General features: G+C 69.3%; 41 protein-coding genes and 4 pseudogenes. 29 read left to right on the top strand and 16 right to left on the bottom strand.

Annotated features, from left to right (window positions below):
- From AKI01S_RS27795 to AKI01S_RS27770, 6 genes are all read left to right on the top strand, one after another.
- Window positions 1-757 (top strand): 3-oxoacyl-ACP synthase III family protein (locus AKI01S_RS27795; protein WP_157420194.1); only part of this gene is annotated, 757 nt, incomplete at its 5' end.
- Window positions 748-1,932 carry an acyl-CoA dehydrogenase family protein gene (locus AKI01S_RS27790; RefSeq protein ID WP_067824420.1) on the top strand — a complete coding sequence of 395 codons (1,185 nt, stop codon included), beginning with the start codon at window positions 748-750 and terminating at the stop codon, window positions 1,930-1,932. The genes AKI01S_RS27795 and AKI01S_RS27790, both read left to right, overlap by 10 nt.
- Entirely contained in the window at window positions 1,929-3,623 is a 1,695-nt protein-coding gene (locus AKI01S_RS27785; RefSeq protein WP_218009826.1) for an aminotransferase class III-fold pyridoxal phosphate-dependent enzyme, read from the top strand. Before AKI01S_RS27790 ends, AKI01S_RS27785 begins: the two co-directional genes overlap by 4 nt.
- Window positions 3,620-4,951, top strand: a complete 1,332-nt coding sequence (locus AKI01S_RS27780; protein ID WP_067824405.1) for a preATP grasp domain-containing protein — start codon at window positions 3,620-3,622, stop codon at window positions 4,949-4,951. Before AKI01S_RS27785 ends, AKI01S_RS27780 begins: the two co-directional genes overlap by 4 nt.
- Window positions 4,952-5,228: 277 nt before the next feature.
- Complete coding sequence (locus tag AKI01S_RS27775; RefSeq protein ID WP_067824403.1) at window positions 5,229-5,705, top strand: STAS domain-containing protein; 477 nt, start codon at window positions 5,229-5,231, stop codon at window positions 5,703-5,705.
- 896 nt (window positions 5,706-6,601) lie between these two features.
- Window positions 6,602-7,354 carry a DNA/RNA non-specific endonuclease gene (locus tag AKI01S_RS27770; RefSeq protein WP_084000320.1) on the top strand — a complete coding sequence of 251 codons (753 nt, stop codon included), beginning with the start codon at window positions 6,602-6,604 and terminating at the stop codon, window positions 7,352-7,354.
- Window positions 7,355-7,815: 461 nt separating this feature from the next.
- Here AKI01S_RS27770 and AKI01S_RS27765 read toward each other — a convergent pair whose 3' ends face one another.
- On the bottom strand, window positions 7,816-8,682 hold the full coding sequence (locus AKI01S_RS27765; protein WP_067824399.1) for a haloalkane dehalogenase: 867 nt from the start codon (window positions 8,680-8,682) through the stop codon (window positions 7,816-7,818).
- Window positions 8,683-8,823: 141 nt separating this feature from the next.
- Here AKI01S_RS27765 and AKI01S_RS27760 point away from each other — a divergent pair, with 141 nt between their 5' ends.
- Together AKI01S_RS27760 and AKI01S_RS27755 are read left to right on the top strand one after the other, a co-directional pair.
- A complete protein-coding gene (locus tag AKI01S_RS27760) occupies window positions 8,824-9,678 on the top strand; it encodes a MarR family winged helix-turn-helix transcriptional regulator (protein WP_245681809.1) in 855 nt (284 codons plus the stop codon).
- A 1,335-nt stretch (window positions 9,679-11,013) separates the two neighbouring features.
- Window positions 11,014-14,466: an NB-ARC domain-containing protein gene (locus tag AKI01S_RS27755; RefSeq protein ID WP_067824395.1), complete on the top strand. Its 3,453-nt coding sequence runs from the start codon at window positions 11,014-11,016 to the stop codon at window positions 14,464-14,466.
- A gap of 91 nt (window positions 14,467-14,557) precedes the next feature.
- On the opposite strand, the gene AKI01S_RS54715 is transcribed toward AKI01S_RS27755, so the two are convergent.
- The 5 genes and pseudogenes from AKI01S_RS54715 to AKI01S_RS27740 all read right to left on the bottom strand — a co-directional run bounded on the left by AKI01S_RS54715 (window position 14,558) and on the right by AKI01S_RS27740 (window position 16,901).
- Window positions 14,558-14,695: a winged helix-turn-helix domain-containing protein gene (locus AKI01S_RS54715; RefSeq protein ID WP_084000318.1), complete on the bottom strand. Its 138-nt coding sequence runs from the start codon at window positions 14,693-14,695 to the stop codon at window positions 14,558-14,560.
- Window positions 14,696-14,740: 45 nt separating this feature from the next.
- The gene (locus AKI01S_RS50900; RefSeq protein WP_157420193.1) at window positions 14,741-15,220 is read right to left on the bottom strand and encodes a helix-turn-helix domain-containing protein; all 480 of its coding nucleotides are present in this window, start codon (window positions 15,218-15,220) and stop codon (window positions 14,741-14,743) included.
- Between the two features lie 104 nt (window positions 15,221-15,324).
- Window positions 15,325-15,929, bottom strand: a pseudogene (locus tag AKI01S_RS27750) (IS5 family transposase); the annotation flags it as partial.
- A 106-nt stretch (window positions 15,930-16,035) separates the two neighbouring features.
- Window positions 16,036-16,479 (bottom strand): septum formation family protein, encoded by a 444-nt coding sequence (locus AKI01S_RS27745; RefSeq protein WP_157420192.1) that lies wholly within the window; start codon window positions 16,477-16,479, stop codon window positions 16,036-16,038.
- A gap of 83 nt (window positions 16,480-16,562) precedes the next feature.
- Window positions 16,563-16,901, bottom strand: coding sequence for a hypothetical protein (locus AKI01S_RS27740; RefSeq protein WP_067824391.1), 339 nt, complete (start codon window positions 16,899-16,901; stop codon window positions 16,563-16,565).
- Between the two features lie 249 nt (window positions 16,902-17,150).
- On the opposite strand from AKI01S_RS27740, the gene AKI01S_RS27735 reads away from it, so the two are divergent.
- Entirely contained in the window at window positions 17,151-17,510 is a 360-nt protein-coding gene (locus AKI01S_RS27735) for a hypothetical protein (protein ID WP_157420191.1), read from the top strand.
- Window positions 17,504-17,629 carry a hypothetical protein gene (locus tag AKI01S_RS54370; protein WP_281186151.1) on the top strand — a complete coding sequence of 42 codons (126 nt, stop codon included), beginning with the start codon at window positions 17,504-17,506 and terminating at the stop codon, window positions 17,627-17,629. Before AKI01S_RS27735 ends, AKI01S_RS54370 begins: the two co-directional genes overlap by 7 nt.
- A gap of 539 nt (window positions 17,630-18,168) precedes the next feature.
- Here the strand turns inward: AKI01S_RS54370 and AKI01S_RS54860 are convergent.
- From AKI01S_RS54860 to AKI01S_RS27725, 3 genes and pseudogenes are all read right to left on the bottom strand, one after another.
- Window positions 18,169-18,260, bottom strand: a pseudogene (locus tag AKI01S_RS54860) (transposase); the annotation flags it as partial.
- A gap of 543 nt (window positions 18,261-18,803) precedes the next feature.
- Entirely contained in the window at window positions 18,804-20,384 is a 1,581-nt protein-coding gene (locus AKI01S_RS27730) for a PucR family transcriptional regulator (RefSeq protein ID WP_067824388.1), read from the bottom strand.
- A gap of 1 nt (window position 20,385) precedes the next feature.
- Entirely contained in the window at window positions 20,386-21,474 is a 1,089-nt protein-coding gene (locus AKI01S_RS27725) for an S-methyl thiohydantoin desulfurase family protein (protein WP_067824387.1), read from the bottom strand.
- A gap of 297 nt (window positions 21,475-21,771) precedes the next feature.
- On the opposite strand from AKI01S_RS27725, the gene AKI01S_RS27720 reads away from it, so the two are divergent.
- From AKI01S_RS27720 to cds1, 5 genes are all read left to right on the top strand, one after another.
- The gene (locus AKI01S_RS27720; RefSeq protein WP_067824385.1) at window positions 21,772-23,178 is read left to right on the top strand and encodes a purine-cytosine permease family protein; all 1,407 of its coding nucleotides are present in this window, start codon (window positions 21,772-21,774) and stop codon (window positions 23,176-23,178) included.
- Window positions 23,179-23,250: 72 nt separating this feature from the next.
- A complete protein-coding gene (locus tag AKI01S_RS27715; RefSeq protein ID WP_067824383.1) occupies window positions 23,251-24,798 on the top strand; it encodes a hydantoinase/oxoprolinase N-terminal domain-containing protein in 1,548 nt (515 codons plus the stop codon).
- 1 nt (window position 24,799) lies between these two features.
- On the top strand, window positions 24,800-25,918 hold the full coding sequence (locus AKI01S_RS27710) for an S-methyl thiohydantoin desulfurase family protein (protein WP_245681808.1): 1,119 nt from the start codon (window positions 24,800-24,802) through the stop codon (window positions 25,916-25,918).
- A gap of 19 nt (window positions 25,919-25,937) precedes the next feature.
- Window positions 25,938-26,330 (top strand): OsmC family protein, encoded by a 393-nt coding sequence (locus AKI01S_RS27705; RefSeq protein ID WP_067824381.1) that lies wholly within the window; start codon window positions 25,938-25,940, stop codon window positions 26,328-26,330.
- Window positions 26,327-27,391, top strand: coding sequence for an L-cysteine desulfhydrase Cds1 (cds1, locus tag AKI01S_RS27700; protein ID WP_067824374.1), 1,065 nt, complete (start codon window positions 26,327-26,329; stop codon window positions 27,389-27,391). The genes AKI01S_RS27705 and cds1 overlap by 4 nt, the downstream gene beginning before the upstream one ends.
- Before the next feature lie 1,458 nt (window positions 27,392-28,849).
- Here cds1 and AKI01S_RS49500 read toward each other — a convergent pair.
- Window positions 28,850-29,128 (bottom strand): WGxxGxxG family protein, encoded by a 279-nt coding sequence (locus AKI01S_RS49500; RefSeq protein WP_084000315.1) that lies wholly within the window; start codon window positions 29,126-29,128, stop codon window positions 28,850-28,852.
- A 457-nt stretch (window positions 29,129-29,585) separates the two neighbouring features.
- On the opposite strand from AKI01S_RS49500, the gene AKI01S_RS27695 reads away from it, so the two are divergent.
- The 6 genes and pseudogenes from AKI01S_RS27695 to AKI01S_RS49490 all read left to right on the top strand — a co-directional run bounded on the left by AKI01S_RS27695 (window position 29,586) and on the right by AKI01S_RS49490 (window position 33,820).
- A complete protein-coding gene (locus tag AKI01S_RS27695) occupies window positions 29,586-30,248 on the top strand; it encodes a transposase family protein (RefSeq protein WP_067824372.1) in 663 nt (220 codons plus the stop codon).
- Between the two features lie 133 nt (window positions 30,249-30,381).
- Window positions 30,382-30,657, top strand: a complete 276-nt coding sequence (locus AKI01S_RS27690; RefSeq protein WP_067824370.1) for a cation transporting ATPase C-terminal domain-containing protein — start codon at window positions 30,382-30,384, stop codon at window positions 30,655-30,657.
- 210 nt (window positions 30,658-30,867) lie between these two features.
- Window positions 30,868-31,431 (top strand): RNA polymerase sigma factor, encoded by a 564-nt coding sequence (locus AKI01S_RS27685; RefSeq protein WP_245681807.1) that lies wholly within the window; start codon window positions 30,868-30,870, stop codon window positions 31,429-31,431.
- A complete protein-coding gene (locus tag AKI01S_RS27680; RefSeq protein WP_067824366.1) occupies window positions 31,431-32,588 on the top strand; it encodes a CU044_5270 family protein in 1,158 nt (385 codons plus the stop codon). The genes AKI01S_RS27685 and AKI01S_RS27680 overlap by 1 nt, the downstream gene beginning before the upstream one ends.
- Window positions 32,589-32,642: 54 nt before the next feature.
- A pseudogene (locus AKI01S_RS49495) lies at window positions 32,643-32,810 on the top strand (transposase); the annotation flags it as partial.
- A gap of 120 nt (window positions 32,811-32,930) precedes the next feature.
- A pseudogene (locus AKI01S_RS49490) lies at window positions 32,931-33,820 on the top strand (IS5 family transposase).
- A 148-nt stretch (window positions 33,821-33,968) separates the two neighbouring features.
- On the opposite strand, the gene AKI01S_RS27670 reads toward AKI01S_RS49490, so the two are convergent.
- Both AKI01S_RS27670 and AKI01S_RS27665 read right to left on the bottom strand, forming a co-directional pair.
- Window positions 33,969-34,850 (bottom strand): SAM-dependent methyltransferase, encoded by an 882-nt coding sequence (locus AKI01S_RS27670; protein WP_084000312.1) that lies wholly within the window; start codon window positions 34,848-34,850, stop codon window positions 33,969-33,971.
- A 206-nt stretch (window positions 34,851-35,056) separates the two neighbouring features.
- Window positions 35,057-36,268 (bottom strand): DUF5753 domain-containing protein, encoded by a 1,212-nt coding sequence (locus tag AKI01S_RS27665; protein ID WP_157420189.1) that lies wholly within the window; start codon window positions 36,266-36,268, stop codon window positions 35,057-35,059.
- 509 nt (window positions 36,269-36,777) lie between these two features.
- Here AKI01S_RS27665 and AKI01S_RS27660 point away from each other — a divergent pair.
- Together AKI01S_RS27660 and AKI01S_RS27655 are read left to right on the top strand one after the other, a co-directional pair.
- Window positions 36,778-36,969: a hypothetical protein gene (locus AKI01S_RS27660; protein WP_157420188.1), complete on the top strand. Its 192-nt coding sequence runs from the start codon at window positions 36,778-36,780 to the stop codon at window positions 36,967-36,969.
- Between the two features lie 348 nt (window positions 36,970-37,317).
- Window positions 37,318-37,569, top strand: coding sequence for a DUF397 domain-containing protein (locus tag AKI01S_RS27655; protein ID WP_084000311.1), 252 nt, complete (start codon window positions 37,318-37,320; stop codon window positions 37,567-37,569).
- 69 nt (window positions 37,570-37,638) lie between these two features.
- Here the strand turns inward: AKI01S_RS27655 and AKI01S_RS27650 are convergent, their stop codons facing one another.
- The 3 genes from AKI01S_RS27650 to AKI01S_RS27640 all read right to left on the bottom strand — a co-directional run bounded on the left by AKI01S_RS27650 (window position 37,639) and on the right by AKI01S_RS27640 (window position 39,562).
- Complete coding sequence (locus AKI01S_RS27650; protein WP_218009825.1) at window positions 37,639-37,878, bottom strand: YflT domain-containing protein; 240 nt, start codon at window positions 37,876-37,878, stop codon at window positions 37,639-37,641.
- Between the two features lie 549 nt (window positions 37,879-38,427).
- A complete protein-coding gene (locus AKI01S_RS27645; protein WP_157420187.1) occupies window positions 38,428-39,075 on the bottom strand; it encodes a hypothetical protein in 648 nt (215 codons plus the stop codon).
- 301 nt (window positions 39,076-39,376) lie between these two features.
- Complete coding sequence (locus tag AKI01S_RS27640) at window positions 39,377-39,562, bottom strand: hypothetical protein (RefSeq protein WP_067824359.1); 186 nt, start codon at window positions 39,560-39,562, stop codon at window positions 39,377-39,379.
- Window positions 39,563-39,675: 113 nt separating this feature from the next.
- Here AKI01S_RS27640 and AKI01S_RS27635 point away from each other — a divergent pair, with 113 nt between their 5' ends.
- The 3 genes from AKI01S_RS27635 to AKI01S_RS27625 all read left to right on the top strand — a co-directional run bounded on the left by AKI01S_RS27635 (window position 39,676) and on the right by AKI01S_RS27625 (window position 42,054).
- On the top strand, window positions 39,676-40,260 hold the full coding sequence (locus tag AKI01S_RS27635) for a hypothetical protein (protein ID WP_067824356.1): 585 nt from the start codon (window positions 39,676-39,678) through the stop codon (window positions 40,258-40,260).
- 360 nt (window positions 40,261-40,620) lie between these two features.
- A complete protein-coding gene (locus AKI01S_RS27630) occupies window positions 40,621-41,250 on the top strand; it encodes an HNH endonuclease family protein (RefSeq protein WP_067824354.1) in 630 nt (209 codons plus the stop codon).
- A gap of 267 nt (window positions 41,251-41,517) precedes the next feature.
- Window positions 41,518-42,054 carry an NUDIX hydrolase gene (locus tag AKI01S_RS27625; protein ID WP_067824352.1) on the top strand — a complete coding sequence of 179 codons (537 nt, stop codon included), beginning with the start codon at window positions 41,518-41,520 and terminating at the stop codon, window positions 42,052-42,054.
- 453 nt (window positions 42,055-42,507) lie between these two features.
- Here the strand turns inward: AKI01S_RS27625 and AKI01S_RS54365 are convergent, their stop codons facing one another.
- Entirely contained in the window at window positions 42,508-42,642 is a 135-nt protein-coding gene (locus AKI01S_RS54365) for a hypothetical protein (protein WP_281186150.1), read from the bottom strand.
- Window positions 42,643-42,870: 228 nt separating this feature from the next.
- On the opposite strand from AKI01S_RS54365, the gene AKI01S_RS27615 reads away from it, so the two are divergent.
- Genes AKI01S_RS27615 through AKI01S_RS27605 form a run of 3 tightly spaced genes read left to right on the top strand, consistent with a single transcriptional unit; the run spans window position 42,871 to window position 44,046 of the window.
- A complete protein-coding gene (locus AKI01S_RS27615; RefSeq protein WP_157420186.1) occupies window positions 42,871-43,560 on the top strand; it encodes a hypothetical protein in 690 nt (229 codons plus the stop codon).
- Between the two features lie 2 nt (window positions 43,561-43,562).
- Window positions 43,563-43,775, top strand: coding sequence for a hypothetical protein (locus AKI01S_RS27610; RefSeq protein WP_067824345.1), 213 nt, complete (start codon window positions 43,563-43,565; stop codon window positions 43,773-43,775).
- A 10-nt stretch (window positions 43,776-43,785) separates the two neighbouring features.
- A complete protein-coding gene (locus tag AKI01S_RS27605; protein WP_067824343.1) occupies window positions 43,786-44,046 on the top strand; it encodes a hypothetical protein in 261 nt (86 codons plus the stop codon).
- Window positions 44,047-45,258 lie beyond the last annotated feature (1,212 nt).

The raw sequence follows: 45,258 nt of genomic DNA, 5'->3' as shown, positions 1-45,258 counted from the left end.
CGTCGCGGCCTGCGTGCAGGAGGCGGTCGGAGCGCGCAGCGCGTTCGCCTTCGACATCAACGCGGCCTGCGCCGGATGGCTCGTCGCGATCGAGACGGCCCGCGGGTTCCTGCGCGCCGACGAGCGCCGCCAGTACGTCCTGGTCGTTGGCACCGACACCTACTCCCGCATCCTGAACCCGGGCGACCGCAGGACCTATCCCCTGTTCGGCGACGGCGCGGGCGCCGCCGTCGTGGCCCGGGTCCCCGGCGGCCAGGGCATCGGCCGGATCCAGATCAGGACCGACGGGCGGCTCAAGCACTACGCCGTCGGCGGCCACGGCAACCTCCTCACCCCCGACGGCCTGGCCGACGGGGCGCACCACCTGACGATGTTCGGGCGCGACATTGCCGCGCTCGTCCGGACCGAGTTCCCGGCGCTGGTCAAGGACGCGGTGAAGGAGGAGGGCCTGACCATCGCCGAGGTCGACCACCTGGTGTGCCACCAAGCCAACCCGAGGCTGATCCGGGAGGTTGCCGAGAACGCCGGGTTCCGGCCCGACCAGGTCGTGCTCACCGGCGATGTGATCGGCAACACGGCCGCGGCTTCCCTGCCCATCGGGCTGGACACCGCGGTGCGGGACGGGCGGATCCAGGCCGGTGACACCGTGCTGATGATCACCTTCGGCGCCGGGATGACCTGGGGCCGCGCGCTGATGCGATGGCCGTCGACCGCCCGGCCCTGCCGCCCCACTCCCAGGAGGAGCACATGGATCTGATGTGGACGGACAAGCAGCAGGAGTTGCGCCGCCGGTTCGCCCGGTTCGCGCGAGAGCAGATCGCTCCGGGCGGCGCCGAACGCGACCGCGACGAGACCTTCGACGCGGCAGTGTGGCGTGCGCTCGCCGACGCCGGTTTCTGGCGCGTCCATGTGCCAAAGCGGCTCGGCGGCGACGGCGGCGACCTGTGGGACCACGTGGCGGCGTTCGAGGGTCTGGCCGGCGGGGCCGACGACTGCGCGTTCGTGCTGTCGGCCGCCGCGCACGCCGGGCTCCTGCAACTGCTGCTGCGGTGGGGCACCGAGGAGCAGCGGCGGCGGTTCGTCCCGGGCCTGCTGGCGGGACGGCTCGGCTCGACGGCGGCCACCGAGGCCACCGGAGGGTCGCACGTGTCGGCCATCCGCACCACGGCACGGCGGGCTCCCGGCGGGGGCTTCCTGCTGACCGGGGACAAGAGCCACATCACCAACGCCCCGCTGGCCGACCTGATGATGGTCGTGGGTCGCGTCGTCGGCATCGGCGAGCGTGACATCACGCTGTTCCTGGTCGACAAGGACCAGGAGGGCGTGACCCGGGGCGGCCACGAGAGCCTGCTGGGACTGCGAGGCAGCCCGCTGGGCCCCATCACCCTGCGGGACGTGACCGTCGAGCCCGACCGGGTGCTCGGCGAGGTCGGCGAGGGACTGGACGTCCTGTACTGGTGCCTGGCCTTTGACCGGCTGATCTACGGGATCGTGGTTGCGGCGCACGTGGAAGCGCTGCTGCCCCGCGCCGTCGAGCGCATCCGCGAACGGGAGGCATTCGGCGTTCCGCTGGCCGAGCACCAGTACGTCCAGGAGAAGGTCGTCGACATGCAGACGACGATCGAGGCGTCCCGCAGCCTGGCGTACGCGGCCGCCGCCGCGCTCCAGCGTGAGGACGGCACCAACCGAGCGAGCCTGCTGGCCTCCTGCGTGAAGCTGCTGTCGGCCGACGGGCTGGTCCGCGCCGCCCTCGAACTGGTCCAGATCTTTGGCCACCTCGGCTTCGAGCGGGGCACCGGGATCGAGCGCCACCTGCGCGACGCAGTCGCCTTCCGCATTGCGGGCGGCACCAACGAGATGCAGAAGAAAAACATCTTCACCCAGGTCATGCGCGCGCACGGCGGCCTGGCGAGCGGAGGGACCACGCGATGACCCGGACGGAGACCACCCCGCTGCGGGCGACCGCCTCCCGCGTCGTCCTCCCCGAGGACTGTGCGACGCGGTGGGGCAACGAGGGGCTGGAGGTACTGTCCACCCCAGCGATCCTCGGCGAGATGGAACGGTTGTGCGCCGAGGGAATGGGCCGTTTCCTGAAGCCCGGCCAGATGTCGGTGGGCGTGACGGTGACCATGAACCACCGCGCGGCCGCACCGGTCGGCGCCACCGTCCACTACGAGGTCACGGCCGCGGCGGTGGACCGCAGGACCGAATTCGCGTTCACCGTCCGGGACGAGACGGGAACCGTGCTGTGCGACGGGAACCACCGGCGCGCCGTCGTCGACCTGGAGCGCTTCCACGCCCAGCTCACCGCGTCCGAGAAGGAAGAAAAGGTGAGCGCGGCCCCCACAACAAACGCGACGGATGCGACGGCGCCGACTGCTCCTCCACCGCAGCGGCCAGTGGCGGTACGGGCCCGGGGCGCGCGGGTCTGGGACGAACGCGGCCGCGAGTACATCGACGGCAGCTCGGGCGCGGTCTGCGTGAACCTGGGCCACGGCGTCCCGGAGGTCTTGGACGCGATGCGCACGCAGGCCGAACGGATCACCTTCGTCCACCGCAGCCAGTTCGCGCACCACGCCGTCCAGGACCTCAGCGCCGAGATCCTGTCGATCGCGGGCCCCGGATACCGCGAGGTCGTCTACACCAACTCCGGTTCGGAGGCGACCGAGACCGCCCTGCGGCTCGCCCTGCACCACCACGCCGCCGACCCGGCCCGCGCGGTCGTGCTGACCCAGTTCCCCAGCTACCACGGGATGACGGCGGGCGCGCTCGGCGTCTCCGGCCATCCGCCGCGCCGCCGCCATCTGGACGCCCTGCACAACGGCTCGGCCACCACGGTGCCGGTCGCCCCCGGAGACCCCGGCCGCCTGCTGCCCGACCTGGCGGACTGGCGCGCGGCCTTCGCCCGCACCGGGCCTGCCCGGGTCGCCGCGGTCCTGCTGGAACCGGTCGGCGGGGCCGCAAGCGGGGCATGCGAGGTGCCCGACGAGGTCCTGCACGGACTGCGCGACCTGTGTGACGCCAGCGGCGCGCTGCTGGCTGTCGACGAGGTCATGACGGGATTCGGCCGCACCGGGTGGTGGTTCGGGCACTCCAGGTCCGGCGTCACCCCGGACCTGGTCGTCACCGGCAAGGGGCTCAGCGCGGGCTACACCCCGATCGGCGCATGCCTGGTCGGCGACCGGGTGCTGCCCGGCTGGTCTGCGACGGACCTGGCGTTCGGACACACCATGGGGGGCAACCCCCTGTCGGCGGCGACGGCCCTGGCCGTCCTGGCCTACACGCGCGAGCACGACCTGCCCGGCCGCGCCGAACGCGCCGGAGCGGTCCTGCGCGAGGGACTGGCCGAGACGGCCGCGTCCGTGCCGTTCCTCGGCGCTCCCCGAGGGTGCGGACTCTTGCTCGCCCTGCCCATCCACCAGAACCTCGAGGGTTTCGCGCGCGCCCCACTGGCCGCGCGGATCTGCGCCGCCGCCGAACGGAACGGGCTGATCGTCTACCCCGCCGGGGTCGACCACCGCTACCAGGCCCTCCTGGTCGCCCCACCCCTCACCATCGACGACGCCGACCTGCGGGAGCTGCTGACGCGGCTGCGCGCCGCCGTGACGGAGGTGGACGCGTGAGCACGCTGCTGATCGGCAACCCGTTCAACGAGCACCTCATCGGCGACCTGGCCACGCTGCCGCCCGGGGCCCGCCGGACAGGCGGCAACAGCGCCCTGCGCATGGCGTGGCTGGCCGGGCCCGGCGACGTCGTCGTGGTGGCCCAGCACGTCGACCCCGAGTATCTGCGTTACATGCTGGAGCTGAAGGGCCTGGACCTCGGCTCGGTGACCATCCTGGTGCCGCCGCCCGGGCCGTTCGGGGACGACGTTCTGACCCAGGAACGGCTCCTGCACGCCGACTTCCTGGAGAAGGCGCGCCGCCTGGTGCAGGACAACGGCATCGACCGGGTTCTGCCGTACTCGTTCAACCCCACCGTGGCGGCCCTGGCCCGGGAACTCGGGCTCCGGGACGACACGCCCGGCTTCGGGTTCCTCGACGCGGGCGGGCACGACCTGCTCAACAGCAAGAGCGCCTTCCGCGTCCTTGGCGCGGGACTCGGCCTGCCCCTGCCGGAGGGCGTGGCGACCAGGTCGCGGGCCGAGGCCGAGGCGTTCGCCGCGACCATGCTGTCGGCCGGTGAGCCGGTCATCGTCAAGCAGGACTACAACGCGGCCGCGCACGGCAACGAGATCCTCGCGCCCCGGCCGGGCATCCCCCAAGTCGGCGCACCCCGCCTCGCCGTGCTCGGGAGCTCGGTCGAGGTGACCCAGCACTTCGAGGCGGCATGGCCCTTCTACACCAACGGCGGCCGCGACAAGGTGGTCGTCGAGCACTACCTGGCCGGATCGGTCCCGCTGGGCTCAGAATTTCTGATCACCGCCGGGGACGTCGTCGAGCGGCACGTCTGCGAGATGCGGATGGAACCGGTCTTTTCAGGGATCATCATCCCCGGCATGGAAACGTCGCCCGACATACGGCGGGCCTTTCTGGACCAGGCGCGGACGCTGTGCGAGCCGATCCGGGCGATGGGCTACCGGGGTTTGATCAACATCGACGGTCTGGCCGCCCCCGACGGCCGGGTGCTGGTCGGCGAGTTCAACGGCCGCCTCGGCGGCACCACACATCTGCACTGGCTCGGTGAGCACCTGGTGGGCCCCGGCTACCTGGACGAGCGCCTGCTGGTAACCCGCAACAGGTGGAGCGTCCCCGCGCTGGACGCCGCCCTGTCGGCGCTTCACACCGCGGGCCTGGCTTTCGACACCGCCGACCGGCGCGGCGTGGTCATCATGTGCGACCACACGCGCGCGTCCGGAGCCGTCGAGTACTGCGTCGTCGCCGAGGACGCTGAGGACGCGCGGGAGACGGAGGGAAGGCTGACCGAACTGTTCGGCCCCACGAGCCACTGACTCCCCTGGCCGCCGCAAAGGCTTCGGAGGCGATGGAGGAGGTCTCCAGATGTCGGACCGTGGCCTGCGTCATCGGGATCCTCAGCTTCCCGGCGGACTGGTGCTGTTGTTGCTGTGGCCCAGCAGCCGCCAGTAGTTCCAGAGATTTGCCTCCTTGAGTTCTTGAATCTGGTGCACTTGCGCCTGGGCCAAACCCGCTCCTGCTCTGCTTCGGTGAAAGGCGCGCGGCGCGGCGAACGCCGACCGCGCACTGTGCGGCCCCAGCTGACAGCATGAGGTGATCCAGACCGGCTCGGGAGCACAGGGAACGGACGGTGAGCGGGCGGTGAGCGGGCGGTCGGCACCGTTGACGGTGGAGGTCGTGCGCCAGGATCGCTGGCTGGTGGTATGCCTGGCCGGAGAGCTGAACCATGCCACCGTCGAGGTGATGGACCAGCGACTGGGGCAGGCGGTGGCGGGTGTGCGGGGCACCTCGGTGGCGCTGGAGCTGTCGCAGCTGACCTTCACCGGCACGACAGGGCTGGGGATAATGGTTGCCTGGTGGCGGCGGTTGACCGAGGCCGGCGGGCGCCTGGTGCTGGTCGCTCCGACCGCCCGAGTGCGCTCGGTACTGGCCCTCACCGGTGCCGACCAGTTCATCGCCGTCCACGCCACCGTCGAAGACGCCATCCACAACGCCAGCCCTGATGCCAGCCCTGATGCCAGCCCTGGCTCACCCTCTGGCGTTCCAGCAATCAGGCCGCGTGCCGACTGACCGCCTGTGAGGGGCCGCCGCAGGACGGCGGACACAGGCTGGCCCCCTGCCAGCCGTGGCCGGGCAAGAGAAAACACAGATGGTGTGCGCCGCACACCGACAGAGCCTGGTAGGGCGATCGGCAGCCCGCAGGGCGGTGTCCGTTGGCGACAGGTAAGAAGACTCCGCAGCACGGAGACAGCCCTGTCTGCCTGACGGTGACCGGTTTCCCACTGTCGGTGGTCAGGGCGGCCGAACGGGGCAATGATGGGCTCAGCAGGCCACCGCGCCCGGCGCTACTCCCCCTCAAGCGCAGGATGGCAACGGCCCGCATGAGGGCGACAGACAGGGCCCTGACCGGTGTTCCTGCTCCACAGGACGGTCATGGGCCCTGCCTTCCCCTCCGCAAGACGGGTCGTCCCGCTGTGGGGCGCGGGACGATCCGTCGCCCACACCCGGCCCTCCGGCTGCTCCTCCAAGAGGGGCACGGTGGCCGTGTGTGACCAGGACCCCGCCAACCGCCAAGTCGGCGGCGGCCTCACCCACCACTCTCCTCTTCTGCCCAGGTCCTGTCATCGAACGGTGCGTTTGCTGGATAGAACCGCGCGCTGGCCAGCGCGCCCGCCAGCCGACGGGCGGCCGGACCTGCGGCCAAGCCACCAGGCCCAGATGGCCTGCCTTCCCGTCGGCTCGCTGGTGCGCTGCGCGTGCGCAGCAGCTCTGCCAGACCGGCCGCGCCGGTAGAGCCAGCAGGCCAGAGGGGGTCGTGAGCTCTGCGTGCCAGGCAGCATCGCGCGCATCACCGGCCATACAAGCCTGACCTGGGTGGCAAGCGTCCCACCAATACCGCCCTCACTACCGTTAGCTTTCAAACGACTGCGGATAGTGGAGAGTCTTCGCCACGGAACGGACTCCTGATGCGCCTGCGCCCCACCACCCTGACCGGTACCGCCCTGCTGTCTGCGGCCCTGCTGCCCCCGGGTCTGCTGGCGGCGATCTCCGCCCCCGCGCACGCCGCCCCCGTCCCCACTGCGGCCACTGACCAGACCGCCGGGCAGGTCACCGGGCAGGCTGTGACGCTGCGCGCGCCGAAAAAAGTGCCAGCGGGAGCGTCAGCCCGAGCGCCGGAGGGGTGGGCGTTGCGGTATCCGCAGGTGCCGTGCGTGCAGTATCTGACGCCCAACACCGCCTACACCGCCATCCACCGCACCTATCGCACCGACGCCATCGGCCGCCCCCGGCGCGCCAGCGTCAACACTCTGTCCCAGCGCACCTCACCCCGCTCACCGTGCGAGCCCACCGTGGGCGCCTGGGGACCGCCCGGCTACCAGGGCGGCCACCTGATCGCCGCCACCCTGCGCGGGGTGTCCGAGCGCTACAACCTGGTCCCCATGCAGGGCAACCAGATCAACCAAGGCCTGATGAAGGCCATCGAGAACGGCGCCAAACGCTGCCTGACCCGCGCCGCGGTCACCGGCTACACCATCACCCTGACCTACCCGGCCGGCACCTCGGTGGTCCCGGCCCGCATCCAGGTCGACATGCTCCCCCACGCCCGCAACCCCGCGGTGCCCTTCACCGCCTCCTTCCGCAACACCACCTACCAGCCCGCCGGCTACACCCGCCTGCGCAACGAAATCCGCGCCAAGTTCACCCGCAGCGGCTGCTAACCGTCCCTAACCCCCACAGCCGCGCCACCCCACCTCCAGGCCGCCTCCCGTGGAAGCCCGAACGGGTCTGCGGCAGCCAGGCCGTCGTCTTGGGCGCGCCGTTCCGCTGTCCTGCTGTTTGGCTGCCCGGCAGTCCTGCCGGTTTGGCCGGCCCGGCGCGCGGCTGGCTCTGCTCAGAACTGGGTGTGGCGGCCGGTGGGGCCTCGGGGCTTGAGCTGCACTCAAACGGCCAGGCACGTTAAGGGGCCCGGTGGGCTCGTCTTATCGTGGCTGGCCGCTCCGATGCTGGTGGTGCACTCAAGGATGGGTGGTCGGTGGTCGGTTCGGCCTCGATGGCAGGACTCCCAACGCTTCCTCCAGGCCGTAGATACGGCGGATGGTGGCGAGTTGCTGGTCTCGGAGGCTGGTCGGGTTGACTTTCTCAGGGTCGGCCCTTGGAGGGGGCTGAAGGGCGACGTCGTTCAGATGAGGTGATGGCGGTTCAGCCAGCCGGCGATGGCCTGGCCGATGGCGTGGGGCTGGTCCTCGGGGGCTTGGTGGCCGGCGGGTCCGATCCCCTCGATTTCGAGGGCGGCGATGTTCTGGCGGGCCCAGTCCACGATCTGGGGGGAGGCGATGCCGACACCTTCCTCGACCGTGAGGAGAAGTTTGGGCACCTCGGGGCTGCTGGCGAGCCATTCGCCGTAGGCGTCCATGCGCTGGGCCACATCGGCCGGTTCGCGGTCGTAGGGAATCTCGCGGGGCCACTGAAGCAGCGGACGGCGCGCCGCAGGGTCGGTGTAGGGGGCGCGGTAGATGTCGTGGTCCTTTGGGCTGAGGCCTGTCTTGATGGAGAACGGGTGGGGCAGGGCGTACTCGATGGCGGCGTTCTCCTCCAGCAGTAGCCGCTCGCCGAGCCCGGGGGTGCGCAGCGCCTTGGAGTGGTCGATCACGTCCTGCGGCAGTTCAGCCCACATCTGCGGCCGCAGGAACGTCTCCAGGACGACGAGGCCGCGCACCTGGTCGGGGTGGCGTGCGGCACGGTCCATGGCCAGTGCGCCGCCCCAGTCGTGGCCGACCAGGACCGCCTTTTTCAGCTCCATGGCTTCAAACCACGCGTCCAGGTAGCGGGCGTGGTCGGCGAAGCGGTAACCGATGTCGGGCTTTCCGGAGGCGCCCATCCCGATCAGATCGGGGGCTAGGACCTTGGCGCGGTCGGCGACGTGCGGGATGACGTTGCGCCAGATATAGGACGAGGTGGGGCTGCCGTGGAGGAACACCACGGGCGACTCGCCCTGCCCGGTCTCTGTGTAGGCGAGGTGGGAGTCGAGAACGGCGACAGTCTGCATGATCGTTGGCCCCTTTCACTGGTAGCGGCCTCTGGAACATAGATCTACACTTTCCCAACTGTCAACATCCCAACTAATCTCGGCGCAACCGTCACTGAACGAAGTATCAACCTGTTAACATCACGCCTGGAGGTGAGGTTCGTGTCCGACCAGACAGGCAACGTCGTCGACGACGAATCCGGACCGCTGCATGCGACCACCGGTCACCTGATGCGCCGCGTGTTCACGACCATCACCGCTCACGCCGTGCAGGGCGGGTCCCAGGCGCGCGAGTTCGTGGTGCTCGACATCCTCGCCGACGCGGACGCCCCCTCCCAGCAGGACCTGGCCCACCGACTCGGCATCAACCGCACGATCATGGTCAGGCTGCTCGATCGGCTCCAGCAGGCGGGCTATGTCGCCCGTACCCGCAACCCGGCCAACCGCCGCACCTACATCCTGTCGCTGACCGAGGCGGGCCGTACCGCCCTGGACAGCATGCGCCAAGCCGTCGCCGACAGCGACGCCCGGGTCACCGCCGCGCTCACCGACCTCGAACGGCGACGCCTCACCGCGCTGTTGACCAGGCTCGTCGCCGACGACGGGCCATCGGCCATCCACAGCATCGAGCACCTGATAGCTCAAGCCCACTACCGCCTACGCCGTCTTGGGGACCATCGGCTCGCGGCGCACGGCCTGCGCACCCGCCACTTCGCCTTGCTGCCCGCGCTGGACCGGCTCGCCCCCTGCTCGCAAGAACAACTGGCCCGATACCTGCACCTGACCGAGCCCGCCACCGCATCACTCATCGAGGAACTAGCCCAGGTCGGCATCGTGTCCCGCGGCCAGGACCCGCACGACCGACGCCGCTATGCCCTCCAGCTCACCGACCTCGGCCGCGCCCGCATACCTGCAGTGCGTGAAGCCCTGGAGAACATGGAGCGCGACATCGACGACGCCCTCGGCCCGGAAGGCGCGCGAGAACTTCGCGCCCTTCTCGCCAAGCTTTTGCCATAAGCAGATCGACACACCCCGCCGCATCTCCCAGCAGCTGAGTCGGCATTGCCGGCGGGCGGCTGCCTTGCCGGCGCGACTGCACTAGCAGGCGCCGATCAGGTTCCCCTCAACCGAAGGTCGGTCGGCGGATCGGCCAGCGGGTCGGCCGGTGGAGTGGCCTCTGGCCGGGAACCGGAGTCAAGAGGACGGGGGGCGTAGCGCTCATAACGCTTGGACGCCTGGCCGATGCGCCGCAACGCAGATCCTTTGCCAGCCAGCCGCGCCCATGCCAACCCCACATCCCGCGTGAAGCCCGCTGGCGTTCCCAGATGTGTGCGAGGTCCTCCTCTACGGTCAGATCTCTGCACCCGAAACGATGGTCTCGCTGGCCGCCGGAGCGTGTTTCCGGAGGTTTGGGCGTGGTGGTTTTGTCGTCATGTGAAAACAGAAGGTGCGGTGGATCCTCCGGGTGGCTTCGCTCCGCAGGCCCGTGTCACCAGCAGCGATAGCGGTGCGTGACGGGCGTGGCGGCCAGTGGTTCTTGTTCGGCGATGTCGTGTGCGGGGGTGGGTAGGACCATCACGACCGCTCGTCGCGAGACCGTGACCGCTGGTCGCAGGCGGCGCGTGAATGCCGATCGGCCGGGGTGGGCCGGGTTAGGTTCTGGGGCGCTGACCGGTCGAGTCCGGTGCCACGCGGGCCTGGTGGGGGATCAGGGCCGAGGTCTGGCACCCGAGGTCTGGCCGGTTGGTCGCCTCCGTGGGCGCGTCCTTTGTCCAGCGCCCCTCGCCTCGGCGCCAGGTGTCCCAGCACCGATGAGGACGCGCCCACGGAGAGCGCCACCCCAGGTGCTCAGCGACACCAGTTGTTCAACACCACCGGGTGTGCAGCGAGATCATGCGGCAACCACCGCACGCGCCACCCGGCCTGCGTCCTGGTCGGCGTCCTGGTCGGCGGGCGCTGCCGCGTGGAACATAGGGCCCGCGGGGGTAGGAGCAGGGTGTGGGCGGTGTCCCGCCGGACCCGGTGCCAAACCGTGATCATCCCACCGGGTGCTGCGGGCCCGCCCCTCCAGCCCGGGGACAGGAGAAACCATCCCCCGTTCGCGCAGAGGACGCTGTGATCTGACTCCGCATGCCGGCCTCGCCGCACTCGGCATGACAGCAGCCCACCCTGACCGGCGACCGGTGCATACTGCGCGCCGCACCTCCCTCAGAACCCCCATGCTGTCGGATATAGCGACGGCTCGCTGTGATCCACACAGTTGAGTCATGAACTCGCGTGTGAGCGATGTTGGGTAGCCGGGTTCGGCATCGGCCGCCCAGAGCCAGGTGGTTGCGGGCAGGATGCGGTGGCATGGTCAGACAGGGCGTGCGGCGCCGGTGGGCGGCGGTGGTGGTCGGTGCGGCAGCGATCATCGCGGGGTTGGTGTGGGCTCTGCTGGCCGGTGGTGACCGGGACGCACGGGTGGAGCGGGCGGGCTGGGTCGCTGGGATCGAGGCCGCGCTGGCGCTGGTGGTGTTTCTGGTGCGGTGGGCGTGGCTGTGGCAGGTCGACCGGCCGATCCGGGAGTTGGCCGGGCCGGAGGGGTTCTTGGGGGCGGCGCCGCCGCGCAACCCGCGCTATGTGGACCGGCCCGACCTGGTGCGGGAGGCGGTGGCGGCGTTGCGCGGTGGGGCGCGGGCGGTGGCACTGGTGGGACTGGGCGGGACGGGTAAGTCGACGCTGGCGGCGGCGGTGTGCCGGGATCGGCGGTTGCGTCGCGGTCGGTGGCTGCTTGGCCGACGGTTTGGGTCGGTGACGTGGTTGAAGGCCGGGCCCGGCACCGATCCGGTGGCGTTGCTGACCGAGCTGGCCCGACGGTTGGGCCTCGATGCGCCTTCCTACGCCACGGTGGAGCAGGCGCGCGATGCGGTCGCGGCCATGCTGGCCGGACGGCGGCTGTTGATCGTGCTGGACAACGTGTGGACCCGGGGCCCACTGGATGCGGTGCTGGAGCTGGCGCCGGGGTGCCCGGTGCTGTTCACCACCCGGATCAGCGACCTGGTCACCACCGTGGGCGCGACCAGGGTCGAGGTGGACCAGCTCACCCAGCACCAGGCGCTGCAGATCGTGGGCCGCTGGACCGACACCGACCCTGCGGCGTTGCCGCCGTCGGCCTATCGGCTGTGCACCCGGCTGCAGAACCTGGCGCTGGGCGTGGCGATGGCCGGTGCGATGGCCGCGCGTGGCCACAGCTTCGACCACATTCTGACCCTGGTCGACCAGGACCTGCGGCGCGTCAAAGGCGAGTCCACACCGGCCTATGAACACGCCACGCTGCGGGCGGCCATCGATGTGAGCATCGATGACCTCCCCACCGGCGATGACCGCGACCGGTACCTGCAGCTGGCGGTGTTCACCGGCCGCGGTCCCTTCCCCGCTGCCGCCGCAGCGGCCCTGTGGCATCCCCTCACCGAGGATCGGACGCGCGAGCTGCTGGTGGAGCTGGTCGGCCGATCCCTGATCACCGTCGCCGACACCGGCTGGTATGTGGCTCACGACCTGCACTACGACACCATCACCCAGCGTCTGGGAGATGACCGGGTCCGAGCTGCGCACACCGCGCTGCTGGAGGGATACCAGGCCCGTCTGTCCCAGCAGTGGGCCGATGGCGGCTGGATCCGGATCGCCGCCGAGGACCGGTACCTGCTGGGCAGTTTGGCCTGGCATCTGGTCCAGGCGGGGCGGGAGGTCGACTTGGTGCAGGTGCTCAGCCAGCCGGTCTGGATGCATCGGCGCCTCACCACCGCCAGCCTCCCCGACCTGCTCAGCGACTACGCCCACACCACCCACTCCCTCACGCAGGCGATCCGCCGCGCCCTGGGCCAATCGGCCCAGGCCCTGACCCGCGATGACACCGGTTTCACCGGTCAGCTGGCTGGTCTGCTGGTCAGTCAGCTGACCGGGCGGCTGTTGGACCATCCTCAGCCCGAGATCGCCGCCTGGGCCGCCGCCCTCACCCCCCATGACCACAGCCCTTGGTTCAAACCCCTCACCCCTGGTGCTCTGGCCTCCGCCACCAGCCCCCTGCAACTCACCATCGGTCACACCGGCTCGGTGGAGGCGGTGGCGTTCAGTCCCGATGGCAGCCGCGTCCTGGTCGGCGGCCGCGACGGCAGGGTGGGTATCTGGGAGGCGGCCACCGGCCGCGAAGTCCTCGCCTTCGCCGCCGGTGTCAATCCGGTATGGAGGGTGGTGTTCAGCCCTGACGGCAGCCGCGTCCTGGTCGGTGGCCGCGACGGTACTGCACGGGTGTGGGAGGTGGCCACCGGCCGCGAGATCCTCGCCTTCACCGTCCACACCGACATGCTATGGACGGTGGCGCTCAGTCCGGATGGCACCCGCGTCATGGCCGGCGACATCGGCGGCAGTGTGCGGATCTGGGAGGTGCCCACCGGTCGTGAAGTGCTGGCCTTCCCCGCCCACAGCGACGCAGTAAGGGCGGCGGTGTTCAGCCCCGACGGTACCCGCGCTCTCACCGGCGGCCGCGACGGTACGGCACGGATCTGGGAGGTGGCCACCGGCCGCGAGATCCTCGCCTTCACCGCCCACACTGCAGGGGTAAGCGCCGCGGTGTTCAGCCCCGACGGCACCCGGGCCCTGACCGGCGGCCGCGACGGTACGACGCGGATCTGGGAGGTGGCCACCGGCCGCGAGATCCTCGCCTTCACCGCCCACACTGCAGGGGTAAGCGCCGCGGTGTTCAGCCCCGACGGCACCCGAGCTCTCACCGGCGGCCGCGATGGTACGGCACGGGTGTGGGAGGTGGCCACCGGCCGCGAGATCCTTGCCTTCACCGGTCACACCAGCATGGTGTGGGCGGTGGCGTTCAGCCCCGACGGCGGCCTCGCTCTCACCGGCGGTTACGACCGCACGGCCCGCATCTGGGACAGTGCCGAGCCCACCTGGCACCACACCGCCCGACACCTGCAAAAGTCGGCAGCTCTGGCGTTGAGCCCTGATGGCAGCTATGTCCTGGCCGGCGACCGTGACGGTACGGCGCGGATTTGGGAGGTGGCCACCGGCGGTGAAGTGCTGGCCTTCACCGGCCACACTGACGCGATAGAAGCGGTGACGTTCAGTCCCGACGGCACCCGGGCCCTGACCGGCGACCGGGGCGGTATGGCGCGGATGTGGGAGGTGGCCACCGGCCGAGAACTGCACGTTTTCACCACCCACACGGTGGAGGCGGTGGCGTTCAGCCCCGACGGTAGGTACATCCTGACCGGCGGCGACGACACGGTGCGGATGTGGGAGGTGGCCACCGGCCGCCAACTGCGCGCTTTCACCACCCGCATCCACACGGGGTATGCAGTGGCGTTCAGCCCCGACGGTACCTGTGTCCTGACCGGTGGCGGTGACAGCACGGCACGCCTCTGGCAGGTGGCCACCGGCCGCCAACTGCTGGCGTTCACCGGCCACACCGCAGCGGTGCGCACACTGGCGTTCAGCCCCGACGGTAGATGCATCCTGACCGGCGGCGACGGTACAGCGCGGATGTGGGAGGTGGCCACCGGCCGCGAGATTGTCGTCTTCAACAGCCACGTCTCCCTGGAAAAGACGGCGACCTTCAGCCCCGACGGTACCCGCGTTCTGGTCGGCGGCCACGACGGCACGGTGCGGGTGTGGGAGGTGGCCACCGGCCGCGAACTGGCCAGATGGCATGGCGACCGTCCCCTTGATGGCGCCTGGTTCATGCCTGGTCACTCTGATGAAGTCGTGATCGCCGATGGTGCGGTATACCGGCTGACGCTCATGGGGGCATGAACCACCCGCACCGGACAACCACTGCGGTGGACCGATCCTTGCAGGCCAAGAGGTTCATCAATCGGCAGCGACGGGTGGGTGGAGTGGGCTACTACAGATCCTTGCTCGACAAGAGAGCTTGGTGGCGGGCCCGGCGCAGCTGCCCGGCCACGGTGGAGCGACTGACCCCGAGCCGGTCGGCGATCTGCTGATGAGTCAGGTCCGGGTCCGCCTGGGCCAGGGCGAGCACGCGGTCGTGGGTGTGGGGGAAGCGGTGTGCGCGGGCGCCTGCACCTCACCGGTCTTGGCTAGGTGGTAGTCCACCACCGACGGCCAGACCTCTAGGCCGGCGGCGATCTGGCGGACCGACTGGCCGCTGCGCCGGCGGGCGACCACCTGACTGGTGTCGACCCCCTTGGGGCCCGGGTGTGGTCGAGCTTGACGTCGGCGCCCGCAGCACCTTGTGCACGGTCGAGTCGTACACGCGGTGCCACTCGGCGATCTGTGCCACCGGCTCCCCCGACGCGTGGGCCGCAACGATCGCTTCCCGGTCGGTGTCGGTCAGGGCGCGGCCGCGGTGGGTGAACCGGCCGCTGGCGTGCCAGTAGCGCCACACCGGCCAGGCAGAGACGTGCCGCAGCGCGGCGACCTGTTCGGCGGAGATAGTCGGGTCGTCCAGACGCAGCTGCACCGCCCGCGCGGCCCACGCCGCCCGCTCGGTGCCGTCGGCCACACCTTCGAAACAAGGGTGGTGGTCGGCGGAGGTGGACGTCATGAACACACGATAAGACCCCTGGCGCAACGCGTCCGAACAGCAACGTCGCCCCGGGCTGCGGGGACAGTTGTGCAGATAACGGCGCAGGCGGCTGCTTAGAACTCCTAACACAATGTGCGTTGGAGGCGTCGCCAGCAGATGATGTCGCAGGCCAGCATCAACAACGCCTCGTGGATGTCGTTGCGGCGTTCCCAGCGGATGCGCAGCCGCCCGAACCAGTGCAGCAGCGCCAGGGGCTGTTCCACCACCCACCGGTGAACGCCCAGACCCGAGCCATGCCCGGTGCCGCGCCGGGCGATCTGCGGCCGGATCCCTTTGGCCCGCAGCAGGCGCCGGTACTTGTCGTGGTCGTAGCCGCGATCGGCATGCAACACCGGTGGCCTGCGCCAGGGCCGCCCGGCCCTGCCCCGGATCGGCGGGGTGGCCGTCAGCAACGGCAGCACCTGCGTCACATCATTGCGGTGTCCGCCGGTCAGACTCACCGCCAACGGGATGCCGCCGTCGTTGTAGATCAGGTGGTATTTGGAGCCCGGCTGGCCACGGTCGACCGGGCTCGGCCCGGTTTTAGGCCGCCCCGCAGTGCCCGCACGTGCGAGCTGTCGATCATCGCCCGGGACCAGTCGATCTGATCGGCTGTGCGCAGCTCGGCCAGCAGAACCTCATGCAGCCGATGCCACACGTTCGCCTGGTTCCAGTCCCGCAGCCGCCGGCAGCGCCAGGCGTGCCGCCGGGGTCGAAGTGGATGGTCCCGGGCACGGGCTCGAAGACCTTCTTCACCACAAAGGCGGGCCAGACGCCAGATTCCGTTCGCTGAATCAAGGGGTGACGACGGTGGCGCAGACCACGCGTTTCTCCTCGGGACGCCACTGCACCTTCTCCATCGGCGCGATCAGGTACTCGACCGGGCGGCCGTCCTTACCTGCGGGGCCCTTGTGGAGCTTGGCGAACTCGGCGTCGCAGAACTTCAGAGTGAAGGCGTAGACCTTCTGGTAGCCGGGGAAGGGGCCGTCGCGCATATCGGTGGGCAGGTCGGTGGAGGCATAGGTGCGGTACATGTGGGGGCGGGCGCAATCGACGGTGACGACCGTGCCGTCGGGACGCAGAAACTGGTCGTTGGCCAGGCACGAACCGTTGGGCAACTCGGTGAGCTTGAAAACCTTGGGAGCCGAGGACGGCTTGGCCGCCGAGGTGGCCATGGCCTGGCCCCCTGTGGTGGAACAGCCCGTCGGCAGTGACATCAGCACCAGCGCGACTGGCACCAGCGCAGCGGTACGCGGTAGGCGGGCGCGGGGACGCCGGGCGTCCCCGCGCCCGCTCTCGGGAGCGGGCGCGGGGGGCCTGGTCACGGGGTGACGCTCAGGGCGCACTTGTCGGTGCGGTAGGGGGTGTCGGGCTTGTCGCGGTCGGGCAGCAGCTTGGTGTCGTTGTCCTCGTACCAGTGGCGGGTCTTGGTGCCGTCGGAGTTGCGGCGCACGTGGTGGACGTAGTGCTCGCCGGTGGTGTGGCTGTGGCCCCAGACGGTGGACGGGGGCTCACTGCCGGTGCCGTCGTTGATGACGACCTTGCCCTGGTTGCCGCAGCCGCCGTGGGCGCTGGCGGCCGGCGCCGTCAGCGAGAACAGGCCGCCGGCGGCCGCGACGGCCAGGCCGACAGTGGCCCAGCGAGTGATCGAACGCGTCACTGTTTCCTCCAGTGGAGAAGTGGGACAGACAGGCTTGGCCGCCTCTGCTCGCAGGTCACTGGTATACGAATACCGCAGCCGTTGACGAGACAAAGGGAACCAACGCATGATCATCATCAAGTACCGACAACAGGCCCCGCTATAGGCGCAAATGACGCCATGCCCACCATCTGCGCCATAGGCTCGCCGTGGCGTCACCACGGAGCTCGCTTACGCGTCGCGGGTGTGCAGATCCACATCGTCTTGGACGTGGTGCACGTGCTGGAGAAGCTCTGGGACGTCTCCTGGGAAGTGCGCCGCGCCGGCGACCCGGCTGCCGAAGACTGGGTCGCCACTCGCGCCCTGGCACTGCTGGCCGGGAACCTCGACCATGTGCTCACCACTGTGAACGCCGAGGCCGTCGCGCTTCCTGCTCACCGCCGCCAGGCACTGGACGGGGTCATTCGCTACCTGACCAACAACGCCGACCACCTGCACTACGACCAGACTCTGGAACAGGGTTGGCCGATCGCCACCAGAGTTACTGAGGGAGCCGTTCGCTACATCGTGGCCGACCGCCTCGGCATCACCGGTGCCCGCCGAGACGAGCCGGAGCCGAAGCCGTGCTGAAACTGCGCATCCTGACCGCAGGCGGTGACCCGGACGTCTACTGGCGCCATCACCTCGAATGTAAACACCGGCGCGTTCACCCCGGCTCCGGCAAGGACGAATACAATCCCTCGGCTTGATCGACTCAGTCGTTCGCAATGCGGCGAGCGTTCTTAAAACAGACCGTCCTGTTCTGGTTCACCAGCGGCGCGAGACGTCAGCGGCCAAGGATCGCCAGCCCGCGTCCCTGTTGTCGATGGCTCTGACAGAGATCCCTTACCTGTCTGGATCCGTCCGGCGCGAAAGCGGAGATGCCTGACCACCCGAGGGTCCGGAGCGCATCTGGCTAGCCGATCTCTGGCCCGATCCGCCTGCCCGCCAGCCTCCCCGCCGCACGCACTGATCAGCATCGCCCCGCAGCGGAGGGTTTCTGAGAACGCCTGAAGGGACCGAAAGGCTGCCCGGTGGGCCGGGAGGGACGGTTGGGTGGGTTCAGGCGCTGTTCGGTGACAAACAGGTGGGCTGCGGTGACCAACGTCAGATGGCAGCGCAGGCCGACGAGCGAGCGCCCCTCGAAGTGATCGGCCCGGAACGATCCTGAGCTCACGGTAGTCGTGCTCGGTCCGCCAGCGCAGCCTGGCCGACCGCGCCAACGTCGCTGCCGGCAGGTCGGCGGGCAAGAGGCGGCATCGGTGACGGCGTGCACGCTGACGGCGATCTGGCAGTTGCCGTCTTACCGGGGGTGCCCGAGTACTGCCGGGCCAGCCCCGGCCAGGCCTTTCGCTCCCGAACCTGTCCCCAGACGCCATCTGGCTTATCGCCCATGCCGCAGCAGCGGCAGGGCCGGTCGCCGGGCACATCGTCCGGTCGGCCTGGCAGGTCGAAGTCGGTGTCGCGTTCGCGGCACCGCGGGCAGCCATCGAAGCCATACGGGTACGGCAGCAGGGAGGGCGCCAGAAAGAAGTCGGAAAGACCCGCCTGGGGTTTGCCCTCATATCCCCTGGGGTCCACGGTGATCGGCGTCGCACTTCCCCGTGATCCGACAAGCCATACCCGCACCGGTTGCGTCATCGGCCCATCACCCTCATCCAGCCAGTGCGCCATCCACCGCCGGGCGGTGCGGTCACCACCCATTCGGCTCTCTCCAGCTTGGAGAAGTCTTTCCAGTCGGTTCACCCTTTTCAAGGGGGCGATCGCTCGTTCGCAACCGGCTCGTGGCCTGCGGACTCAGGTGGGAATCAGCTCAGGGTTTTTGTGGCTAAGGGTTCAAGTGCCGCTGCCGTTGCAGGCGCGACGGTCCCGCAAGCGCGTTCCTCAGAGGTCGATGGGGTCGGGGGTGGAGCGGAGGACCCGGCAGGCGAGCTGGATCGCCAGGCGGGTCTCCGCGTGGGTCAGAGGCAGGCCGAGCAGCCGTTCGGCACGCCGGATCCGCTGCGCGACGGTGTTGCGGTGCAGGCCAAGTGCCCGCGCCGTCGTGCCCGCCGAGCAGGCGTGGTCGATGTAGCTCTCGACGGTTGCCAGCACTTCCTTCTCGCCGGAGGCCAGCAGCGGCGCCAGGAGCTGCCGGGCGTAGTCGGCGAACGCGCGCGAGCCGTACCAGCCGAGCAGAATCCGTGCCGCGCCCAGTTCCTCCACGCGGCGCACCGCGCCGGGACCGCCCTCGGTGGACGCGGCGACCGCGGCCTGCCGTGCCTCGGCGAGGGTACTGGCGATCCCTCCGGCATCCCGCGCCGGGCTCCCGATGCCCGCGGCGAGCCTGAGCCGATAGGGGCGGCGTCCAAGCTCGGCCAGCCCGACCTCCAGGGCCTTCCTGACCGTGGCGGTCTGCGCGGGCAGTGGCGCCTTCGGCGTGGTCAGCCACGCGGACCAGCCGTCGGCGCGCTGGACGAACGGGCCGATGTCGAGCCCGGCGCGTCCGATGGCGTCGACCAGCATCTCCGAGTGCACAGACGCGGAGTCGGCGGCACCGGCGACCGTGATGTGCACCCCGCTGTGCCAGCCGTCGAGGCGCCACCCGATCATCATGGCCTGATCGGCGATGTGCGCGGGCAGCGCATCGCCGTGGTCGAGGATCTCGGTGAGCAGGGTGCCGCGCAGCCGGGCGTCCCGTTCGGATCTGAGCCGCTCGCGCACCAGCCAGGCAGACAGCTCGCCGTGTGCCAGCGCCAGTGCCCGTTCGGCCGTCTCGCGCCAGCGCGGCCCGCCGCGTTGCTCCTCCACCGAGCGCTCCGCCGCGACCCACAGCGAGGTCGTCCCGGCGGGTCCGAGCACGGGCAGCACGGCCGCCACGGCACGCTCGCCAACCAGCGTGGTGATGCCCCGCACACCGATGATCTCCTCGACCGAGGTGATGGGCGGCGTTCCGGCCACGAGCGTGCCCTGCGCGTTGCAGGCGCTGACCGAGGCGTCCAGCACCGTGCCGAGCGCGGCGAGCATGCGGTCGGGCGACCGGCGCGCGGACCGCAGCAGCCGGTTGAGTTCAAGCAGCGTCTCGCTCTGCACGAGCCGCGGGCCGAGTACCGCCGTCCGCAAGGCGGTGGCCAGTTCCAGCGGTGTCCGGTTGTGCGCCTGGACCAGCGGGAGGTTCAGGCGGTCGGCGAGCCGGCGGGTCGCGGCGGGACTGGCGGGACCCCCGCAGACGATCAAAGCTCGGGCTCGCGCGGCGTGGGCGCGGCGCAGCAGCACGTCGACGAGGTGGCCGCAGCGCATGTGCGTCCGGCCACCATCGGTGCTGAACACCACGCCGGACTCCGCGGGGATCGCTGCGCTGAGGACGTCGTCGGGCTGGACCAGGACGATCTCGGCGACCGGGGCGGAGAGGCCGCGCGTCCCGCCCGCCAGGGTCGCGCCGCGCAACTCGCGCAGATCGAGCAGGTCCTGTACCAGCGTCCGCACGCTACTCCCCCACCTCCCGCCTGCCCGCAGGGGCGTCCGCGCCGGTGTCCGGACCGAAGTCCGCCAGGCCGTAGGTCTCCAAGCCGACCCTGTCCCGCAGCTTTGGATCGTCCCATCGGGACGGCGCCGGCAGCCGGATCACCTCGATCATCTCGTTCACCGCGAGCTCCTCCACGCTGATGGGCCTCCATGTACGGTCGTCCAGCCCGCAGATGATGTCGGGGACCCGGGCGACGTCGACGCCGTCGTCGAGAGCGAGAACGTACTCGTCGGCGAACTCGATCCGCAGCGTACGCGCAGGATCCACCAGATGCTGGACGGACGCCACGCCACCGGTGCGCTCGGACGACCGGTCGCGCCGGACCTCCAGGACGCGCCCCCGGAACAGCGACACCGCACGTGCCGACCTGAGGAAGGCCTCGCGTCCGCCGGGTTCGGACCCGGCGCGGCGCAGCAGCCCGCCAAGTGTCAGCGCCCGGCTCACCGACCCGTTGATCGAGCACCGCGCGTATCGGGCGGCGGTGTCGTGGTGCATGGCCAGGCCCGCCCAGGCGCCGAGGGCCGGCAGGCTTGCGCGGACGACGCGTTCGAGGGCCGCGCCGTCGAGGCATTCCAGGATGGCGGTGTTGCCGGTGGGGTCGGACACGGCCGCGACGACGGGCGACCTTCCTTGCAGCACCGTCTGGTCGAGCCGCGGGAACGCCCGGCCCATGGCGTCGCCATCGACGAGCGGCAGGCCCAACCAGGCCGCGGCGGCCACGCCGAGCAGCCCGTTGACGCCGCCGATCTCCAGCGGCTGGACCGCCACGAGCGGGGACCCGACATGCCGCTCCAGCGACCGGGCGGCGCGCACGAACTCCTCCGCGCCAGGCAGCCGCTCGACCATGACGGTGGACGAGCCGACCGCGCCGACGCAGGCCACCGAGGAGTCCCTGGGCAGGTCGGCCGCGGCGACGACGGGCAGCGGGCCGAGATGGGTCAGGACGCGGCGCACCATGCGCTCGGCCGCGTCGGTGCGTCCGCCGCCGCCCGAGCCGAACAGTTGCGCGCCCATCGCCAGATCGGCCACATCACCGGCGGTCAGCTCCATCCTCCTCACGGTACGCGGCGGCCGACGACCGCGTCCACGACGAATGCGCGAGTTTGACCTGGTCAGGCCGCGAATGCCGGGATCGGGGCGGGAATCGGGCGCCGCACGCTTCGCCGGCGTGGCCTTAGGAGGGCATGTGCCGATTGCACATTGATCACCTTCAGGCGCAGCATTCGGCTCATTGGCCCGCATTGTGACGCGGCTTACGCTTGCCGTCATCAGAACGAAGAAACCGCAGGTCAAAGCCCTGTGGATGGCCGAGCGCAGGCTGGCCTCGTCCGATGCGGAGGGCGATCCATGACACCACACGCACAACCAGAGACTGCTGGAGCTCCGGTCGACCACGACGACTACTCGCTCCTGCGCGTCCCCGAGTCCGAGCGCTACTCCTGGTGGTCGGTGGCCACCCAGCGCTTCGGTCAGCTGTCGGCGCTCGCGCAGTTCCTGCTGGGCGCCACGCTGGGGCTCGGCATGAGCTTCTGGGACGCGGTGCTCGCCATCACCCTCGGCTCGGTCCTGCTGGAGATCGTGACGATCTACATCGGGGTCATCGGGGTGCGGGAGGGACTGTCCACCTCCGTGCTCGCGCGCTGGACCGGCTTCGGCTCCAAGGGCTCGGCGCTCATCGGCCTCACCGTGGCGGTCAGCCTGATCGGCTGGTTCGGCGTCCAGAACGCCGTGTTCGCCAAGGGGCTGCATTCGCTGATCGGCGGGCTGCCCGTCGAGGTCTGGTCGCTGATCGGCGGACTGGGCGTCACCGCGGTCGTGGTGTACGGGTTCAAGGGCATGGCGTGGGCCGCCTACGTCACGGTCCCGGCGTTCCTCGTCCTTGCGACCTGGTCGATCGGCCGCGAGCTGTCCCGCCACTCGTTCAACGAGCTGATCTCCTCCCCGCCAGCGGGCGAGCCGATGTCGCTGGCCGCGGGCGCGACGCTCGTCGCGGGCGGCTTCATCGTCGGCGCCGTGATGACGCCCGACATGACCCGCTACAACCGCTCTGTCGGTGACGTGGTCAAGCAGACGCTGGTGGGCGTGACGCTCGGCGAGTACGTCGTCGGGCTGATCGGTGTGCTGCTCGCGCACGCCGCCCGTACCTCCGACGTCGTCGCGATCATCACCTCGACCAGCGGGCTGATCGGCACGGTCGTGCTGATCGCCTCCATTGTGAAGATCAACGACTGGAACCTCTACTCCTCCACGCTCGGCCTGGTCAACGTCATCAACGTGCTCACCGGCCTGAAGGTCGCCCGGGCGCGGGTCACGCTGGTCATCGGCGCCCTGGGCTCGGTGCTGTCGGCGACCGGCATCCTCACCCACTTCATCGAGTTCCTGACCTTCCTTGGCATCCTGATCCCGCCCATCGCCGGGATCATGATCGCCGAGTACTTCGTCGTCCGTGCCTGGCGGCCGGACCTGGAGGCCTCACGGCGGCGCGGGGACCTGCCCGACAAAGCGCCCGACTGGGTGCCCGCCGGCATCCTCGCGTGGGTGTGCGGCACCGCGGTCGGGCACTTCGTCGACGCCGGGATCCCGGCCATCAACGCCCTGGTCGTCGCCTGCGTGGGATACGCCGTTCTCGGCAAGCTCGGGCTGGTCCGTCGCGACCGCCCCCAGATCCCGTCCACCTCGCCGGCGCCGTCGGGCCCGTCCACGCCATCGGCGCCGTCCACCGGGGCGAGCACGTTTCCCCCGGGAGCCGACTAGCTGATGAAGCACCGCCCACCGGCCGACCGACCCGTCGGCGACACCCGCCCGAACGAAAACCACGGAGGACTCATGCATATCGGCATCGACGTCGGCGGTACGAACACCGATGCCGTCCTGATGGACGGGGAAACCGTCCTCGGCTCGGTCAAAAGAGCCACGACCGAGGACGTGACCGGCGGCATCGTGGACGCGCTGCGGGCGCTCGGCGAGACCAGCCCGTTTCGGCCGGCCGACATCGCCGCGGTGATGATCGGCACGACGCACTTCACCAACGCCGTTGTCGAGGGACGCGACCTCGCGCCCACCGCCGCGATCCGGCTCGGGCTGCCCGCCGCCTCCGGCCTTCCGCCGCTGACGGACTGGCCCGACCGGCTCCGTACCGCCGTCGGCGACCACGTCTACCTCTGCCACGGTGGCCACGAGTTCGACGGCCGCGAGATCTCCAAGCTAGACCGGGACGAGCTGGCCCGGATCGCTGACGACCTGGGCCGGATCGGGGTCCGCACCGCCGCGATCTCCTCGATCTTCTCTCCCGTCAACGACGAGATGGAGCGCGAGGCGGCGGAGACCCTCACCGAGCTGCTACCCGGGCTCCGGGTCTCACTGTCGCACGAGATCGGACGGATCGGGCTGCTGGAGCGGGAGAACGCAACGATCATCAACGCGTCGCTGCTGGAGGTCGCCAGCCGCATCACCCGCGGGTTCACCAAGGCGCTCAAGGGAGCCGGGCTCGATGCCCCGCTCTACCTGTCGCAGAACGACGGGACGCTGGTCGACGCCGACTTCGTCCAGCGCTACCCGGTCGTCACGTTCGCAGCGGGCCCGACGAACTCGATGCGGGGCGCGGCGCTGCTGTCCGGCCAGGCCGACTGCGTGGTGATCGACATCGGGGGCACCACCACCGACGTCGGCGTCATCGCCGGCGGCTTCCCGCGCCCGGCCACGACCGAGGTAGACGTCGGCGGCGTCCGCACCAACTTCCGGATGCCAGACGTCGTGTCGATCGGCATCGGCGGCGGCAGCCTCGTGGACGTGGGCGAGGAGGTGGAGGTCGGCCCGCGCAGCGTCGGTTTCCGGCTCACCAGCAAGGCCCGCGTGTTCGGTGGCGACACGCTCACCGCCACCGACCTCGCCGTCGCCGCCGGCATGACCAAGCTCGGCGACCCGGCACGGGTCGCGCGACTGGACCGCGACCTCGTCCGCCGCGGGCTCGATCGCATCGCAACCCGAATCGCCGCCACCGCAGACATGATGCGCACCTCGCCCGAGCCGCTGCCTGCCGTGCTCGTCGGCGGCGGCAGCGTCCTGCTGCCCGACCGGCTGCCCGGCTTCGACAAGGTGATCCGGCCCGGGCACTTCGCCGTCGCCAACGCGATCGGCGCCGCGATCGCGCAGGTCGGCGGCGAGATCGACCGGATCGTCACGCTGGAGGGGCGGTCGCGGGCCGAGGCGCTGGAGGAGGCGCGGGCCGGGGCCGCCGAGAAGGCGGTGCTCGCCGGGGCCGACCCCGGCACCGTCCGCGTCCTGGAGGTGGACGAACTGCCGATCGCCTACCTGCCGGGCAACTCGATCCGCGTCCGCGTAAAGGCCGTGGGCGATCTGAAGCTGGGGGACTGAGATGACCGACATGCTCACGAACGACATGCGCGCGACGGGCCAGATCTGCGCCGCGGACCTGCCCGACATCGCACGGGGCGCCGCCCTGCTCGGCACAGGCGGCGGCGGCGACCCCTACCTCGGCCGCCTGCTCGCCGAGCGGGTCCTGCGCGAGCGCGGTCCCGTGGAGGTGGTGCGCCCGGAGCAGCTGCCGGACGATGCGGTCGTGGTCCCGGTCGGGGTCATGGGCGCACCGACGGTGATCGTGGAGAAGCCGCTGGCCGGACATGAGTTCCGCGGCGCGCTGGAGTCGCTCGGCGCGGTGCTGGGCCGGCCCGTGACGCACGTGGCGTGCCTGGAGGCGGGCGGCCTCAACTCGATGACACCGATCATCACCGCAGCCGAAACCGGGCTGCCGCTGTTGGACGCCGACGGCATGGGCCGCGCCTTCCCCGAACTGCAGATGGTGCTGCCCACCCTCGACGGGATCTCCGCCAGCCCGATGGCGATGTCGGATGAGAAGGGCAACACCGTCGTCCTGCGCACCGTCGACAACGGCTGGTCTGAGCGGCTGGCACGCTCGGCGACGGTCGACATGGGGTGTTCGGCGGCCATCGCGCTGTACCCGATGACCGGCGCGCAGGCCCGTACCGCACTCGTCCCGGGCACGCTGACGCTGGCGGGGCGGCTCGGAGAGATCCTGCGGGTGGCGCGCGCCGAGCACGCCGACGCCGCCGAGCGCATCGTCGAACAGATGGGCGGCACCGTGCTGTTCCGCGGCAAGGTGGTGGACGTCGAGCGACGCACCGAGCGGGGGTTCGCGCGCGGGCTGGCCACCCTCGCAGGCACCGGCGCCCACGCGGGCACCGAGATGATGCTGGCCTTCCAAAACGAGCATCTCGTGGCGCAGGTGGCCGGCCAGGTCGTCGCGTCGGTGCCCGATCTGATCTGTGTCCTGGACGCCGACACCGGCGAGCCGGTCACCACCGAGGCGATGCGGTACGGGTTCCGCATCGCGGTGCTCGGCCTGCCCTGCCACCCCCGCTGGCGGTCCGAGGCAGGTCTCGCCCTCGCCGGGCCGCGCTACTTCGGCTACGACCACGACTTCGTCCCGGTGGAAACGCTCGCTGCGGCTCGCTGAGCCGGATTGGAGAACGATCATGGAAACGACGGTTCACGTCAGGCACGACGGCGGCACCAACCTCACGGTCGGCAACGGACGGGCCAAGGTCACCACCGACTGGGGTCCCGAGGACGGCACGTGGATGGCGACCGAGCTGTTCCTTGGCGGGCTGGCCTCCTGCATGCTCGCGACGCTCGTCCACTTCGGCATGACGAACGGGATCGCGGTCGAGGGCACGACGGTGGAGGTGTCGGCCGACACCGTTCCCAAACCGGTGCGCTTCGGCACCATCAACGTCACCTACACCTTCCCGGCCGGGCTGACCCAGAAGGAGATCGACACCCTGGTGCGGGCGGGGAACCGCTGCAAGGTGCACCACACGATCGCCGAGCACCCCGAGTTCGTCGTCAAGGCGGTCACCGCGTCATGACGCTGGATCCCGCGGCCGCCTCCTCCTGGACGGAGGAGGCGGTCCGCCTCATCGAGGCCGACGCCAACCGCAGCGCCGACACCCACCTGCACGCGTTCCCGCTGCCCCGCGCCTGGGGCATCGACCTGTACCTCAAGGACGAGTCGGTGCACCCCACCGGGTCGCTCAAGCACCGGCTTGCCCGATCGCTGTTCCTGTACGGGCTCTGCAACGGCTGGATCGGCCCTGACACCACGATCATCGAGGCGTCCAGCGGCTCGACCGCGGTCTCCGAGGCCTACTTCGCTCGGCTGCTCGGCCTTCCGTTCGTCGCGGTGATGCCCGCCTCCACCAGCCCCGAGAAGATCGCGATGATCGAGTTCTACGGCGGCCGGCCCCACCTGGTGTCCGATCCCACCACGATCTACCGGGAGTCGGAGCGGCTCGCCGCAAAGACCGGCGGCCACTTCATGGACCAGTTCACCTACGCCGAGCGCGCAACCGACTGGCGCGGCAACAACAACATCGCCGAGTCGATCTTCCAGCAGCTGCGCAAGGAGCTCCACCCCGTCCCCGCCTGGATCGTCGTCGGCGCCGGGACGGGCGGGACTAGCGCCACGATCGGACGGTACCTGCGCTACCGCCGCCACCGCACCCGGCTCTGCGTCGTCGACCCGGAGAACAGCTCGTTCTACCAAGGCTGGAAGGAGCGCGACCTTGGCCATGCCACCGGCCTCTCCTCACGCATCGAGGGCATCGGACGCCCCCGGGTCGAGCCGTCGTTCATCCCCGCGGTGATCGACCACATGATCCAGGTCCCGGACGCAGCGTCCCTCGCCGCGATGCGCCACCTCCACCGCCTCACCGGCCTGAAGGCCGGCGGCTCCACCGGCACGAACCTCTGGGGCGCCCTGCAACTCGTCGCGGAAATGCGCAAAACCGGCAAGACCGGCTCCATCGTCACCCTCATCTGCGATCGCGGCGACCGCTACGCAGGCACCTACTACAACGACACCTGGCTGGCGACCCAGGGCTTGGACATCGCCCCCTACACAGCCGCCTTGGAGAAACTCCTCACCTGACCTGTCTCGACGAGCATGACCTACCCTCCCGCCACGCCAGAAGTCCTGCCCCCGCCCACGGTGGTAACGAACACACCAACCTCACGACCATCACCCCAGGAACCGGCAGCCATGACGGACAAGGCGCGGATCGTGTCGGCGCCGTTGCCGCGGTGGCGGGGTATCGACCTCGGGCATTGCCTGCATGAGTGTCTGTTTTGAATGGCGATCTTGTCTGGAGCGGCGCACGCTGAGCGTGTGGTCGACGGTGAGGCGGTACAGCGGCTGTGTCGGGGCAGTGGTGGTCTGCTGCCGGTGAAGGCGCGCCGGGACGCTGTGTTCTGCTCGGCGGCGTGCCGGGCCCGGCATTGGCGCTGGTTGCGGCGGATCCGGCAGAACGTGCCGAAGGCGGTGGCCCCCTCCGGGGACAGTCGGGCGCGGTGTCCTGAGTGCCAGGCGGTGTGGGTGGGGGTCGAGCACCGGCGCGGGGCGGTCTACTGTTCGCGGCGGCGCCAGACGCGGGCGCGGCGGCGCCAGGTCGGGGTGGCGCAGGCGGCGCAAGGCGTTCGTTCTGGGGGAACCGTGCCCGGTCCGCGAACGGATCACCTGTCATAACGTGGTCTTTCACGATGCCGGTAAAGACCTTGTATACGGGCTGCCATTACGTGTAGTGATCAGGCACACACCGGCGCCACCGCGCCGGCATCTGTTCCCTTCCGCTGGAGGAGGCGGAGGATGTCAAAGGACGCCACGAGTGCACAGACGGTCGGGCATGTCACCCGCAAGCGTTATGAGGAGCAGCCTGCCCAGGCGCGGGAACTGGTGGAGATTCGGAGTTGCTGCCAACTCGCTCTGGGCGACAAGGGGGATGATGAGGATCGGCACAGAAATTAGCGGTAGAGCGTGTGACCTGAGGCGACGCCACCTCGCGGACCAGACGGAATAGGTGTCTATCAGGTTAAAGGCGACGGACAAACCAGCGCCGCGTGGTCCAGCATGTGGAGTCAGGCCACAGCGCCCGGTGTGCGAACGGAGGATGGTTTCCCCGGTCCTTGGACTGGAGGGGCGGGCCCGCAGCGCCCGGCGGGATGATCATGGCTTGGCGCCGGGCTCGGCGGGACACCGCCCACGCCCTGCTCCTACCCCCGTGTGCCAGATGTTCCACGCGGCGGTGGATCTCACCGCGTACGGCCGCCAGGAGCCATGACAGGACTCGCCCCCGGCTGGCCTCATAGCTGGACCGACACCAGCGAGCGGCTCCGCACCAACGGCCGCCCCATCGCTCATTCGTCTCGCATGCATGCCAGACGGTCCGACGACCTTGGCATCACCCCGCGGTGAACCGCAGATCCGAGCCAAAGGCGCTCCAGGCAGCTCGACGAGGGAACCGATTCATGGGTACTCAGACGCTGATTTTGCCCTACCGATTTAGGTCGAAACGGCTGCGGGATGTCTGCCAATCGCCTCCGGCTGCTTGTGTCAGCGGCGATCTGGGGGAACGGTGTGTTCTCTCCTTGGGGTCTCGCGCTGCTTTCTAGCCAGACCGAGCAGACCTAGAAGGCCAAGGAGGCCTGTCAGGCCCCATAGGCCCCTGTTGTCGTGGTCGTCATTGTCCTGCCGGGGCTGCTGGCGTTCTTGCGATGCCACCACCTGTACCTGGTTCTTCGTGATCGTTTCCGTCGGTTCTGCAAGGGCTGGCGCTGCAGAGCCGATACTGATGAACGCCGCCATGGCCGCAGCGGCGATGTACTTACTCATTTACTCCTCCTTCGGATTCGGTGCGTCGACTATTTCCTTGAACTTGTCAGCCGGTCGAAGCACTGCTTCCCGTCGACTGCTCCTACCCCGCCAAAAAGGAAAACTGCATTCTTTCGAGCAAATATTTCCTCTGGAAATCACTAAGGCAACTTGACTGACTGGCCTCTTTTTAAGCATGCGGCGGTCTAAAGGCCGCAACTGTGGAGCATCGGAATGGCTTTGGCCAGGGGTCAGGGACAGGAACGCCTCATGAGTGTCGGCGCGGACTGTCAGCAGATGCGCAACTGGCGGAACCGATGCGCAGTTCGACCGTGCGATCTACGCCCCAGCTGAGCCGTTTGCAGCTTCATCGTGCTGGTCGCAGGGTGGTTGCAGGACGGACGACCCGATCATGAAGTAGTGAAGCTCCTGGTAGATGCGGAGTCGACCAAAACGACCGCCTTGCCAGGAATTTCTGGTGTTGTTCTACCGTGCCTGCCTCGATCTGTCACCTGCGACCCGCGCCTTCGTGACCGGCCTCATCCGTGACCACCGCCGCCGGATCGGGTCGCAGTGGCGGGTGCTTGCGTCTGGCCGCCAGGCGCTGCTGGCTGAGGTAGCGCCCGACCTGCGGCAGGCGATGCGGACCGCCCGGCGCATGACGTACGTGATCCTGGACGCCACCCTGGCCGGGATCGACCGGCTGTCGGGCGCGAACGACCGGCTGTACTACTCCGGAAAACATCATCGGCACGGCGTCAACATCCAGTTCATCACCGACCCGCACGGCCAGCTGATCTGGGCGTCGGCGGCCCTGCCCGGCTCGGTCCATGACCTGACCGCCGCCCGCATCCACGGCATCATCGACGCTCTCACGCACCAGGCGATCGCCTGCTACACCGACAAGGCGCACTGCGGCGCAGGAGGGGTCATCGGCACCCCGTTCAAACGCCGCAAGCACCGCAGGCTCGGCAAACGCAAGAGGCTGTTCAACCGGCACCATGCCCAGGTCCGCGCGGTTGGCGAGCAAGGCGCCGCCACCCTCAAGAACTGGCACCTCCTGCGCAGAGCCCGCTGGTCACCGGCCCGGATCACCACCATCGTCCAAGCGATCCTGGCCCTGCACCACCACACCAACTGAGGTTGGAAACAGCCCGTCGACGATTAGACGACATCAAGCTCAGAAAGTCACAAGTTGGCGGCCGCGCCGACCAGTGCGCAGTTCTATCCAGAAAACACACCGTTCGATGACAGGCTTCGGACGGGAGAGGAACATGGTGGGTGGGCCGCCTTCGACTCTGGCGGTTGGCGGAGTCCTGGTCACCGCGATCGTCCTGGGCGCCGACCTGCCGATCCTGCCGGTGCAGGTGCTGTGGCTGAACATGACCGCCGTGCTGATCCTGGGCCTGCCGTTCGCCGTCGAGCCCAGGGACGAGCACATCATGGAACGCCCGCCGCGCGACCCGGCCCTGCCACTGCTCACCCGGACCCTCACCGCCCGCGTGCTGCTGGTCCCGGCCGTGCTGCTCGTAGGGGCCTACGGGCTATAGAGCTGGGATGCCACAGCCGCCATTCCTCGTGGCGTTCGCGCAGCAGTGGAGGGCTTCCCAACAGGCACGAATCTTGCCGGTCGAGGAGCCGCCTGTTAGGCAACGGCCGCACCCCGCGAGGTGCCGTGAAGATGATCGGGGCGGCGGCCAACAACAGGGTGACCGCGACCCGAAAGGAAGTCGATGAAAGCTCCCCCAGAGGCAGGCGGGGTGACGGACGACGCCGAACTCGTCGCATCGTCGGTGCACGAGCCCGAACGGTTCGCTCTGCTGTACGACCGCTACTTCGATGACATCTACCACTACCTCGCCGCGCGCCTCGGCCGTGAGAACGCCGACGACCTCGCCGCCGAGACGTTCCTCATCGCCTTCCGCCGCAGAACGGACTTCGACGCCTCGCGTGGCGGCACTTTCCGTCCCTGGCTGTACGGGATCGCCACCAATCTGGTGTCCCAGCACCGGCGCACCGAGCAGCGCCGGCTCAAGGCACTTGGCAGGGTCAGCGTCGAGTACGCCTTGGACGGCCACGAGGACCAGGTCACCTCACGCATCACGGCCGAGGCACTCAGACCGGATCTTGTGCAGGCGATGCGGGACCTTGCGCCCGGCGACCGGGACGTGGTGTTCCTCTCGATCCTGGGCGGGCTCGGCTATGACGAGATCACTCAAGCCCTCGGCATCCCCAGCGGCACAGTGGGCTCCCGTCTCAACCGCGCCAGAAAGCGGCTTCGACGTGCTCTGGGTGGCCAGATCGATCCGACGGAGGAGGACTGATGGACGAGATGAAGCTGATCGAGCACCTGTTCACCGAGCCGAAGGCCGAACCAGGCGTCGCCGCCGCAGGCCGGGCCCGGCTCCTGCTCCTGGCCAAGGATGCCGAACCCGCCCCGGGCGGACGGCCGGGACGGTCGCGTACCCGCTGGCTGCTCGGGGCGGGGCTGCTGCCCGCGGCAGCAGCGGTCACCGCGGCGATCGTGGTGACCGGCGACGCCTCGACCTCGGTTCCTCATCCGGCGGACCCCTCAGCCCGCCGGATCCTCCTCGCCGCGGCCACCAAGTCTGCGGCAGCACCTGCGACCGGCCGCTACTTCCGATTCGCCAAGGAGGAAGGGCAGGCGCACACCGTCGGCTCGAAGGAACATCCGTACACGGTGCTGAGCCGCAGGGTCGACGAGCTGTGGTATTCCACGGTGCCCGGCGTCACCGGCTGGACCTCCTTCCAGGAATTGGGCGTCCAACCTGCGTCCCCGGCGGACGCCGCAGCATGGCGCGCCGCAGGAAGCCCCAAGCGGGTTAAGGAACGCTGCAACGAGGACGAGATCGTCGGATACAAGGCAGGCGAGCCGCGATCCGACGGCACCTTTGAAGAGGTCCCGGTCAGGCAACGGTGCCGCTGGTTCGACGTCCGACCCCGGCCCAAGACGACCACACGCATGTCAGGCGGTGCGGGCATGATGGGGCAGCCGCCCATCGGGCTGGACATCGCCAAGCTGTCCCAGGACCCGGCCACCCTGCGGCGGCAGCTCCTGGCCTGGACTCGCTCAGGCGGCCTGGCCGGTCCGGTGGAGGGCGACTCCGCTCAGCTGTGGGCGGCCGCCGGAATCCTCATCGCCTCCCCCATCGGCCCCGTGCGACCGAACGTGCGCGCTGCCGCGTACCGAGTTTTGGCGGATCTCCCGGACGTCCGCTCACTGGGCTCGGTCACCGACCAGAAGGGGCGCCACGGTCAGGCGCTGGCCCGGACCGGCTCGGGTACCGAGGGCGTCGGCTCGGGCACCTACAGGCTCATCATCGATCCGAGAACCGGGTCACCGCTGGAAACCGACTATCAAGGCGGTAATTCCGGGGAGTACTCCCTAATACTCCACTACGGGTACACCGACGAAACTCCGAAGGCCACTGACAAGGCCGCGACCCTGCACCGGGACTAGTAGGACTTTGTTAGGTGTCTGGTCGGATGAGTGATGCGGTGTTGTGCTGGGTGGATGACGCCTGAGGAGTTGGCCGGGTGCCGGGCCCGGTTGCAGGAGTTCACCGCGCAGGTGTTCGCGCCGTTGGCGCGCGTCGATCAGCGTACCAAGGGTGGACGGTATCTGCGCGGGCTGCTGCTGGATGGGCAACGCAAGTCGATGCGGCCGATGGCCGCTCGGCTAGATCGTGTTTCGAAGTCTGATGTGTGGCGGTGTGTCTCGGTCGTGAACGCAAGAGGTCTCCGGTAGCAAGTTCAGCGACCAAGCAGAACCAGCAGTACCGGAGACCTCGTGGCCAGCCTAGTGGCAACGAGACGGTTCGACCTGACCGATGCGCAGTGGGCACTCCTGCAACCGCTGCTGCCCGTTCCCGATCGGTCGGGTCGTCCGTCGCGATGGACCAAACGCCAGCTCATCGATGGCATCCGCTGGCGGGTGCGGGTGGGCGCGCCCTGGCGGGACGTGCCGGCCTGTTACGGGTCCTGGCAGGCGGTCTACTCGTTGTTTCGTCGCTGGCAGCGGGCCGGGGTCTGGGCCCAGATCCTCACCGCCCTGCAGGCCCGCGCCGATGCGGCCGGGCTGATCACCTGGCAGGTCGGGGTGGATTCCACCATCTGCCGTGCCCACCAGCACGCCGCCGGTGCCCGCACCGGCCCCCAGCAGGAGCCACCGGCGGGGACGGTCCACCCGAACCCGCTGATCACGGACTGGGACGCTCACGCGGCCGGCTCACCACCAAGATCCACCTGGCCTGCGAGCAGGGCCAACGCGTGCTGGCGCTGCTGGTCACGGCCGGACAGCGCGGTGATTCACCCCAGTTCCAGGCCGTGCTGGAGGCGATCGCGGTGCCGCGGATCGGACCCGGGCGTGCCCGCACCCGGCCAGAGCGAGTGCGGGCCGACAAGGCATACTCCTCGGCCGCCAACCGCGCTTACCTGCGCCGTCGCGGCATCCGTGCGACCATCCCGCAACCGGCCGACCAGATCGGCCACCGCAGGCGGCGCGGCAGCGTCGGCGGGCGGCCACCGGCGTTCTGCACGATCGACTACCGGGCCCGGCACGCAGTGGAGTGTGGCATCAACCGCCTCAAACGCCACCGCGCCGTGGCCACCCGGTACGACAAGCTCGCCGTCCGCTACCAGGCCGTTCTCCACATCGCCTGCATCAACGACTGGCTCCTGACCTGCCTTTGAAACACGCCCTAGCCCCCTTGCGTGACAAACGCACGGCACAGGCCCAGCACAGGCTCCGGTGCATGCCCCGGCGTAGCGTCCGGTCGTCCCGTGCCACGGCGCGGGACGACCGTGGACGAGCGCGTCCGCTGCGGGTATCGGCGGGCCGTTACCGGGCCCTGGGGGGTGGTGCTTGGGGTTTGCGGCCGATGCCACCGTAGGCGTCTACGTGGCCGGGGGTGATCGGGCTGGGATCGGGGTGCCACTGCTGGATGGGCACGATGCCGGGGTCGATCAGCTCCAGGCCGTCGAAGAACGCGGTGATGGCGGCGGGGGTGCGGAGTTTGTAGGGGACCGCGCCGGTGTCGTCGTAGCCTTCTTGGGCTTTGAGGAACGCCGGGTCGGTGGCGGTGCCGTCGTACAGGGCCAGGAAGCTGCCGGCCGGCAGGGGATCCAGCAAGCGTTGGGTGATGGAGCGGGCCTGGTCGTAGCTGGCGATGTGGCCCATGATGCCCATCAGCATCAGCGCGATCGGCTGGTCGAAGTCCAGCAGTCCGCGGGCTTGGGTCAGGATGTCGTCGGGGTGGTGCAGGTCGGCGTCGATGTACTGGGTGGAGCCTTCGATTTTGGTGGTCAGCAGTGCGCGGGCGTGGGTGAGTACCAGTGGGTCGTTGTCGACGTACACGATGTGGGCGTGGGGGTTGACGCGCTGGGCGACCTGGTGGGTGTTGTCCTCGGTGGGCAGGCCAGTGCCGATGTCCAGGAACTGCCAGACGCCTTGTTCGGCGGCCAGGTAGGTGACGGCCCGGCCGATGAAGGCGCGGGAGGCGCGGGCCAGGTCGCGGATGCCGGGGAAGGTCTGGGCGTAGGCGTCGCCGGCCTGCTGGTCGACGGGGAAATTGTCCTTGCCGCCTAGCCAGTAGTTCCAGATCCGCGCCGAGTGCGGAACGCTGGTGTCAAACCCCGACTCCGCCTCCCGGAAATCGTCTATGGCGTCGCGCCCCCTGGTGGTGCGGGGCTCCTTGCGGTAGTGCTGCTGGTCGTCGGTCATCGCTGGCCTCCGTACGCACAGGCGCCGCACCCATGGCTTGTGCCCGGTGCGCCTGCAGGTGGAGTCGGCGGATGGAGCCGGGGGATGCCTACTGGTGTCAGTGATCGGCGCGTGTACGGGCGGGGACCTCATGCGTGGGCGCGCGTGAATCTCACCCTTTCTGCCATCCCAACACAAAACGTTTCCGCGCACAGGAGGCGGTGGCGCTATGGCTGGAGTCGGCCAAAGAGATCCAGCAATAGCGCGACGGTTTCATCGCGCGGGCGCGCTTTGCTCGCCAGCCTGGTGAACTGAACGTTGTGATAGGCCACGTCCTCACCGTCGCATTGGTAGAAGCCGCGACCGGGCTGCTCGAGATAGACCGCATCTCCATAGCCGGGCTCGGCGAACCGCATGACCGTCATCGCTCCGCAGTGGATACGTTCGGCGACCCGAGCGTCGATGAGCTGCAAGGTGAAGTCCTGATGGATGGACATGGTGATCAGGTGCTTGATCTGGGCGCGCCGCACACTAGGCGGCAGATGCGGCGGGTACAACGCGCGTTGGGTGGTGACGACCCAGTAGGTCGGTCGGTCGGGCCGCCGCAGGATGTGCTGGCGATGCATCCGCAACTGCACGCGGCGCTCCCGCTCGCCAGCGTCGATGTCGGGCAGGTCGGTGGCGATGATGTGGCGGGCGTAGTCGTCGATCTGCAACAGCCCGGGAAGGTAGTGGGGGGCGAAGGTGCGGATCTCCGCCAGCTCAGGCTCCACCGACAGGTAGGCCCGAAACCAGCAGGGCACGATATCGGCGTACTGGCTCCACCAGGTGGTCTCAGTAAGCTGCCCGGCCTCCTTGAGCCGCTGCTTGACCGCCAGTACACGGGAGACGGGGCTGTGCGGACTGGCCGGATCCCAACCCGCCAGCAAAGCACCAGCCCCCTCCAGGCCACTGCTGTCGCCCGCAACGCCGGGAGCCAACTGGGCGGTGACCTGGTCACTGCCCGCCCGGTCACTGCCGGTCGCGGTGCTGGCGGGTGGATCGGATACCTCGAGCCGGTGGGTGGCAGGAGAGCCAGCGCGGCGACCTGTCATCGGCGGGCGCTGGACCAACTGCTGGTAGCGGCCGTGGATCTCTGACAGGGGGGCCATGCCGGTGGTGGAACGTCCGGTGGTCTGGGCGATGTGGACCAGCACCGCCCACAGCGACTCCACCTGCCTCCAGCGCGGAATCCGTCGCCGCGGCTGAGTCAGCAGATCATAGACAGTGGACTTGGCCAGCCGCTCGACGGCGACCCCAGCCACCTGCACCTTGCCAACTGCAAGATCTCCTGAGATGCGTTCGATGGCGTCAAATGACGGCCTGCCCGCAATGTCGCGATTGCGACACAAAAGCGAAATGACGGCAGCGATAGATGATCCGCGGTCGTCGTCTGACATTCCGGTGTCCGTTCAATGCGAAGTGACGGCTTTGCCTCCCCGCAGGCATTGAACATGCTCCCACCACGGCGACGTCAAGTCAGGCCAGACGACACAAAACACCCTCGCCGTTTTGGGTCCTGCCCGGAATTCCTTTGGGGACATTCGGTAAAGGGCTCGAAGGAGCGTCATTCCGGATAGCAGATCCGGATACCCGGCGGTAGGTCCGGGAACCACTCGCCGACGTCCGGAGTCGACCTTTCCCATTGCGGCCTCCACAACGGTGACCCCACAGTGATGGCACCACGTCGGCTACCGCCTGCTGTCAGGCGATCACGCCGACGTGGTTCCTGTTCCTACGGTCGACACCGGTCCGAGCGCCGGTGCCGCCCATCACCGAGCCGGAAGGTACAACGATGCCGTCTTGCCCGCCCCCATCCCCGCCCCAGTCCGTGGTCCTGGCGCTGCGGCTGGGGATCAACTGTCCCGCCCCTGTGCCGCCGCTGCACCACCCGAACACACGACCGACCGTGCCGCAGACGACCGCCTGCTCCCGCCCCCTGCCTCCCGGCCCGCGACGCCTCCCTGGCGACCAGCTCACCGTGAACGAGCTGATCGACCTGTGGGCCGACGACCAGATGCTCGACCCTGACCCCGACCTCAGCGCCGACCCCAGCGCCGACCCTGATGCTGAGGTCGGTGCCGGTCCGGGTTACCGGTGACGTCACGGCAGACCACCACCGCGTGCGCCGCTGAGCGCCTACCCCGGCGGTCGCGCCAGCAGACAGGGACCGGACGTCTGGCCCGCGCTCCACCAGACGCTAAAACACCACCTCTAGCCGATACAGGTGGCCGATCCAGCAACCCGCGTACGCCACCGTGTGCTCGACCTGCGTGTTCGGCGCCGTCACCGGCGCCGTCACCGGCGGCGGGCCCGGCGGCGGCCTGCCCGCGCCCCTTACACGCTGGACTGCGAGCAGGCCACCTGGTGAGCCGTCCTGTTAGCGGCAGGACCGCCCACCTGCCCACGAACACCCCATCCCCAACCGCAGAAAGGCAGGCATGTCCGCATGCACACCCTAGAAGAGCCCAACCGCCACCACCGCCGCAACACCGCCGCTACTCTGCCCACAGAGGCGGCGGTGGCCTGGCGCAAGAGCAGCCACTCCGCCGAGTCCGGCGAATGCGTCGAGGTCGCCAGCCTGGCCCCGCACACCATCGGTGTTCGCGACAGCAAGAACCCCGCCGTCGCGGCACTGGTCGTCGCGCCCGACCAGTGGCGGCACCTGCTGCACGCCATCAGCAGCCACCCCGACATCTGACCCGCCACGTTCTTGGCCGCAGCCCACCAGTGGCTGCGGCCAAGACCCCTTCCCCGTCCCTGTGGCCTGCTACGGACGCCAAGTCAACACGCAGGCGTGCGGCCAGGTCAGCTTGCCCAGGATGGTCTCCACCATGCGCAGGTCCGAACCGACGATGGCGGTCCTGGCCACGGGGAAGTCCTGGTCGGCCAAAAAGTCCATGGCGCTCTGGGCCTGGTCGTAGGTGGAGTAGGAGCCGACCACCACCCGCTGACCGAGGGCAGGCAGGCCGGTGGGCGGCTTGAGCGTATTCAGGGTGGCCGGGGGCATCGCGGGTCCCTCCTCACTCCCTTGAGGGTCGCTGTCCTTGAGTGATCGCTGTCATCGTGTTGTCGGCAGTGGCTGTTCCGTGACGCGCGTCGGCGCGGTCGCCGGTGGGGCGGTCGGCGGCTGGGGTCTGGTTCCAGGGTTCGTTCCAGTGCCGGTTACGCGAGCGTTGCCAGAGCGGAAGCAGCAGCCGGGTGCGCGCCGCTCACCCCTACGGCCATCCCCAACGTTGGGATATCTGCACAGGGCTGTGTGGGTCATTGTTGGCGTGGTCAGGGACCGCCGGTCACCACGGGCTCCCGCGGCTGCCGGTGGGCGTGGTCGACCGGTGAGATGGTGGCCCTGCCTGGCGGTCAAACGGTCATCCGTCGCTCCAGGAGGTGACCGGTCTGCCCCAGCACTCATGGCAGATCGCCACGAACAGACTTCCGTCGTCTCCCACCCGAAGTCCGGTCATGCGCCCGGGCCTTCGTTGTGGTTCTTGCACCGGGTCCCATGTCTGGTGCGACCCGCCCTCAGACTCCGAGGTGGCGATGGTGAGCAGGTGGTCCATCAGATGCCCCTGGTGGCAGCGCGGCCACAGCGGGTCCTGGGCGAATCTGATCCACCCGCCGACCTTGGTGCCCGGCGCCACCGACAGGTGGTAGAAGTAACTCCACCGGCCGGTTCGCCCCAGGCGTAGAGGCGCTCGCGCAGCTGTTCGGGCAGGTCTTCGGGATGGGGGTATTCCACCACCCGCTCGGGGCTGACCGTGCACGCCCGCAGCAGGAAATCCTCCTGGCTACCGGGCGATGGGCCCGCAACGTCGATGAGCGGTTGGCCGACATCGTCGGCCAACCGCCACCGCACGCTCGCCTCGGGGTAGAAGGTCGCGTGCGGTATCGGGCACCACAGCAGCTGGAAGACATCGGCGTCGGGCAAGAAGGACAGTTCGGGCACGTCGCGTTGGTACAGCTGTGCGGCGGCCACCAGCGCGACCGGCTCGTGGTGCCAGGGCTGGCCCTCGTGGCCGGGATCCATGCGAAAGCCCTCGCACACCGGCCAGGGCTCATCGGCCGGCCACAGCAGCGGGCCGCCCACCGAACTGTCGTGCACGCCCACCGCCCCGGGCCGTGGATGCAACCGCACCGTGGTCCGCGCATAGGCGACCAGCTCAGGAAACACCGCGGCGATGTCGACCGGCTTGGGCGGAGTGGTCAACCTCATCCATCCTCCCGGGCGATGAAGTGATCATCATTGGTCATGCCGTAATCATGACCACCGGGTGGAATCTGTGTTGGTGATCTGGTGATTGTGGCTATTTGAAGTCGGCGGGTGAAGCGTGATCGTCATGAAAGACGCTGGGTCTTGACGGGTTTCTTCACACCCCGTCGCCCGGTCCGCGCGGCGGATCCTGATCCATCCGCAGGGGGTGCTCGCCGCACGGACCTTCCCGTTCCTCGACTCGAGGCGGTGGCCAGTGACGGCTGGTGGTAGGCGGGCAGGCGTTCCAGTACCCGCGTCAAAGCGGCGTTTCCAGCGCCAGAGTCGCCAGCATCGTCGACCGTGCGGGCGGGAGCGAATGCGCGGTGGCCAGCGCGCGCACCGCCGCCAGGTCGCGGTCCTGGACCGCCGGCACTAGCGCCCGCTGCTCGGAGGCCAGGGCGAGTAGCACCAGCTCGACGGTGGCGACGGTGGCGGGGTTCACCCAAGCGACAAAGGAGAGCCCTTCAGCGTTCGGTCCAGAGCTGCTCGACGCTCGGAGCAGGACATGCTCGTCTTCTGCGTTTGGTCTTGCCTGTCTGTGATAGTCAAGATTGCGTGAGTGCGATATCGGCGCTGTTGGATGAACTTTCAGCGCTGCTGCCCCCGCCGACCACCCCGTTCATGGGCAGCAGAAGTTGGCAGGAGGTGTTCGCCGAACTGGGAACCGAGCTGCCCGCCGATTTCGTCGCGCTGATCGAACGCTACGGAAACTTCCACATCGTGGTCCAAGCGCGAGACGACCACGGCCGGCGCATCCCCACCGAGTATCTGAGCGTGCGGGATCCGCGCGCGGAGCGATCGGTGAGCTGGGCCCAGGCGGCGATCTACCACGCCGAACGCTTCCAGGCCCTGCCCCCGTTCGACCGAGGGCCGAACCTGTGGCCGGCTCCAGGCGGCTTTCTCGGTTGGGGCACCACTACCAACGGTGAGTGGCTCGGATGGCTCACCCAGGGGCCTTCGGATGAGTGGCCGGTGGCCATGACCAGGTCCGGTGACCGATGGCTGGATGAGGTCGCCGAGATCTCCGCGACCGAGTTCCTGGTGAACTGGCTGACCGGCGTTCCAGACTTTGAACTACCTGATCTCAGCGCCGACTCACCGGAGGCGCCGATCGAGTGCCGTACTCATCCCCTCTCCTGACCCTGCCGGGCCGGTTCCGTGCCGCATGGGCGCGGTTCGTGGCCGGTTCAAGGTCGTAGTGGCGCCTGTGCAGAGGAGATCGTCAGCACAACCTCCCAGAGGGCGACGAGAGTGGGCGATGAGGATGAGGCGCTTGCAAAGCAAGCGGGACGCTGGCACGGCACCGCGCCGGCACGAGCCGACCATGACCCGCACGGCTGGCCGCTCGCAAGCCACAGCCGTGCTGGACTGCTGACCAACCTTGGAAGCAGGCCAAAGAGGGCCCAGGTTGCCGGTGTGTCTTCACTCCGCAGTCACCTGGCGGTGACTTTGCGGCGTCACGATCCTTGTCGAAGGTCCCCCCGCTTGAGAGGATCGCGCATGCGCAGGCTCCCCGCTGTCCTGCTGTTCACCGCCCTGGCCGCTTCGGCTGCGGTCGGTGCCGCACCGACCGCAGCTGCGGCACCACCTCCCCCGCCGGACGCCGCGACCGCCCGCTCCCACCTGGCGTCGCTGACCGTCGCCGCCGAGGGCCCGTCGACCGGCTACTCCCGGGACAAGTTCCCGCACTGGATCACCCAGTCCGGGACATGCAACACCCGCGAAGTCGTCCTCCAACGCGACGGCAGCGGCGTGGTGACCGACTCCTCGTGCGCAGCGGTCTCGGGCACCTGGCGCTCGCCGTATGACGGCGCCACCTGGACGGCGGCGTCCGACGTCGACATCGATCACATGGTGCCGCTCGCCGAGGCATGGCGGTCGGGCGCCAGCTCCTGGACCACCTCACGGCGACAGACCTTCGCCAACGACCTGACCAGCTCCCAGCTGTGGGCGGTCACCGACGACGTCAACCAGGCCAAGGGCGACAAGGACCCGGCCGAGTGGCTGCCGCCGCTGACCTCGTTCCGGTGCATGTACGCCCGCTCCTGGGTGGATGTGAAGTACCGCTACGGCCTGACGGTCGACTCGGCTGAGAAGTCGGCGCTGGCTGGCGTGCTCAGCGGCTGCTGAGCTGCAGGAGCAAAGACCAGGTGTCCCGCCTGTGCGAAGGCGGGACATCATGGTCCCTGCCTTGCTCGTAGGGCACGGCGGGCAGATTCTCCGTCGGCTACCGGGCTGCCTATCAGGGCCCCGGCCCCAGAGCCCGATCATGCAGAGTGAGACGACTTCTCACAAGAACGCGGTAGGGCTCCACACCCGCACCCTTGTAGCACCGTGAATCCCTGTCACGGTGTCAGCCTGGTCGCGTGCTCGGCCGCGGGCGGGATACTGGCCGCCATGACGTCCTCCCCTGGCTCGGCTTCACCGTTCTCCCGCGTCAAGATCCGTGTCGGTGCGCTGGTGTTCTGCAGCAACGAGGTCGCGCTCATCCGCCGCGATCGCCCCGAAGCCAGCCACTTCGTCCCACCTGGCGGCAACGTCGAACCCGGCGAAGACCTGCTTGCCGCGCTGCAGCGTGAGCTGGCCGAGGAACTCGGCCTGGCCCCATCCCAGGCCGGCGAACCGGAACTGCTGTGGGTGATCGACCAGATGGTCTCCCGTCCCGGGACCACTCCACCACCGCGCAAACTGCACCTGATCTACCGGCTCCACATCGCCCCTGAGGTCCGCGGCACCCTGGCCACCGAGGAGTATGACGAGGTTCCCGGCGGTCACGAGATCGGCCTGATCCAGTGGGTCGACCACCGCACCACCGCCAACCTGCCGATCTTCCCCCCGATCGGCCCGGCACTGGCCGCCCTGCCCAGCCCGTTCGCCGCGTTGCCCGACGCTTCCCTGCCCGCCGTCACTGACGACAACTACGTGTGGGTGTAACCGCCCCTGGGTGCGGCTCGTGGCGCATCCAAGACCTCCGATGACGCTAAGGCGTCAAGCGCACTAAACGATTAGCGACCCGATCAAGTCCCCGCAAGACTCACCCTCATGACACCTGTGGAGCTGATCGAACGCTGGCGGCAGATCGTCATCATCAAGTCTGAACCGTGGGTCTTGTTCGCCCACGGGACCTGCCTGTTCGTACCGGAACCAGTAGGCGATCTGCAAGCTCACGCGATCAAAGTGCTCCGCGAGTATGGTCCGGTCCCTGCCGGAACGCCTGCACGAGCTTTCGGGATCATCGAACTTCCCCCTGAGCACGGCTTGGGATGGACGGTCACCGGGCTCTACCCCGGTCTCTACAGCTACATCAATCCTGATGAGGTTGCCGACAAAAGCCACGCTGCGGTCCTTGCGCATGCACAAGAGGCACGCAACCAAGACGGCTCCCAGCTACGGGTCATCCACATCGAGCATCACGCGCATCGCACTTGTCCTGCCCCAGTAGCAGGCCAAAGCACAGTTGACGGCACTGCCCGGCAGGTAGACCACCTGCCGCTCGTGGTTGAACAACACCGCGATCAGCAAGCCCGGCGGTCGAGTCAGGGACATCGATGGCCCAAACGAGCTCATCCCCTACAGCCAGCAACTCGGCCTCGTCGTTGCCCACCCGCCGCAACGGCACCGAGTTGGAGGTGACAGCGCCGCCGACCCGATCCCGCTGGGACAGCACAGAGGGGCGGCAAGTCCGCTCCCGCCTGCGCCGGTGGTTTCCGCGCACTGCAGCCCACCGGGTCTGGGAGCATGGAGATCGCCATGACCACTCCCCCTAACCTCCCCCACAACCACGAGCCCAGCTCTGGACCGCGGGTGCCGTACTGGTGCGACCCGCACCCCGCCGACACCGACCTGCTGCCCCGCGACGGCCGCCGCCATCTGGGCGTGCTGGAGCAGGTGGTGCGGCGCCAATGGGACCCGGCCACCACGCGGCCCGCGCCGGAGGTGATCGCGGCGATCGACCGGCTGGCAGCGCTGCCCGGCCCGATCGCTACCCAAATCACCCAGGCGCTCACCGGCGGGCTGTGGGTCGGCCACGGCAGCGTGCCGGGCCTAGACCACCTGGCGCACCTGGCCGGGCAGCCGGTCGGTCCCGGCACGACGGCGACCTGGGATGCGATCCCGGGGGTGACGGTGTGGCAGAGCCGCACCGTGGCGGTCGGCACCGGCGCGCACGTCAGCGCCTCGCTGGTCGACCACGAGATCGGACACGTGATGGAGCGGCTGCGCGGCGCGGCCCAGTCCCCCGAGTGGGACACGATCATGTTCCGGTGCCGGCCGCTGCTGCGCGTGGAACGCTGGCAGGATCCACACGAGTGGTGGGCCGAGGCCTGGGCCATGGTCATCACCCGCCAGCTGAGCTGGCTGCACCGCACCCTGAGCGAGCACGAGCCGGTCACCGCGATGGTGGTCAGTTACTATGTGAGGCACTACGGGCTGGAGGTGTGACCATGAGCCAGACGGTGATCCGCGAGGGCCGGTTGCTGCTGGTGGCCGACGCCGGCTGCGGCGCCGCCGTCCCCGTGCCCGCCGACCACCCCGACTATGAGCGGCTGCGCGCCACCGCCCTGGACCTGGACGCCCTGGCCGCCCCGCACCCCGGCGACGAGGCGCTGACCGCGCGGCTACGCGCGCGCGTCACCGACACCCGCCGCACCGCTTGACCCGCCGCCGATGGTGTTCCAGGAGCAGTTCGACCCCCGGTACTGGGTGCGGGCCGAGGCGATGCTGTCGGAGGGCTTTTGCCCCGACTGCGACCGCCCCATCGACAGCCGCGCCATCACCGCCGACCGGGCGGGAACCACGGTGGAGTTCACGGTGCTGGAGTGCGTGCCGTGCCAGACCGAGTGGACCCCCAAGGCCGTGTTCGACCAGGGGCCCGGCTGGTGGCGGGAGCGCCGCCTGGAAGCGATCATGAATGAGCTGAGGCGCTAGAACACCGCGGTCGGTCGACCATCGCGGCGCGCTGGTGCCTGCCGTCGTTGTCCTGTTCACCGGCGGGGCCGCCAGCGTGGATGTTCGCAGCCGCCGGAGTCGCCCCAGCACCGGAGCCGGTGACAACTGGGGCACCTGCTGCGGTTATGCGCGGCCTGGGCCGACCGATCGGTGTGTCTTCAGGAACGCGGCCGTCGAGCCTCTGGCACGACCGATATTTGTCCGTCCTTGACCGACAACCACCCTTCGCACGCCTGATGGGTGACCCTCATCGCACGCCCGACCATCCAGAGCCCGCAGGTCCGCCAGGCGCCTTGCGGAGGTCCGGGCGCCGCATGGGCCAGGGCCGGCGCGTGGCCAGGGCTTCGCAAGCGCGCTAACGAAGCCCCCTTGGCAAGATCATCAGGCGCAAGTGGCTGGGCGGCTGTCATCTCGCCGCTGGCGCGGTGAGGGCCGTCTGCGTGTGACGGGCTTTACGGGGTACTGTTCGGCCGTCAGCGGGCGTTTGGTGGGGTTGATTTTTGCCGGAGATATCCGATCGCTGCCCTAGTGCGCTTGGTGGCTGGTTCAGCGGAGTGCGGAAGCGATAGCCGGAGGGGGCGTGCTTGGGAACACCGTGTGGGTGCCGGGCATGCAGTGCTCCTTCCATACCCCCTCCGTTTTGATCGCTGTCGACAGGGGCGTTCGCGGTCAGGTGCTTCAGGTCCGGTGAGGGTGCCTGGCCGACGGCGGGTCCGGCCGACACGGTCGGTGGAGTGGCGCAGCGCGGTGTGCAGTGGTGCACTCTGGGCCGGTGGTGGTCCTCAGCCCTGACCACGCAGGTGCGCACCCCCACCCGCACCTTCCGTGAGTCGACTTACGGACCTTACTGGGGTCCAGTCCACATACGCCAGAAACCCGCAACGAGTCGATCTTGAGGGAGTGAGAGGCGGTTCCGGCTGCACGGCTGGCCGATCCGACGCGTGCGGGCGCGGGTGCGTGCTGCGGCAAGCGGTTGTGGTCGGCGTCCGCTCGAACGCGCGGGATAAGGCCCCGAACTCTTATAGCTACGGCGAGCCGCCACAACAGTCCGTGATCACGCATGTCAGTGTCCGAAGCCGTCCTCACTGGCGGGCCCGAACCCCCTTCTAACCGTGCATGCCTTGCTTGTTGGGGACGGACGGCATACTCGCCGCGTGACGATCAAGGATTTGCCCGATCCGCGTGTGCTGC

It is taken from the genome of Actinomadura kijaniata NBRC 14229 (assembly GCF_001552175.1).
GTDB lineage: Bacteria > Actinomycetota > Actinomycetes > Streptosporangiales > Streptosporangiaceae > Spirillospora > Spirillospora kijaniata.
The sequence above is the reverse complement of the archived record's forward strand: the minus strand, read 5'-3'. Positions and strand labels throughout refer to the sequence as shown.

Excerpts from the sequence above, each read along its gene's own strand:
- AKI01S_RS27790 (WP_067824420.1), top strand. The coding sequence starts at position 748 with ATGGATCTGATGTGGACGGACAAGCAGCAGGAGTTGCGCCGCCGGTTC.
- AKI01S_RS27785 (WP_218009826.1), top strand. The coding sequence starts at position 1,929 with ATGACCCGGACGGAGACCACCCCGCTGCGGGCGACCGCCTCCCGCGTC.
- AKI01S_RS27770 (WP_084000320.1), top strand. The coding sequence starts at position 6,602 with ATGCGCCTGCGCCCCACCACCCTGACCGGTACCGCCCTGCTGTCTGCG.
- AKI01S_RS27765 (WP_067824399.1), bottom strand. The coding sequence starts at position 8,682 with ATGCAGACTGTCGCCGTTCTCGACTCCCACCTCGCCTACACAGAGACC.
- AKI01S_RS27755 (WP_067824395.1), top strand. The coding sequence starts at position 11,014 with ATGGTCAGACAGGGCGTGCGGCGCCGGTGGGCGGCGGTGGTGGTCGGT.
- AKI01S_RS50900 (WP_157420193.1), bottom strand. The coding sequence starts at position 15,220 with ATGACGTCCACCTCCGCCGACCACCACCCTTGTTTCGAAGGTGTGGCC.
- AKI01S_RS27725 (WP_067824387.1), bottom strand. The coding sequence starts at position 21,474 with ATGGAGCTGACCGCCGGTGATGTGGCCGATCTGGCGATGGGCGCGCAA.
- AKI01S_RS27720 (WP_067824385.1), top strand. The coding sequence starts at position 21,772 with ATGACACCACACGCACAACCAGAGACTGCTGGAGCTCCGGTCGACCAC.
- AKI01S_RS27715 (WP_067824383.1), top strand. The coding sequence starts at position 23,251 with ATGCATATCGGCATCGACGTCGGCGGTACGAACACCGATGCCGTCCTG.
- AKI01S_RS27710 (WP_245681808.1), top strand. The coding sequence starts at position 24,800 with ATGACCGACATGCTCACGAACGACATGCGCGCGACGGGCCAGATCTGC.
- AKI01S_RS27705 (WP_067824381.1), top strand. The coding sequence starts at position 25,938 with ATGGAAACGACGGTTCACGTCAGGCACGACGGCGGCACCAACCTCACG.
- cds1 (WP_067824374.1), top strand. The coding sequence starts at position 26,327 with ATGACGCTGGATCCCGCGGCCGCCTCCTCCTGGACGGAGGAGGCGGTC.
- AKI01S_RS49500 (WP_084000315.1), bottom strand. The coding sequence starts at position 29,128 with ATGAGTAAGTACATCGCCGCTGCGGCCATGGCGGCGTTCATCAGTATC.
- AKI01S_RS27690 (WP_067824370.1), top strand. The coding sequence starts at position 30,382 with ATGGTGGGTGGGCCGCCTTCGACTCTGGCGGTTGGCGGAGTCCTGGTC.
- AKI01S_RS27680 (WP_067824366.1), top strand. The coding sequence starts at position 31,431 with ATGGACGAGATGAAGCTGATCGAGCACCTGTTCACCGAGCCGAAGGCC.
- AKI01S_RS27670 (WP_084000312.1), bottom strand. The coding sequence starts at position 34,850 with ATGACCGACGACCAGCAGCACTACCGCAAGGAGCCCCGCACCACCAGG.
- AKI01S_RS27665 (WP_157420189.1), bottom strand. The coding sequence starts at position 36,268 with ATGTCAGACGACGACCGCGGATCATCTATCGCTGCCGTCATTTCGCTT.
- AKI01S_RS27655 (WP_084000311.1), top strand. The coding sequence starts at position 37,318 with ATGCACACCCTAGAAGAGCCCAACCGCCACCACCGCCGCAACACCGCC.
- AKI01S_RS27650 (WP_218009825.1), bottom strand. The coding sequence starts at position 37,878 with ATGCCCCCGGCCACCCTGAATACGCTCAAGCCGCCCACCGGCCTGCCT.
- AKI01S_RS27630 (WP_067824354.1), top strand. The coding sequence starts at position 40,621 with ATGCGCAGGCTCCCCGCTGTCCTGCTGTTCACCGCCCTGGCCGCTTCG.
- AKI01S_RS27625 (WP_067824352.1), top strand. The coding sequence starts at position 41,518 with ATGACGTCCTCCCCTGGCTCGGCTTCACCGTTCTCCCGCGTCAAGATC.
- AKI01S_RS27615 (WP_157420186.1), top strand. The coding sequence starts at position 42,871 with ATGACCACTCCCCCTAACCTCCCCCACAACCACGAGCCCAGCTCTGGA.
- AKI01S_RS27610 (WP_067824345.1), top strand. The coding sequence starts at position 43,563 with ATGAGCCAGACGGTGATCCGCGAGGGCCGGTTGCTGCTGGTGGCCGAC.
- AKI01S_RS27605 (WP_067824343.1), top strand. The coding sequence starts at position 43,786 with ATGGTGTTCCAGGAGCAGTTCGACCCCCGGTACTGGGTGCGGGCCGAG.